Raw genomic sequence first — 57,671 nt, 5'->3', positions numbered from 1 at the left:
GACGGCGGACTGGCTTCTTCATTGATCCGGTCGACAGACCTTACACAGGATGATTATTCTACTGTTTTCTATTTTAACCTGCTGGGAAGTATCCTGATTTATGGTTTGGTATACCTGATTGCCCCCCTGGTTGCTGCTTTTTACCACCAGGATGTGCTGACCTTAATCTTAAGGATATACGCACTGGATTTTATTCTGAATGCTTTTTTCAGTGTACAAAATGCAAGGTTAATCAAGGAAATGAAATTCAGGATTCAGATGCTGATTCAAATTCCTTCTGTATTGGCAGGCGGAATGTTAGGTGTCTTCCTCGCTTTAAATGGTTATGGGGTCTGGAGCCTGGTGTGGATGGGTTTGTTCCAGTCTTTTTTATCAACGGTGATGCATTGGCTCTATTCCGGATGGACACCGGATTTCACCTTTAGCCTGGCCTGCTTTAAAAAGCATTTTCATTTTGGATATAAAATGACCCTCACGGGATTACTCGATATTCTGTACAAGAACGTATATGTGTTGATTATTGGTAAATACTATGCGGCGGCACAATTAGGTTATTATTCAAGGGCAGAATCGGTAAGCCAGCTGCCGGTAACGAATATTTCGGCAGTGATCAATAAGGTGACTTATCCCATGTTCTCTAAAATTGTGGACGACGATGAAAAATTGAAATGGGTGTACAAAAAGCTGATGCAACAATTACTTTTCTGGAATACCCCGGTATTGATCCTGCTCGCCGTCATCGCTGAACCCTTGTTTAACTTCCTGCTCAGCAGCAAATGGCTGCCGGCAGTACCTTACTTTCAAATCCTTTGTTTCGCGGGCATCATGTATCCGTTACATTCCTATAATTTAAATATTCTGAAAGTAAAAGGGCGCAGCGACCTGATCCTTAAACTGGAATCTGTCAAAAAAGGAATTTGTGTGGTTGGGATTTTATGTGCCGTCCCTTTCGGGATCTATGGACTGCTTTATTTTCAATTGATTTTCAACTTCATCGGATATTATATCAACTCTTTTTACAGTGGTAAAATGATCAATTATTCTGTCCCTGAGCAATTGATGGATGCAGCTCCGATCATCGGCAACTCCTTTCTGGCAGGGCTGCTGTGTTATCTCGGCGATTTATACTGCCTGAAACCGCTTTTCTTATTTGACCTCAGCAGAATCCTGATCGATGGTGCTTTCTTTTTGATCATTTATCTCGCTGGAAGCAGCCTCTTCAGGCTTGCCGCAATTCATGATTTTAAACAATTAATCCTAAAAAGATGATACCTGTAACCAAACCATTTCTCCCTGGAATTCAAGAATTTGAATCGTATATGAGCAGTATTTGGGAGCGACAATGGCTCACTAATAACGGGCCATTGGTCAACGAATTGGAGCTGAAACTGAAAAATTACCTGAATATCAAGCATTTGCTCTACGTTTCTAACGGAACCATGGCCTTGCAGATCGCGATTAAAGCGCTGGACCTGAAGGGGGAAATTATTACCACTCCATTTTCCTTTGTGGCCACCACAAATAGTATCGTATGGGAAGGTTGTACGCCTGTATTCGTAGACATTGACGGAGAAACGTTTAACATTGATCCCGCTAAAATTGAAGCAGCCATTACCCCGAAAACTTCTGCAATTCTGGCTACCCATGTCTACGGCAATCCATGCGATATCGATGCGATTCAGAAAATTGCAGACCAGCATTCCCTGAAAGTAATTTTTGATGCCGCACATTGCTTCGGAACGAAATATAAAAACAAATCGGTCTTCGAGTACGGAGACATCAGTACCACAAGCTTTCATGCAACCAAGCTCTTTCATACGATTGAAGGGGGCGCAGTATTTACCAAATGTCCGGATTTACTGAAAAAAATGGCCTTAATGAGGAACTTTGGCCATAACGGCCCGGACGAATTTGCAGAACTGGGGATCAATGGTAAGAACTGTGAGTTCCATGCAGCAATGGGCTTATGTAACCTTAAACAGGTAGACGATATTCTGGATAAAAGAAGGTTGCTTTCCTTTTATTACTGGAAAGCCCTGGCTCCGCTGAAAGCAAAGTATCCTAAACTCAACGAAAACCTGGACTATAACTATGCTTATTTTCCGGTGCTGTTTGAGAACGAGGAATTCATGTTGAACTGCCTGAAAGCATTGGAGAATGAAAAGATCTATTGCAGAAGGTATTTCTATCCGCCACTTTCCAGTCTGCCTTTTCTTGCCCCGTCCTATATGCCTGTTTGTGAATCTGTGTCTTCCAGAATTATGTGCCTGCCACTCTACCATACCTTAACTTCCAGTGACCTGGACCTGATCACCCGGATCATCCTCCGGGTTCAGAATTATGGGCAGCCGGAATCTTCGGAAAAAGTCAATGTTCCGATCGAAGCCTTACACCCTGCATTAACCATCGCCCAAAATGGGGCGGCTCATTAGTTTTCGCACTAAATGTAACCCTCTTATGATGAGTACCAGACCTGAAATTATGGTGAGCGTATGCTGCATCACCTATAACCATGAACAATATATTGCCGGAGCGCTGGACAGTTTTCTGATGCAGCAAACGAATTTTGAATTTGAAATCCTGGTTGGAGAAGATTGCTCTAAAGATGAGACGAAGTCAGTGATTCAGGGATATATGGATAGATATCCCGGGCGGATCAGGTTGATTCATCATGAACCCAACATTGGTGCGATCCGGAATCAGGTGGATGTGATCACCAAATCCAAAGGGAAATATATCGCCCTTTGCGATGGGGACGACTTCTGGACGGACCAAAGGAAACTGCAAAAACAGGTTGATTTTTTAGAGGCCAATCCGGAGTACGTGATCTGTTGCCACCACACCAAAGTCATCAATGAACATGACGAAACCGTTTACCTCAAAGAAAACCCGGTCAGTATGGAGTTTGACTACCAGGATGTCTTGCTGGGGAAAAGAGAAGAAACCAGGATTTGCTCGCTCATGATCAGAAACATCGATGCGGTAAGGTCGGTCGGGCAACAGCCCTGGTATTTCGATACGTATGGGACGGATACGCTTTTTAAGCTTTATGCGCTTGCCAGTACGGGCAAGAAAATATTTGTATTGCCGGATGTGATGGCTTGTTACCGCCTGCATACCGGAGGGATCTGGAGCATGATCGACTCCCGGATCAGGAAGCGGAGAATGGTCAGTGATTTCAACCTGACGATTAAAAATTTTAAATATTCCGGACTGATGAAAAAGGAACTGCTCAAAATTTATATCCGGCAGTATTTTCTGTTTGACCTCAGAAACCGGGAGATCAACAATGCAATGAATACGATTATGAACTTATTATAATACCTGCGCCATGTCTGGATTAAAATTGGTTTTTGTGATTTATACCCTGCAAAAAGGAGGGGCCGAACGCGTGCTGTCTACCTTAGGGAATAGTTTTAGTGAAAGGGCCTATGAGGTGGTTATTGTTTGCATGAACGATGCAGAACAAGGCTATCCGCTGGCAGAAGGAATCCGGGTCATCCCGCTCCTCAAAAGAAAATATAAACAGAATGTTTTTAGAAGACTGATCTATGGAATGCTGACCTATTTTCGGCTGCTCGGGGTTTTGCTCAGAGAAAAGCCTTATTGTGTCATCTCCTTTATGACGAGCGCAAACCTATGGACAGGATTGAGTTGTGGTTTGCTGAAAATACCTTATATCGTATCGGAAAGGACCACTCCCGATCATACAATCAACCGCTTTAATTTTTTCTTCAAATGGATGTCTTACTTTGTTTACAGTGGATCTAAAGCGGTAGTTGTACCAGCCAAAGGCATAGAGGCCTGTCTGAAAAACAACGGTATTTTTAACCGGCTAACCAATTACAGCATCATCAGAAATCCGGTATATGTGTTCAAATCGAAGGAACATCTGATTGTGCACCACCGGAAATTTATTCTTGGCGTTGGCCGCCTTTCCTATGAAAAGGGTTTTGACCAGCTGATTGATGCCTTCAGTAAACTGAGGATCAAAAACATCGACCTGATCATCGTTGGTCAGGGATTGGAAAAACCAAATTTAACAGCGCAGATCAACAGGTTGAATTTGCAGGACAGGGTGATTCTTGCCGGAGCTAAGGACGACCTTCAGGATTATTACAACCAGGCAGAACTGTTTGTCCTGCCTTCCAGAAATGAAGGATATCCCAATGCCCTGATTGAGGCGATGAGTAGTGGATGTCCTTGTGTTGCCGTGGATTGTGAATTTGGCCCTTCGGAGATCATCGAAGATGGACAGAATGGGATACTTGTTCCTCAGGGCAATATTCCTGCAATGACCAAAGCAATGTTTAACGTTCTTTTTGATTTAAGCCTTAAAAAGAAACTGGGAAATGAGGCCAGACTGATCGGTCAGACCAATTCCCTGGAAGTCATCTCCGACAAATGGGAAGCGCTTATTCTCAGCCCTGCTTAAAGCCCCTTCATCATCTCTAACATATCCATCTGTAGAACCAACAAAAATTTAAAGATTATGAATATTCCATTTTCTCCGCCATTCATCGATCAGGCAGTGATTGATGAAGTATTGGAAACCCTCCAGACCAACTGGATTACATCGGGTCCAAAAGTTAAAGCCCTGGAATCTGAATTGATCACGCTGACGGGCACTCCCGCTGCGGTTTGCGTCAATTCATGGACTTCAGGTGCCATCATGATGCTCAATTGGTTTGGTGTTGGGGCAGGGGATGAGGTGATTGTGCCTGCATATACCTATTGCGCCACCGCCTTATCGGTATTGCATTGTGGCGCAACACCGGTTATGGTTGATATTCTGGACGATTTTACCATAGATCCTGAGATGATTAGAAAAAAGATCAACATCAGGACCAAGGCCATCATTGCCGTGGATATTGCGGGTTTACCATGCCATTACGAGGAGTTGAAAGCCCTGATAAGAGAGCCGGAAATCAAGGTGCAGTTTGTGTCCAAAACGGCCAGACAGGCAGGGCTGGGAAGAATCCTCCTGATCGCTGATGCGGCGCATTCGATTGGCGCAATGTACAATGAAAAACCTGCTGCCCAGCAATGTGATGTGACCATATTCTCTTTCCATGCAGTGAAAAATATTACGACGGCAGAAGGGGGCTGTATTTGCCTCAATCTGCCGGAACCATTTGATAATCAGGAAGAATATGCCTTTTTGAAACTGTTCTCGATGAATGGGCAGAACAGGGATGCTTTTGCAAAATCTAAGGGCGCAAACTGGCGTTACGATATTCTTTTTAAAGGTTTTAAAATGAACATGCCGGATATCTGTGCTGCAATCGGCCTTGCACAGATCAGGCAATATGTAAAAACTTTATTGCCGCTTCGAAAAATCATTTCCCTGAAATATGGAGATGCCTTCAGGGGCTACGACTGGTTTATTGAACCAGTGATGAAATCGGAGAACAGGGAAGCTTCTTACCACCTTTTCCCATTGCGCATCAAGGGAATCACCGAGGCCCAGCGGGACCGGGTGATCGATGAGCTCGTGCTCCGGGGAATCAATGTGAACGTGCATTTTATCCCCATGCCGATGTTAACGTATTTTAAAAGTCTGGGTTATGCCATTGCAGATTTTCCGAATAGTTATAAGCAGTATTCAACTGAAATTTCATTGCCGATCTATCCTCAGCTTACTGACGGGGAAATCGTCTACATCACCAATGCGGTGATCGAATGTGTTCGTCTGGTAACAGGAGTGAAGAAATTGGTAAAAGTTTTATCTTAATAATTGGGGGCCATGGATGCGAAAAGATTGTTCGATATATTTTTTTCCCTGATGGGGATATTTTTCCTGCTGCCGGTATTCTTACTGGTCTCTGTCTTATTGAAAAGAGAGCATAAAGGGCCTGTATTTTACAGGCAGACCAGAGTCGGACTAAACCAGAAATGTTTTCAACTGATCAAGTTCAGGACGATGTGTCCTGATGCAGATAAGATGGGCTTACTGACAATAGGGGATCATGATGCCAGGATTACCAAAGTAGGTTGCTGGTTAAGAAAACATAAAGTGGATGAACTTCCGCAGTTGCTGAATATTTTGAAAGGGGAAATGAGCTTTGTAGGGCCAAGACCGGAAGTGCCTAAATACGTAGAAATGTACGACAGCAGTCAGCAGCGGGTGCTGAGCGTAAAACCCGGAATTACAGACTGGGCTTCCATCAGGTATATCGACGAAAGCAGCTTGCTGGCTACCGCAGAAGATCCGGAAAGCTTTTATATCCACAATGTGATCCCTTCTAAAATTAGTCAGAATCTGGAATATATCGATCATCATAACCTGTGGATTGATTTTAAGATCATTTCTTATACGCTGAAGAGCATCCTGCTGAAATGAAACTTTTAAAGATTCTGGATTGGCCTTCAAAACAATATTATGGAGAGACCCATCACTTTCACCGGTGGAAAAAGCAATTGCTGAACCATGGACTGAAAGTGGAGTTTTATGTAGATCATCGTGATCCGCGTTTAGCTGATGCCGATTATGTATTGATCCATTCCCGTTATTTTGCCACGGGCTGGCAAAACATCAATATCCGGAATGCCAGGAATGAGGAAAATCTCTTTCGTTTTCTCCAGGAGCTGAGGGGATCTGCAGATCGGCTCATTTGGTTTGACGCTGCAGACTCTACGGGTTCATACGATTTTCCTGTGCTGCCTTATGTGGATGTTTTTCTTAAAAAACAGCTGCTGCTGAACAGAGATTATTATGTAAATCCGGAGGGGGGGAAAGACATCCGGGTATGGCTAAATTGTTTTTCACCGGAGGAAAGAAAACGGTTTGATCCCTGTCCGCAGAAGGAACTTCACAAGCTAAGGCTGGGATGGAATATCGGCTTTAATGATTACCGGTATTTTGGATACAAGATGAGCCGGCTGAGCAATTACCTGAGTTATAATTTGTATCCTGTTCGTTTTGCCGATGTGAACCAGCAAAGGCCTTATGACCTGGCTTACCGGGGAAGGATCCATGGGGATCATGAGGGGCAGAAGGGCGTTTTTTACCAAAGAAACCATTTGCTTTCTCTTTTTAAAGAGATGAACCTACAGCTGGCAACGGGTTCCAATGTGAGTAAGACAAGGTACTGGAAAGAGCTGAAATCGTCGAAACTGAGTGTCAGTCCCTTTGGATGGGGAGAAATCTGCTACCGTGATTTTGAAACTTTTATCTCCGGAGCAGTATTGGTAAAGCCGGTTATGAGTCATATAGAAACCTTTCCGGATCTTTTTATACCAGATGAAACCTATGTTCCGGTACATTGGAACTTATCCGGACTGGAAGGCCAGTTAACAGAGATCATCAACAATTATTCCTATTACCGGCATATCGCGAGGAATGGCCAGGAGAAATACCATGAAGCCATCAATGACGCGGAGAAATTCATCAGTTTTTTTAAACAAAGCATCAATAACACCTGATTGCTATGAAACTAATTGTCACACTGCTCATGATGGGCTATCTTGGAACGTTGGCATTCGGGATTTTCCTGACCGATCTTTTCCGGATTCCTGCCCCCTTTCTGTTCTGCTTTCCGCTGGTATTTTTATTCCGGGAAAAAGGGGCGGTTAAGTTCCTGTATGCAAGAGAGCTGATTCTACTTTGTCTGGCCTTATTTTTCTATTATGTGATTGGCCTTTCTGAAATCAACAGTTTTGCTGCTAATATTCTGTGCATCATGATCTGTGCTTTCTATTTCAACTATTTTGTGGGAAATAACGAGCGGAGGTTCAACGCTTCGGTTTGGATATTTTATGGCCTGTTGCTCCTCTCTTCTATGGTGATGGTCCTGAATCATTATTATGGAGAGATGGATACCTTGAGGGAGATGATTATGGGCGATAAAATTTTGCAAAGCCCGGCAGGAATTTCACTCAGTCAGTTTGCTTATGGTTATCAGCTGGCAGCTTTGATTCCTTTCGCTTTCATTTGTACCTGTGCTTTTAAGACACCTTTAGTGCTCAAAGGACTTGCGTTAGGGACTTGTCTGCTGTTTGTTTTTCTGGGAATGCAGCGTTCTGTATTTGTTGGATTTGTGGGCGCAACATTCTTGTTTCTCGTGTTATACTATCGTTTCAAAGCCGTTCTGGTCATTGTGCTGATGGTGGTGGTTTGCGGACTGCTGTACAATTATGTGCTCAAAGATAACCTGGATTCTTCCAATAATATTTTAACAAAGAATAACCACAATGATGCCGCATACAACCGGTCCGGTCTGGCCGAAGAAAATCTGCGGATTTATACGGATTACCCTTTTGGGCTGATTTTTTACGGCAAAAACTGGAGTGATGTGATTTACCGGGATTATGTGTTTTCTTCGGGGATTACTTCTCATAATGCCTACCTGATCTTTTTCACTTATCTGGGCCCTTTTCTGGGATTGGGCTTACTGGCCGCCATTTATTATCGGGTTGGAAGCGCCTGTATTCATGTCTTTCATCACCTTAGAAAACCGGAAAATGCCATGCTGGCCTGCCTGTGCTTCTCCTTTATAGGGGTTTCAGTGAATGCCTTATCGCACAATCCATGGCTCATCAGTGCAGACGGGCCCACGGTTTTTCTCTATTTCAGTATTCTGCACCTGTACCAACGACAAAAACAAGATCATGTCTAAGATCATACATATTATAGGCAGCCTTGCAAGGGGCGGTGCGGAGCGGTTCGTGATCGACCTTTGTAACGAAATGGCCCGTAAACCGGAACATGAGATCATCCTTGTTTCGCTATGCGGAAACGTTAGAGCGGACAGTTTTCTCGACGAGATAGACGATCGGGTAACCTATGTTTCTTTTGAAAAGAAAAGCGGGTTCAGCTGGTCCGTACTGATGAAACTTACGGCCTGGCTGAGGGTTCAGGCACCTGATATTGTTCACAGTCACCAAAATAGCAGCGAGTACCTGCTGTTGTACCGCCTGGATAGAAATGAAACTATTTTTTTTCATACCATACATAACCTTGCGGAAGCGGAATGCCAGGGACGAATGCTGAAAATGTTCAGAAAGCTGTTTTATAAAAGGAATAAGGTGATCCCTGTGACCATCTCCGTCAATTGCAGCAAGTCTTACCGGGAGTATTACGGACTGAGGAATGATGTGGTGATTGAAAATGCACGGCCTCCGGTGCAGGTTACCGCAGAACGGGAGGAACTGCTAAAAAAATACAAAGGAACAGGGGCTGGCTTTCTGCTCGTTCATATTGGCCGGATCTCTCCGGAAAAGAACCAGAAGCTCTTAATCGAGGTGGTTCAGAAATGGAATGAAAGGGAACACAGGCCTTGCCGTTTACTGATCATTGGAGAGGTGAAAGAAGAGAAATTATACCAGCGCCTGAAAAAACAGGTTGGGGCTGACGACCATATTGAGTTCCTGGGTGGAAAGAAAAATGTGGGAGATTACCTGAGTATCGCAGATGCCTTCTGCCTGTCGAGCACCTGGGAAGGCATGCCGATCTCTCTGATCGAGGCGATGTCTGTAGGTTGTATTCCCGTATGTACGCCGATCGGGGGGATGAAAGAAATGATCAATACCGGTGTGACCGGTTTTTTAAGTGAGGAGGTCAGCACAGCGGCCTATTATGAAGCCTTGGAACAGGCCCTGCACAGTCCGGATAAGGCCCTTATAAAAGAGAATTTAAAGAAAGATTACGAAGAGAAATATACCATAGGCATCTCTGCCTGTAAGCATTTGAAAGTGTATGCGATTGCCATGAACTTAATGGAACATAAAGTTCGGGAACTCTATTGTTGAACCATTCAATACAGAAACAAGATGATGAAATTTACTGATGAAGAACTGATAGTTGTCAAAAAACTGGAAATCTTAAAAAATGAAGCGGGATCACACTCACCTGGCATTTTTACCTTCAGGCAAAAGCTTCCCGAGGTGGAGATTAAGATCGACGCCTGCTTTCTGTCCAACCCTTATGCAACGGAGCTGTTTATTGAATATTTCAATAAAGAAATCCTGGAAACCGGAAAGATCAGGGACCTGCTTGAATGTTACCCCTCACAGAACAGCGTGATCGCTGAAATTCTGGCTGAGTTCCTGGCGATAAATCCTAAGCAGATTTTTATAGGAAATGGTGCTATTGAGATCATACAGGCCGTGATCCACAATTTTACGGAGAAAAAGATCATGATCAATATTCCTACCTTTTCTTCCTATTACGAATATGTAAAAGAAGGGGTAGAGGTGGTGTATAATGAGCTCTCCAAAGCGGAAGATTACAGCCTGGATGTGGAGCATTACATTGCTAAAGTCAAGTTTCACCGCCCTGATACTATTGTGCTCATCAATCCCAATAATCCCAATGGTGCTTACATCAGGCTGGTCGATGTGCAGCGCATATTGGATGAATTGTGGTTTGTAAAGAACATCATCGTAGATGAAAGCTTTATTCATTTTGCTTATGAAAACAAAAGCTATCAGCTCGTTTCTCTTGCCAACCTGGTAGAGGAACACCCGAATTTGATTGTCATCAAAAGCATGTCCAAAGATTTTGGGGTGGCTGGAATCCGGGCAGGTTATGGCATTATGAAACAGGAATATGTTCAGCAGCTGCTGAACAATGGTTACCTCTGGAATTCCAACGGACTTGCAGAATACTTTTTCAGGTTATATGCGAGGAGTGATTTTGCCATGAGGTATGATATCCTCCGCGTAAAATACATTGTAGAAACGCTGGAATTTATCAAAGAACTCCGGCAGCTCCCTTATATTAAGGTCTATCCAAGCATGGCGAATTTTGTGCTCATTGAATTGACCAACGGCATTATGGCTTCGGAATTTGTAGCCAAACTATTGATCACTTATGGCATTTACATCAGGACTTGTGATGATAAAATCGGGCTCCAGGGGCAGTTTATCAGATTGGCCTCGCGCTCGAGAAAAGAAAATAACTACATCATCGAAAGTTTAAAATCCTGTCTGGAAATGAACTTTGTCTTAGATCTGATCGATGAAAGGGCTGTTTAAACCGATCTATTACGGGTTTTTCCGTCGTTTATTTAAATTGAAATTTCGGAGGATCCAGGCCGGCCTGAATCCATCGGTTCCTGTTTATATCGTAGACATAGACAATACGCTTGCGGATACCTGGCCATCTCTTCAAGAGCTGGTGCACCCTAATGAGCAAGACAGGTACCGTTCCTTATCGGTATTTCTGGGGATGCGTAAGTTTATTCTCTGCAAGCGGAAATCTGCAAAAGTGATCTTTATCTCCGCAAGAAGCTTTTTGAGCTACCAGAGCACGCAGGAATGGCTGCGGTCCTGCGGTCTAGATGGTTGCGACCTGATCCTGGTTGCCCGGGCAGCAGATAAAATGTATTTTATCAAAACGCTGATTTCAAGCGGTTTAAAGGTGGTCTGTGTGGACGACCTGAGTTATAACCATGAGCATGGTGAGATGAAGTTATACCATGAGCTGATTCAGGAGCTGAATGAACTCCCGCTAATCTATCTGGGCATTAAAGAAATAGAATTAATCAATTCATATTATGGAACCAATCACCCGAATACTCAAACGACTTGCGAGAATCTTTCAGATTATTGTCAGCATTAAATGGATCAGGTTCTGGAAGCTTTACCATTCCAAAAGCGAGATCCTCATCTGGATTCCCAATCTTTCGCTCTTCTATTTCGGGTCGGATGCTTTTATCTGGGACATGGCAACGATTGCCGGGCTGGTTGCAGAAAATAAAGAATTCAGGATCGTAACAGGGAAAAAAATCGGGAAGTATCATGATCAAAAGATTTTCTTTTCCATCAATAACAGGTACAATATCTATGGTTTTGACGATTATACCAATATTTTACTACACATCACCCGGCAGCTGGAAATTCAGGGAAATGAAGTTTTTCCAAAGCAGTGTGAGACCATTTTTTGGGAAAATAAAACCTATATGCACCAGCGGTTTTACATGGCCAGGGTGCATGAACCGAGAACAAGGATTTTTGATTCCATGAAACACCTGCTGAATGCAAAAATGCAATTCCCCTATCTGATTAAGGCAGAGCATTCCTGTTCTTCTGAAGGGGTATTCAAGATTTCCGGTTATGCAGATCTCGCCAGACTGGTTGCGGATTCCGGGTTTATCAGAAAGAACAGGCACATCATTGCCCAGGAACTGATCAATATGAGGAAAGACCTGCGGGTGATCCTGGTAGATGGAGAAATTGTACTTCATTACTGGCGGATCAATAAAGACAAAGACTGGAAGCCAACCTCAACAAGCTATGGCAGTGAGGTTGATTTTGATTCTTTTCCGGAACACTGGAGACAGCACATTATCGATACCTTCCGTTCGCTGGAACTGACCACCGGAGCTTTCGACATTACCTGGCAGGATGATGACCTGAGTACAGAGCCTATTTATCTGGAAGTGAGCCCCTTTTATCAGCCGAATCCGAAGATGGAAGCCCGGAAAAAGGCCTATGCTTTTTATAAACAACACTTTAGCCTTTTCAATTCCTGGGATGCAAAATATGTGGATGTGGTGTTCAGGATTAAACAGAAACAGGTGAAAGCTTACCTATCGGCATCAGCTTTATGAAAGCTCCGAAACGCGTGATTTTACTGACTCCTTCTATGAGTAAGGGCGGGGCAGAAACGCAATTGTTAAAATTGGGGCTTTTTCTGAAATCGGAAGGGGAGCAGGTGCTGATCATTTCGCTGAAACCTATAGATGAATTTAAGGAGGTGCTTAAAAAATCCGGACTGGAGGTGCTCTTTTTGAAAAGCTGGTCTGCGCATTTTATTTCCAACTTCCGGACACTTTATGGAAGTGTGAAAAAATTTAATCCTGATGTGGTAGTTGCCTTTATGTTTATCGCCATCATTTTTGCGCGCCTGCTGAAAACGAGGTTAAAATTTAAGCTCATCTCCAGCATCAGGATTTCTGTCCTGCCTGCAAAATGGCTGCTGCCATTTAAAATGACTACCGGATTAGACGATGCGGTCGTCTATAATTCGGCAGCCTCTAAAAGTAATTTTGAAAGCAGGAACCGGGGGTTAAAACAGGGAATTGTGATTCATAACGGCATTTTCATTCCGGATGAGGTTTTGCCGGTGGCTGAAAAAGGGGATGTTTTTAAATGGATTTGCGTAGGACATTTCAGGTGGAACAAAGATTATCCAACCTTGTTTAAAGCGATTGCGCTGATCAAAGACCAGAACTTTAGTGTAGACATTATCGGGGAAATGGGCGATGCCACCTGGCCCTATCAGATGGTTGAGGAATTAAACATTAAGGAGCGGGTAAATCTGCTTGGTTTTCAGCCCGATACTTCGGTTTACCTGAAACAGGCTGACGCTTTTGTACTCTCTTCCTTTTCGGAGGGGATGCCCAATGCGGTGCTCGAGGCGATGGCACATGCTTTACCGGTATTGGTTACAGATATTGACGGAAACAGGGAGCTGCTGAATGCGGTGAAATGTGGTTTTTTATTTGAAAAACAGGATGAATACGATTTGGCAGGCAAGCTGTTAAATATCATGAATATGACTGTGGCAGCACGGAAAACGCTTGGCGAAAGCGGAAGACAATACCTCAGAACTGAATTTTCTGAAGCCGCCGTGATGCAGCAATGGAAAACACTGATTGAAAAAACTGAATAGTTATGTGTGGAATCTTTGGGACGTTAAATTATGAACATGCAATCGCAAAGGAACAGATCTTTGAAGGACTGTTGCACCGGGGACCCGATGAGCAGGGCTGTTTTAACAGTCACCCGGTAAACCTTTACCATACAAGATTGGCGATTCAGGATTTAACAGCATCCGGGCAGCAGCCGATGAAGCACAATGGTCTGGTCCTGGTTTTTAACGGAGAGATCTACAACCATATGGAGCTGAGGCGGAAATACGACCTTATGGCAACTTCAAATTCCGATACACTGACCATCCTGATGTTATTCGAGCGGATAGGAATGAAGATGCTGGAGGAATTTGACGGCATGTTTGCCTTCGCTTTGTACGATACGCTGAACCTAAAATTGTACCTCGCCAGGGACAGGGCAGGAAAAAAGCCTTTATATATTTATAATAAAGGAATGGCTTATGTTTTTTCCTCGGAGCTAAATGTGCTTTACCGCCTTTGCAGGCCTGAAGTAAACTATGCCGCACTTGCCGATTACCTGTACCTCGGACATTATTACCGGAAGGCAACCCCTTACCATCTGGTGAATGAGTTGGAAAACGGAAACTATATGGTGATCGATACCCTGTCCGGACAGGCGGAACAATTTTGCTGGTTTAAGATTGAAGATGCCTATCGCAATGGCCATCAGCTGGATTATGAAGAATCACTCCTCCAGTTGGATCAGCATTTGAATACCGCAGTGAAGCGCAGAATAGAAAGTGCGGATCTGGACGTGGGTTCATTTTTAAGTGGCGGGATAGATAGTGGACTCGTTACTGCGATGGCTGCGCAGCAGCAATCCCGGCTAAAGACTTTTACCGTGAAAGTAGCGGGTTCATTTGACGAATCACTGCTTGCAGAAAAGGTGGCCAAAAAATACGATACGGACCATACGGTGGTAGAAATTGATTTTGCTGATCTGGCAAATGACATCGAAAAGATCATTTCAAATCATGGTGAACCGAATTCAGACAATTCCGCAATTCCCAGCTATTATGTAGCCAGGGAGGCTAAGAAATACATTACCGTAGTTTTAAACGGGGACGGGGCGGATGAACTGTTTGGAGGTTACAGGAGGTATGTTCCTTTTAAGCACATGGATTTTTTCAACCCCGGCGCACTTACAAAAATCAGTTCCGGTTTTCTGGCGAAAATCCTGCCTATCGCCAATCAAAAACAGAGCTTTTATACCTATGGTTACCGTTTATTGAAATTTGCCAGTTACGGGGATCTGGTCAAAATGTATTGTTCGGCTTCTTCAGATTTATTTGTGGGCTTTGAAGATGTCTTTATTGAAAAACCGCAGATGCTGGCGATTTCTGCAGACCTGGAAAGGTATAACGGTTATTCCATATCGCCCTTAAAGAAGATTTTGCTGATGGATTTTGAGTCGATGCTGTTCAGCCGCTTATTGCCAAAAATGGACATTGCAACAATGGCACATTCCATCGAAGGAAGAAGCCCTTTTCTGGCAAAGGAAATCCTTGACTTTGCGCCCGGCCTGCCGGATCATTATAAGATCAGAAACATTCAAACCAAACATATCCTGAGAGATCTCGGACGGAAATACCTTCCGGCAGCATTGATTGACCAGCCGAAAAGAGGTTTTGAAATACCCCTGCAAAAATGGGTAGACCACGAGCTCCGGCAAGTGATGGAGCAATACCTGCTGGCAGGGGATGCTTTGTATCCTAAAATTATCAAAAAAAGTTTCATTGAGCAGCTGATGGCCAGACAGATTAGCATTTCCGATGAGAGAAGGGCTAAAATTCTCTTTTGCGTGTTCAGCATGGAAGTATGGCATAAAAGCTTGTAATCCTGAATTTCTTAATCTAAAATTTAAAGCGATCGTTATGAAAGTATTGGTTACCGGCACAGCCGGTTTTATTGGATTCCACCTCGCGAAATTCCTGTTGGAAAGAGGTGATGAGGTGGTCGGAATAGACAGTATCAATGATTACTATGATGTGAACCTGAAGTACAGGCGATTGGAAGAAACGGGGATCATGAGGGCCGACCTGGTATATGGTAAGGAACTGAGGAGTACCAAATATCCGAATTATCAGTTTGTTAAGCTGGACATTACAGACCATGGTAAGTTAAAGAAAGTATTTAAAAACTGCCATTTTGATGCGGTATGTAACCTCGCTGCGCAGGCAGGGGTACGGTATAGCCTGAGCAATCCGAGGGCTTACCTGGAATCCAACATCACCGGCTTCCTGAATATTCTGGAATGCTGCAGAACGCACCATACCAAACACCTCGTATATGCCAGCTCCTCCAGTGTTTACGGACTGAATAAAGAAATGCCTTTTTCACCGGCCCAACATGCCGATCATCCGGTATCGCTGTATGCCGCTTCCAAAAAAAGCAATGAGCTGATGGCTCATGCCTACAGTCATCTGTTCCAGATTCCAACTACGGGACTGCGGTTTTTTACCGTCTACGGCCCCTGGGGAAGACCAGATATGGCGTTATTCCTGTTTACGAAAGCAATTCTTGAAAATAACAACATCGAAGTGTTTAACAATGGGATGATGAAACGCGATTTCACCTATATTGATGATATTGTAGATGGCATTGTCCGTGTGATTGACCATCCCGCAGAAAGCAATCCGGAATGGAATGAGTTTAAACCAAACCCTGCCAGTTCAAATGTACCTTACCGCGTCTTTAATATCGGTAGGGGGCAGTCGGTAGACCTGATGGAATTTATTGCAGAGATTGAGAAAAATCTGGGAATGGTGGCAAAGAAACATTACCTGCCTATGCAGAAAGGAGATGTGGTTAAAACCTGGGCAGATATCTCAGCGATGAAAAAAATGATGGGCTATCAGCCCCGGGTTTCTGTCGCAGAAGGCGTACAGAATTTCGTTAATTGGTATAAAGATTTTTACCTGGTCACAGAAAACTTACCACAACAGCTGGAACCTGCCGGATATCATTGAAAATTGCTTATAAAAGTATACAAATAAATATTGATATTTTCAAATTTTTGAGCATATAAATTGGCGCTTAGGAATTCCGGGTTCTATTTGTGACAAAAAAATTACAATAAATCACCGATTCGCCCTGTTTATTCCTGCTGATTTATCAGGTAAAATAAATTAATCTGATTTTTTTACAATAAATGTTAAATTTTTTTGCAGAAAGTATATTAATCTTTTTTTACTTCTGCTAACCTTCATTTTCATTTGATTAACTTGTGGAATATTCTACTTTTTAATTGAATAATAAACTGATTTTAGAAATTAAATCGACCAGATCCGCTTTTTTAGGAAGTTTGCGTTTTTGGCTTTTCTTACTGAAAATCAGTGCGTTTCCATAATTGTTTAAACGTATAAGGTGGTGCTTTTCCGCGTTACCATTGTGTACTTTTAACAACAAGAAATGGAAAGAAAAAACAAATTAACAAATCGACTGCCCATGAGCCTTCTGCTACTGTTGGTTTTATTAACTTTTAGTAAATGTAAAAAAGGTTCGGATGTGGCAAACCCTGAAAACCCAACTGATCTCACTGAAGCCGCCCGTTATCGGGAAAGCAGTAGTACTACTGGAATAAAAACAATTGACGCCACAAAAGCGAGCAGTGACGGCGGGTTTTCCTACAAAGTGATTAACATTCCCGGAACAAGCGACTCGGAGAGCAGTCCTTCAGTCTCTACACTGAAGGTGTTTGAAAATGGTAAAGAGCTCGGTCCGGGACATGCGATGCATGCCGATATCAGAAGCACAGGAAAAGGTCTTTTTAGCCATTGGGCAGGCGGCCTGTATTTTTCAGCCTCTGATAACAGCGATCCAAGGACCAATGGAAGAACGTATACCTATAGTCTGGATGGCAGTAACACCGGATCGATTATCCCTCCGGTAACGCCGCCAGTAACGGTACAACCGGTTCAGACCTCATCCGCTATTGGCTTCGCCTCAATGGATGGTAAAACTACCGGTGGTATCGGTGGACAAACAGTGACGGTAACGAGCCTGTCTGCATTGAAAAATGCGGTAGAATCGAGCGCAGCCATGATCATCATGGTGTCCGGAAAAATTACCGGAACCGGATACCTGAATGTAAAATCCAATAAGAGCATCATCGGAGTGACTGGATCAAGTCTGGAAGGTGTTGGTCTGATGATGTATGGCAGCAGCAATGTGATTGTTCAGAACATGACCATCAGAAATGTGGTGACTTATTCTAACATCATTATTAAAGAAGGCGCACATCACATCTGGATTGACCATTGCGACTTGTCGTCGGACAGGAACCATGGATGGGATTATTACGACGGACTATTGGATGTCGGGAAAAGAGCAGACTATGTGACCCTTTCCTGGAACAGGCTGCACGACAGTCACATTCCAATGCTGATTGGCTTTGGTGATGAGAATACGGACGATATCGGCCGCCTTCGTGTAACGGTAAACAGCAACTATTTTTATAACGTTTCTGAACGTCAGCCAAGCACAAGATTTGGTTACATGCACGTTTTCAATAACTACCTGCAAAATGGGAGTGGTTACGGAATCGGGGTAACTATGGGTGCTACCGTAAGAACTGACAATAACTATTTTGAAAACCAGGCGATTCCAATCTTCACGGAATACAATGCCAAGCCAGGTTATGTGAGTGGTGCAGAAACCAATATTTACGCCAACAGTAAGGCAAACAGAATCTCTACAGCTGCATCAACATGGGTGCCGGCTTATGAGTATAAATCTCAACTGATTGCTGCGGCAAATGTTCCTGCAGTCGTATCTGCCGGAGCAGGTGCAACATTAACACGCTAAAACTTCTTTGATCACAGCCTGACGGGAATCCGGAGGCTCTGATTTTAAAATATTGAGGGGGCAGGTCTGACAAGTTATTTGTCGGGCCGCCCCCTTAAATATATCCCCCTTGTTTCCTGCTGATTCGGTAAAAATTTTATCCCCTAAAATTATATAAAGATGGTAACGGAAAGGAAGAAAATACTCATCTCCTGCGACTCCCCGAGGTCACTGCTGGATTTCAGAGGGAAATTGATGGAAGCATTGGTAGAAAAACATGAAGTGATGGTGTTCAGTCCGCCGATAGAACAGCAAAGCATCAGTCGCAGGCTACAGGAAATGGGGGTGAAAGTATATGAGAATGAACTCAATCCCAGTAACGTTTCTATAGGCTCAGACCTGAAATATCTTTTTGCATTGCGCAAAGTGATCCGGATGGTGAAGCCGGATGTCTTCTTTCCTTATACCTTTAAGCCCGTGATCTATGGTTGCTTTGTCGCCAGGTATTGCCGCGTGAAGCTGATTACCCCAATGCTGACTGGCCTTGGCTATAATTTTATGCACATCGGCCCCAAAACATGGGTACAGAAAATAACCAGAATACTCCTTAAGTTAAGTCTGATGGCGACCAAAAGGCTGCACATCATCTTCCAGAATCAGGACGATTACGCCCTCCTGATCCGTGAGCATATCCTGAGCAATAAGAATAAAATTACGGTGGTCAATGGTTCAGGAGTGGACTTATCCAGCTATGAATATTCCTTGCCAGATGTACAGCACCTCAGTTTTTTAATGATTTCCCGTCTCATTAATGCGAAGGGAATCAATGAGTTTTATGAGGCTGCAAAAATAATCAAAGCTAAATTTCCGGAGGTTGATTTTAAGCTGATCGGGGCTTACGATGATAATATTGATGCCATTAGTGATGATTTATATGCAAAAATAAAGTCTGGTGGTACGGTTCAATATTTGGGCCTGCTGGAAGATGTACGTCCTTATATCCGGGAGTCCTCCGTTGTGGTCCTGCCTTCCTATTATGGGGAAGGGGTCCCAAGATGTCTTTTGGAGGGGATGGCAATGGGCCGGGCATTGATTACCTGCAACTCTGTAGGATGCAGGGAAACGATTAACCCCTTGCTCAGGAAAGCAAACGGGTTCCTGGTTCCGGTGAAAGATGCGCCGCAACTGGCCTCAAAAATGGAGTATTACATCCGGCATACCGATGATGTTACCCGGTTTGGAATCAATGGAAGGAAATATGCCGTCGAGAAGTTCGACGTCAATAAGGTGAATGAAATGATGATCCGTGTGCTTGAGGGCCAATACTAACTGCTAAAAATCCATGCAATACCAAAGTTTTATTATCCGGGAAAAGCCGGAATGGGATGGCTATGTAAAACGTTCCTGCAATTATGAAGTTTACCATACCTGGTATTATCATTCGCTGAACAGTGAAGGAGAACCCCTTCTTTTTGTGTATCAGGAAGCAGACTTTTTTATTGCCTTTCCAATGATTAAAAGGAGGATAGCCAATTCGTCTTTTTATGACCTGACCTCGGTGTATGGTTACGCCGGCCCGGTGTCGGATGCTGATTTCAGCGCGATTACGGAGGGTTCATTACATTCTTTTAAAGATGAATTCTGCCGGTTCCTGAAAGCCGAATGTTGTGTCTCTGTATTTACCCGGTTGTATCCTTTTTTGCCACAGCAGTATCTGCTCGAAAATATTGGCGGACTTTCCTCCAACGGCAGTACGATTTATATGGACCTGTCCTTAACTGTTGAAGAACAGCACGCAAGGTATGACAAGCGTTTAAAGCGTCAGGTAAAGAAACTTCGGGAGCAGAATTACACGATCAAAGATGCCCGGAGCCCGGAGGAGATCCGTTTGTTTACAGCAATATACCATAAAAATATGGACCGGTTAAATGCCGGTAAGAGTTATTATTTTGACGAGGCCTATTTTACAGGCCTGCTGAACCCCGAGGAATTCAATAACCGGTTGATCCTGATTTACGATGGACCAGAGCTGATTTGTGGCGCATTATTACTGATCTCTGAACATGTAGTCCGAAACCACCTTTCTGCAACGGCTGAAAAGTACCTTAATGTATCTCCAAGCAAATTACTCACCGATGAAATCAGTATGATTGGCCGGAGGTTAGGAAAGAAAATTTTTCACCTTGGCGGAGGTGTAGGGGGAAAAGAAGATTCCTTATTTCAGTTCAAACGCCATTTTTCCGATTTACAGATCGCAGACCGGATCTGGTGCTATATCAATGACGAGGAGGTTTATCAGGAACTCGTACGTCAACGGGGAGAAGAGATCAATCCGGAATCTACTTTTTTCCCCGCCTACAGACAATAACCTGAACTTTAAAACAAACTAATCATGCAAAATACATTGGATTATTCCACTACTGATCTTGTCTTATTTGATGAGGTCATCGGAAAGTATGGCTGGATTATTTATGAAAATGCTTTAGATCCTCAGTTTGTAGAGGACATTAAGCAATCACTTCAGCCTGCCTACGAATTCAGAAGAAAAATACAGGTAAATAACGGGATTGGGGAAAGTACCGATGGAACGCTCCATCATCTGGTAGAAAAAGACCTGTTTTCTCTGAAATTTCTGGAACAGAAGTTTGGGGACAAACAAATCCGGCACTTCCTTGGCGGACAGTACATTCTCAATTCCCTGGGAGCGGTCATCAATTTGAGAAACAGTCAGACTTATGTTCAGAATATCCACAGGGACATCCGGACATTTACAGGTACTTATAGACTGATGTTTCAAATGATGGTGCTGCTGGACGATTTTACCCTTGAAAACGGGGCAACCTATTTCCTTTCCGGCTCGCATCTGTCTGACAAAAAACCGGAAGCTTCCTCGTTTTATGAACATGCAGACCGGGCACTGGGGAAAAAAGGCAGCATCGTTTTATTCGATTCCAATTTATGGCATGCTGCCGGTAAAAACAATACAGATGAGCCGAGGAGGGCGCTGACCATGGCTTTTACCAAACCTTTTATGAAGCAGCAAATGGATTACCCCAGGTTTTTAGGTTATGATTTCGGGGCAGGGCTGAGTGAGGACCTGCGACAGGTGATCGGTTATAATTCAAGGGTTCCTGCCGACTTCGAGGAGTATTATCAACCCGTTGAGAAAAGAATGTACCAAAGAGGCCAGGAGTAATTCACAAATCAAATCGCATAAAATGAGATCACTTGGAGGATATCTGGAGCTACAACTGTCCAAAGGAGAAGAATTTTATCCTTCCCTGTTAAAATTAAATACCGGCAGAAATGCCTTTGAATATATCTTAAAGGTAAGGCGGTACCGATTGGTACATGTCCCTTATTATACCTGTGAGGTGATCCTGGAGCCGCTGAAAAGGCTGGGGATTCCCTTTCAGTATTATACCATTGATGAACACATGGACCCGGTACTGGATTTTGAGGTTGGCCCTGAGGAATGTTTACTGTATACGAACTATTTCGGTTTGAAACAGGAAACGGTAACCAGGCTGACTGCACAGTTTCAGAACCTGATCATTGACAATTCTCAGGCCTTTTTCTCTCCGCCACTGGAAGGCCCGGATACTTTTTATTCCTGCAGAAAGTTTTTCGGCGTTCCCGATGGGGCCTACCTTCAAACCAATAGCCCGCTGCGGTTGAAGATGGAAAAGGATGTTTCTTTTGAAAGGTTTTCTCACCTGATCAGGAGCATAGACCTGGGAATAGAAATGGGATATGAAGATTTTATCAATAACAATGTCGTGTTGTCGAACAACCCGATAAAAAGGATGTCCTCATTGTCGCAGAAAATTTTGTCCGGCATAGATTACAAGGTTTGCAGATACCGGCGGAATTCCAATTTTATGTACCTCCATGATTTTCTGGAGGCCCACAATGATTATACTTTTGATGCCTCCCTGATTAACGGACCAATGGTGTATCCACTGCTGACTTCCTCCCTGAGCCTCAAAAAAAAATTACTGGATAAACACATCTATGTCGCTACTTATTGGCCAAACGTCCTGGAATGGACTACAAAAATGATGTATGAGCACTACCTGACAAGCCATCTGATTGCTTTGCCCATAGACCATCGTTATACTCACGCAGATATGAAGCGGATACTAAACGTATTAAAAACTGTATTATGAAAGCATCTATCTTTTTAAGGCCTCTGGTTATAGCTGATGCTATGACATCGTTCCAATGGCGGAACAATCCGGAAGTATGGAAATTTACGCCCTTTAGGCCAGCTGCTCCGATTACTGCGGAGATAGAGACGAAATGGTTAAGGGATGTCCTGCTAAGGGAAGACCAGAAAAGGTTTGCGATTTGTCTGAGCACAACGAAAAGGTATATTGGAAATGTTCAGCTGATCAATATCGCAGATGGTGCGGCCGAATTTCATCTTTTTATTGCGGAAAGAGAATGTTGGGGCATGGGCATCGGAAGTCAGGCCACAGCAATGATCCTTGACTATGGCTTTAATACCCTTCATCTGGACAAGATCCTGCTGGATGTAAACCCGGAAAACTCGGGTGCAATTGCGATTTACAAGAAAATGGGTTTTAGAGAAACCAGCGGTGAAGATTCGTTTATCAGGATGGAATTGTACCGGAATGAAGATAAAACCCTGGGGGAAGCGATTTCCTACACCATTAACCTGAAGGAGGAAGCGAAGTGGAGGAATCTGATTAAGCGGGCTTTGAAGTATGATTTCTACCATTCCTGGACTTATCATTCATTGGACAACAGTGCAGGGAAGGCAGTCATGTTTGTCTATGAAAATGGACCTGATTTTATCGCCATCCCATTGATAAAAAGAAATATACCGGATTCATCATACCATGATATGAGTTCTGTTTATGGGTATAGTGGTCCGGTTTCAAACCGGGATTTTAAGACTTTAACAGCTGAATTTATCGAAGGATTTAAACGTTCTTTTTTGGATTTTCTAAAAGCAGAACAGGTGGTGACCGTCTTTTCCAGGTTAAATCCTTTTTTTGACCAGTCGGGACTAGTCGGGTCTTTTGGGGGGCTGGTCGACAATGGAAAAGTGGTGGTGTTTGACCTCGGCCTTTCTCTGGAAACGCAGCAGTTGAACTATCATGGAGGGGTACTTAGGAAGATCAGGAAACTCAGGGAGAAAGGCTATTATGTAAAGGAAGCCAATACCGATGAGGATATCCGGAATTTCGTCTCGATCTATACCTTAAACATGCTTCGGGTGGATGCTTCAGAAACCTATTATTTTGATGAGGCCTATTTTAAGGCATTGCTCCATACCGATGAATTTGATGCCCGGCTGATGTTTGTCTACGATAAAGACGATTATCCCGTATGCGGTGCCGTTATTGTCCTTACCAATGGAATCATGCAGGCCCATTTATTAGGCACCAGAGCTGCCTGGCTTGCCGATTCTCCGGCAAAACTGTTGACAGAGGAGATTACGGTTCTTGGGCGGAAGCTGGGTGCGAAATATTATAATTTAGGCGGCGGACTGGGCTTCAAAGAAGATTCCTTGTTTTTGTGGAAGGCTAATTTTTCCAGTCTGACCTTTAACTACCAGACCTGGCGTTTTGTAGCCGATCAGGAGGCCTATAATGCGTTGATACTTCGGCAGGAAATTGAGCCTCAAACCGAAGTTGATTTTTTTCCGCTATACCGTTTGCAGGCAAATAAGGTATAGGCCTGTTCAACACTAAATCTATTCCCATGAAAAAGATTCTATTTTGCGAAAAAGTATACTCCAGGTGGATTATTTTATTAATTGACCAGGTGATCGTAAGTGTTTCCTTTGTGCTGTCCCTGATTATTTTGGAAAAGGGAAATTATAGGGATTTATTTGATCATTATGAACTGCGCTATCTGTGCTTATATCACCTCATTTCTGTGCTGGTATTTGTCATGATGAGAATCCATACCGGGATCATCAGGTATTCCAGTGTGGAAGATATTTTCCGTGTATTTAAGGCAGTGCTGTTAACCAGTGGTTTATTTATACTGGCCAGTTATGTGCTTTTGAAGCCATATTTTGATTTCGACAGTCAGCGGTTCCTTTCGACGCTGATCATTAACTTCTTCATTTCTGCATCGGTCCTGATTGCGCTTAGAATCAGTGTGAAGCAGCTTTTTCATTACCTCAAAGACCTCCAGATTGCCGATAAAGAAGTTTTGTTGATTTATGGGGTAGACCGTTCTTCTCTGCTCATTAAACAGGGGCTTGACGCTGCTTCAGAAAAGAATTTTAAAGTGCTGGGCTTTGTGGATGACCATGCAGACCGGATCCACAAACATCTGGAACAAAAACAGGTTTATGGCTCCTGGAGAATTCCTGAACTGAAGAAAAAGTACGGGGTAGAGAAAATGATTGTGATGGAGGATTGCAGTGATATAGAGGGGCGGAAAGTGGCGATAGAAAAATGTATGGAATGCGGCATCAGGGTGATTTCTGTTCCCGCCTCCAACCATTGGTTAAAAGGGAAATTAAAGCTCAGTCAGCTTCCTGATTTGAAGATTGAGGATTTGCTGCAACGCGAGCCCATTCATATGGACGGGGCAAATGTGTTGACGGGGCTTTGTGGTAAAAGAGTGCTCGTTACCGGGGCTGCCGGTTCCATCGGATCGGAAATTATCAGGCAGATCCTGAAATGTCATCCCGAACAGCTGATCTTATGCGATCAGGCGGAGAGCCCGCTTCACGAAATGCAGCTGGAAATTGAAGATCATTTTCCGGGCAACTCCTGTAAATTTATGATCATCAATATTCAGAATTATGGCCGGCTGAAAAATATGTTTGAGACCTGCCGGCCGGAAATCATTTTTCATGCTGCGGCACTCAAGCATGTGCCTATGATGGAACACAATCCTTCGGAGGCGATTTTGACCAATGTTTTGGGAACAAAAAACCTTGCGGATCTTGCAGTTGAGTATCATGCTGAAAAGTTCATTATGATTTCTACCGATAAAGCGGTGAAGCCAACAAATGTGATGGGGGCTTCGAAAAGAATTGCAGAGATGTATATCCAGTCGCTCCAAAACCACCAGGTAGAGCCCTTGCCAAAAACGAAGTTTATCACGACCCGGTTTGGGAATGTGTTGGGGTCAAATGGGTCAGTTGTTCCCCGATTTAGGGCTCAAATTGAAATGGGCGGACCGGTAACGGTCACAGATCCGGAGGTAACCCGGTACTTTATGACTATTCCCGAAGCAGTGCAATTGGTTTTGGAAGCTTCCGTTATGGGCAATGGTGGGGAGATCTATATTTTTGACATGGGTGAACCAGTTAAAATTTTGAATCTTGCGATAAATATGATAAAGTTAGCTGGATTTTTGCCGTATACCGATATAAAAATTTGTTTTGTGGGGCTGAGGCCAGGAGAGAAGTTGTATGAGGAGCTGTTGAATAAAACAGAGAAGGTGATCCCCACTTATCATGAGAAAATAAAGATATCTGCGGTGATCGATTATCCTTATGAATATATAACGAGAAAAATCAACGAGTTGCTGGCGCTAAGCCAGCTAAATGATAACCAGCAGACGGTTTGGAAGATGCAGGAAATTATTCCTGAGTATGTGAGCAGTAATACGGATTATAAGCCTGCAGATGTGTTAAAAGCTAGTACAGAAAATACATTGCTAAATGTTCGGGTGGAACCAGAAATTTGATGGGTTTGTAATTTTTTTGTTATCTTAAGATTCGATTATTTCTGGATGTTTTGGGGAAAACATCTTTAATTTGAAATAGAGTAAGAAAATAATATAAATAAAGATAAAAAATGGGGGCGTTTTTTAATCAGTATTCTGAAGGTCTGGGGGCTTTTGGAATCAGGCTGCGGCTATCTGTGGGGGAAATCTCAGGTCGCAGCCTTAGCGGTAAATATTCTTGTATTCAGGATAAATACCTGTTTTCAGTAATTGCATTTTATGATTTTGATGTTGGATTCTAAGCGATGCGTTTTTTATTCATGAGCAGTAGCTGATCAACAGCCGTTCCTGTCAAACCGTGTGCTGACCAAAATAACATCTGAACAAAATGGGGAGTAATAATAAAAGTATTCAAATCGCTGAATATCTTGGTACGGTGATCCTTTTAGGATTTCCTGCTGTAGAAAATCTGGCGGCATTGCATCATATTTCTATCTCTAAACTGATGCGTGATTTTAAAAGTATGTTTCAGACGAGTCCATACCTTTATTTCAGAAGGTTACAAATGGAATTTGCCGAAGAACATATTCGCAAGACAGGTTGCAGTAAGAAAGAAATGGCATTTATGCTCGGCTTCTCGAACCCCGCAAACTATACCTTGTGTTACAACCGGTATTTGCGAAATAAACAGGAAGAAAGCAGCAATGAAAGAGGGGATGATGATCTGACCGAAAGGAACCATATCCTGATTTCTCAATTTCCTTTGCCGGTGGCGATGTTAGACAAGAATATGAATTATTTATTGGTCTCAAAACAATTGTTGAGTGTCTGTAGCTTATCTGATGTGGATTTGATTGGTAAAAATTTCTTTGACCTTTTTCCAGGAAAAGGGACAGATCTTGACCTTTTGAAACGAAGGGTCTTAAAAGGAGAAATAGATACACTGGCTGGAGATTACGATTTTTATATTGACGGGACTTTATTAAAAAGCACAGTGAATCCCTGGTACGATGATGTGGGGGAAGTAGGGGGGATGATCCTTTTTGTAACTACTTATTGAGGATTTGAACATGAATAATAGCTTTTTGAGCATCAGTAGGTTCATACAATACTTTTTTTTAAAATATATTTGATTGTAAGATTCGACAAATTTATACGTAAAGATCCAATATTTTGATACGATTGATGTTGAACTGTTATTGCCGCTCCAACTAGAACTATATCTGCGCTCGAACCCTCCGGAAATGCTTCAGCCCTTTTTTCGTTTAAACACATCCCAATTGTTTAACCAAAAAGTTTGTTTTATGATGTAATAATTACAAGACTATGGAACTCAATGCTGGTGAAATCGTTGAACTCGCTGTTCGGCGGAAGAATGTGAACATTAGTGAATTATCGAGGCGTTTACATATAAACAGGAGGACCCTGTACAATTGGTTCAGGCAAAAAAAACTGCATACTGACGTAATTTGTGAGATAGGGAAAGTAATAGATTACGATTTTTCGAATGATTTTGAAGATGAATTCAAGCAGTTTATGCCTAAAGATGATTTGATGATTTTAGGTGCTGACCATCGGTTCAGTCCGCCTGATTCCGTTTATTACTGGATGGAAAAATATATTGCTTTACTTGAGGATTATAAAAAATTAGTGCGTAAAGGCCCTTTGTGAAAACTAGGGCCTTTTTTTTTCTGCAATCCACAATGACATGTATTTGGTGCTGTTTGCAGTATGGTACTGCAAGATCTGTCCAAAGAAATTCCTTCTGCGATGTCCGGTTAAATCCGCGGACAATGTTTTTATAACCTTGATAAATGAATCGATAAGAACTGACTTTCCATAACGTTTATTAATGATTAAGGCCCCATTTTGCTGTGCCAGCAGCCATCGGTTTTTGTCTTGATATAAAGCGGCGGCCTGATCCGCAAATGCTGTTAAATCATCTGCTATTTCTCCATTCCAATCCATGCCCCCGGTCATGGCTTCGGCCCCAATAGTCGTAGTTACTGCAGGTGTTCCTACCTGCATGGCATCGATGAACTTCCCTTTCAGACCCGCACCAAACTGGATAGGTGCCAGTAATATCCTATGATTCGAAATGCATTCCCTTGCATGCTTTGCCCGTCCATGAATGTGAAACCGCTCTTTCTCATTGTGCAGTTGCATCACCTTCTGTGTGGCATAAGCACCATAGATGTGAAGGCTCGCTGCAGGTATTTTCTTTCTGAGCAGCGGCCATATTTTTGTCTTTAAAGTCTGCACGGTATGCCAGTTGGGTTCGTGTAAAAAATTCCCGATAAAGACAAACCCTTCCCGTTCTTCAAAGGTATTCCAGTTCCGGATGTCTTCCTCACTGAGTTCTTCTTCTAAAAAAGGTAAATAGTAAATTAATGCAGGATCGACCTGAAATTGTTCCTGTAGAATTTTCATTTCTACTTCAGAGATGATCAATGATAAATCACACCTCAATATGGCTGCAATTTCCCGTTTGGCCATATCGCTAAACAGATCTGTTTCATCCAACTGCCGGTTGTTTTTTAAGGCTTGCTGCCGGGCATTCCGCAGGCAGTGAAGGTCTTCCGTGTCCAGTATGCGCATGGCATCCGGGCATTCTTCCTGCACTCTCCATCCATATTGCTCTTCCATAACGAAGCGGTCGAAGAGTACCATCCCCGGCTTGATTTCCTGCAGAAACAGGTTGAAACTGGTATCATTCAGGGTAATCCCACGTTCCGATACCCCGATTTCCTGTAAATTAAAGCTGAATTCAGATTTGGAAGCCGCAGAAGCAAAAACAACTTCATATCCCCTGGAAAGAAACAAATGAACCAGCTGAATCATTCTTGTGCCGGCAGCCGATGAGCCTGGCTCCGGCCAGACCAGCCCAATGATCAATATGCGGTTTTCATTCATTTCTCTAAAATTGATGCAAAATAGATGTTTTTAATGCAAAGACTACGATTATTCCTAATTTTGGAAAGAAGAATTTATTTATACCAGGATGTTAGGACTAAAATTATTGACAGACCCCCGTTGGGCGAATATTGCGGAATCGAATTTGGAAGAAATCTTAACGGACCATGCCTGGTGCGAACAAAAGGCGGCCACCAATGCCATTACGCTGATTACCAATAATTCTGAGCATATGGACCTGGTGGAAGAATTGACTGCCATTGCCATTGAAGAGATGCAGCATTTCCAAATGGTAATTGAAATCATCAATAAAAGAGGGTACACCCTGGGCAGGGAACGAAAAGACGATTATGTAGGCCGCCTGGTAAAGTTTAGCCGTAAGGATGGAAGCAGGAACAATTCTTTTATCGACCGTCTTTTATTTGCCGCCATGATTGAAGCCAGGAGCTGTGAACGTTTCAGGGTATTGTCGCAAAACATCAAAGATCCTGAACTGGCTAAATTCTACCATGACCTGATGGTTTCAGAAGCAGGACATTATACCACTTTCTTAAATTTTGCGCGTAAATACACGATTGATGTTGATGTAGATAAAAGATGGAAAGAGTGGCTGGAATTTGAAGGAGAGCTGATTCAGAGTTTTGGAAATAAGGAAGCCATTCATGGCTAGGAGCAGGTAGCGGAAAAATAATCTTCGGATTCAGGTGATATTTGGTTAAAAAGAGGCACATACTATAAAAAGCTTCATCGCTATGACGACAACACCTATTATAGAAAAACAAAATGCAGCTCGGGAGCAGCGCCTGATATCGCTGTATCAGGATGCTTTTCCTCTGGTGGCGAGGTACATCAGCAGGATGGGCGGCTCTTTTGAGGAGGCTAAAGACTTGTTCCAGGATGCGCTCGTGATCTATTATGAAAAAATACAGCATGGGAATGTCGTCCTGAAGTACAGTGAAAAATCATACCTTTTTGGTATCGCCAGATACCTTTGGAATAAGCGCTATCAGGAAAGCAGCAATCAGGTTCCTCTGGACCAGTTTGGGGCTGCCTTTGATGAAACGCTGAACCTGAGCGATTCCGGATATGAAGAAATCTCTTCATCCAGGTTGCTGAGGCTGTTGCATACCGCCGGACAAAAATGTATGGAGCTGCTCAGCGCATTTTATTATGAGCGGATGGACATGAAAGAGATGGCAGAGCGCTTTGGCTTTTCCAGCCCACGGTCGGCCACCGTTCAGAAGTTTAAATGCCTGGAAAAAGTTAAAGAAACGGTAAAAGAAAAATCCCTGAAGTATGAAGACATCCTGGAATGAGCTGCGTTTAATTGAGGATTACCTGAGTGCTGCTGCTGAGCCTGCAGATCAGGTCTTATTTGAAGCCAGGCTGATTTTACAACCTGATCTGAAAAATAGCGTTTACTGGCAGAAACGTACTTATAGTCTGATTCAGCAATACGGGCGGCAGCAGCTGAGATCGGAAATCGTAAAGGTCCATGAAACCTTGTTTACTGCTCCGGAACATCAGTTGTTCCGGCATAAGATCCTGCGATTCTTCCGTAAATAACCCCAAATTTTTATTGGCCTGATATCAAATCTCTGAATGGGGATAGGGCATCGCCATGTCCAAAATTTAACCCTTTAAATAATGAATATGAACAAGAATGAATTTCTGCGCTATGCAGTGAAACACCACCGGATCAGCAGTAACTATGTGGAAAGTTATGTTTCCAGGACATCGGCTGTTGCCCAACCCATGGCAATGACTCCCTACATTGTAGAAGAACGGCAATTGAATGTGGCACAGATGGATGTATTCTCCAGGCTGATGATGGACCGGATTATTTTTTTAGGTGAAGCCGTTGATGACCGGAATGCGAATGTGATCCAGGCGCAGTTACTTTTCCTGCAATCTTTAGATGCGGAGAAAGACATTCAGCTGTATGTAAATTCTCCTGGTGGTGCAGTGTATGCCGGACTGGGGATTTACGATACGATGCAGTTGATTTCGCCTGATGTAGCGACGATCTGTACCGGGGTGGCCCTTTCTATGGCTTCGGTATTGTTATGCGCTGGTGCGGCAGGAAAACGTTCTGCTTTGAAACATTCGAGGGTGATGATCCATCAGGCCTCCGGTGGTACACAGGGAACGGCAGCAGATATGGACATCAGCATCAGGGAGGTGCTTAAAATTCAAAAAGAGCTATATATGGTGATTGCCAACCACAGCGGACAGGATTATGAGCACATCTATGAGGCAGCCAGCCGGGATTACTGGATGACCGCCTCAGAGGCTAAAGCGTTTGGAATGATCGATGAAGTATTATAAAAAACAGCAATTATTCTACGGGATTCATGAGGGTTAACGCTTCTTCTCTTGATTTTAGGGACAGGTCATAGACGTGTTTGGTATTGCCTACATGAATCTCGTATTTGTCGTTTTGAAGCGCATCTATCAGGTCTGCCGCCACTTCAGCAGCAGGAATTCCGTTATGGCCGTTGATGATGGCGCTAAAGCTGGTGTTTACTAATGGTGGCATCAGCTCAAAAACTTTAACCTGACCGCTGCTTCTTTCCAGGGCAATTCTTAAGCTCTCGCTATAGGAATGTAAGGCTGCTTTTGAGGCGGAATAAGTGGTCAGCTGACCAGGAACAAGGGCCACAATCGAGGTCACGTTTACAATGGCCGCAGTGGCTTGTGATTTCAGTAATGGCAATAGTTTTTCGTTCAGGCGAACCACGGCGAGGTAATTGGTCAGCATCTCATCCTGGGCTTTATCAAAAGCATTTTCACTATTTGCGATGTCATATTTGTAGGCCTGTCCCGCATTGTTGACTACCAGGTTTAGTGTTGGGTAATCTTTGATTAATGAAGCGACCAAAGCTGCAGTATCCTGCTCATTGCTGATGTCTCCTTTAAATCCGATGGCTCCCGGAAGCTGAACTAAAGCGTCGTCCAGTCTTTGCTGATCTCTGCCTGTGATGATCACCTGATTGCCAGCTGCGGTAAATGCTTTGGCGATTTCAAATCCGATGCCTGCGCTTCCGCCAGTGATCAGGATGGTGTTGTTTGTAATGTCCATTTTATTTAGATTTTAATGTTGTTGTTAAGGTTGTTTTTTTGATCCTCAAGGGGAGTGTTTTATTTGTAATAGACCAATTGGTCTTTTTTTAAGTAAAAAAACAGCAACGTTTATATTCATTGCTTTTGTAATTACTTAACAAAGATAAGACCGATCGGTTTATTCTGCAACAGGTAAATGTCAGTGGATTGAAATAATAATATTTTTACACTGCCATCTGTTATTTAAAATAAGCAGGCGTAAATTTCTGGGGGTAATAATCCATCTGCACTGATCCGATAGGAATTCAGTATCTGTTTATTCAATTAGAAATAGGTGTTGACAGCAAATTTGAACTGCTCTATAAATATTTTCTTAAAAACGCTGATATTATTCTGTTCATAAAAGATCAACATTGCTTTTTTGTATTCGACTGAGTCAATAGTCCTGAAGGAAATAGGGCAATGTTGATTAGCAATAAGTATTGCATTACTGACTATGCGTGCGGTTCTCTTGTTACCATCATTGAATGCCTGGATATAGGATAGCAATACCAGAGCAAGCAATGATTTTTCAAATACATTGTTTTTTCGATTGATCAACAGGCACATGTCTTCCAAGGCTTCTCTGATCTGGTGCTCATTGTCAAGCGGTTTGTAGTTCGTTCCTGAAATACCCATACGTCGCTGTCTAATGTTACGCTCAACCTCAAGATCCTTGATTAAGATGCTATGTATATCTTCTACTCGTGCAATAGTCAATGGAACTACATAATCGGGATTTTCAATTATAAAATTGAGCGCTTCCTTGTGATTTAACAGCATAGTCGCATCATCTTTTGGTTTACCGGCAGCAGTTTCTTTGTCTTTTAACAGACGTTCAGTTTCTAGCAGTGAATAGGTGTTACCTTCGATCTGAGATGATTTCCAACTCAAATCGATAGCTAGTCTTTCCATCTCCTTATTATAGGCTGCAGAGGTCATATGACTCACATTATCTAGAAACTCTTCTTGTAATTGCTGCAATTGAGCCGTTTCGTCAACTGTAAATAGGTTGACATCGCGTAATACTTCAGTGATTAACTGGAAATTGAAACCGTCTTTGATTTCACGTTCATCAATTTCCTTCTCAAAATATATAACCATATCAATAGGGCTAAACAACTGGCTAACCGGACTGAGTACATATCGTGTGGCTCGGGTCTGGCCTTGTGCTAGTAACTGGCCACCTTCAACCAGGGCTGCTATTGCCCTTTTTATTGTCGCAAAAGAACCTTTACCAATAGCTTCATGGATCTCTCCAGATGAGCTAGATGGATGGTTTTTTATAAAATTAAGAATTTCAGTATCTATTCGTCCCATAATTACAGCTCATAAAAAAATTAGTTACAGCTCAAATATAAGTGTAAATGAGCTGTAATTTTAATTTATATGAGCTATATATTGCTTATAGCTCATTTTTTAATGCATTGTGGGTCATTAACTGTGGTTTTTGAGCTGTATCTCATCTTATAATGATCCATAATTAAATTCGAACCCAATATGTGTTCTCAAATAATGGGGGCTTATTTGTACCAATCAGAACTGATGTCCCCGAAAAACTCAGGACGGCCTCAAATCGGTTTACTTATTTTGTTTCAAGTTTTTTAGCCAAATCGTCTATTAATCGCAAATCAGACAGGAAATGGTTCGATGAACGCCCGTTGGGGCCATAAAAAAAGAGGGGCTATCATTGATGAGTCCCTCTTTTCCTATTCATTTGAGCATCTTATTTAACCGTCAGCAAGAATCCAATGGTAAAGTTAGCATCCCAGTCGAATACGAAAGTATCACATTTGGTAGCGTCTTTAATGGCTTTATAGATGTTTATGCCACTTTTGATTTTGATCTTATCAACGGCATATTTTTCAGGGTCGTTTAATACAGTAAATCTTTCTTCACCGTTACGGGTTTGTTTGGCCAGTTCATAAGGAACGCCGCCAATGATAAAGCAAACGTCACGTCTTTTTGCAGGAATCTTTTCCGACAGGCTTTTAACCTCTGCATATACCGCGTCGTCTTTCAATTCTTTTTCATAATATTTAGCTCCCGGTGCTTCAGCAGATTTAACGTCTCCGTCCATCCAGGAAATTTTGGTGTTTCCGGAGCCGATATCTACCACAAAAGAGTTGTCGTAATAAGAAGCAGGCAATACGCATTTTAACGCAAGTTTACCTTCCTGTTCTGCGGTAACCAGGTTCACTACATAACCCATTTTCTTTAATTCCGTAGAAATCGTTGCGGTTTTAGGTTCTTTCTGCGCGCCTGAGCTGATCACAAAGTGGATGTTTTTAGACTTCACTCCTTTATCAAACATGGCACCGATATAGTTTTTTAATCCGGTACGGATATCAGCAGTATTGGCCATGCCTTCATAGACGAAAGACTTGCCGAAATCTTTAGATACGATCTCCCAGCGTTTCTCTTTGTCGATATTAACTACGAAGGAGTTAAAGCCTGAAGCACCTACTTCAACCACACCTTTGTATTCTCCGTTAACGGGTTTTTCCGGCGTATAATTGAATGTTCTTTTTTCGTCAGCAGCCTTTGAACCAGCCATTGTCGGGGCAACACTCGTGGTGTCAGCGGTTGCTGATTTAGCGCCTGTTCCATCAAATTTACCGCTTTCAAATGCCCAGTAACCTATTCCAACGATTGGGATAGCCAGGATGATTGCTTTTATCGGCCAACGTAATCTGGCCCAGGTTGATTTTTCTTCCATGTTCTTGTTTGTATTTTGGTTTTATTGATTAATCTAATAAGGAGAAGCCTTTGTCTACTTTCTCTTCCGGTTTCAGTTCATAATATGAATCGGCCATTTTGCTGACGTTCAGCATTTTCAGGTTGCGTTCGTCTACCTTCTTGATGAACTCTTCGAGCTCACCTTGTGAAGGGGCACCACCAACGGTAATATTGTTGTTCTGATCAAGGAAGTCCAGATTGGAACGGATTGAAGCAATGTTCTGGCTGATTGCACCTGTTGCAGCATCCATTGCTTCCTGGAATACCCAACCGTCTTTAATGTTAAATACTTCGGCAAGGCCTTCAGTCGCATTCTTCATTTTTTGAGTCGCTTCCAGTTTTTTAGAGATGATAGAAATGCTGCTGTCCAGGGTGCTCACATAAATTCTCGCTGCACTTTCATTGTCTTTCAGGACTTCTAAAACTTTCGCAAACTGGTTGGCATATTGCACATAACTTCTGGCATTTTGCTCTTCAGCTTCGCCTTCTTTACCTAATAAAAATGCTTTGGTGCGGGTTTCTTTAGCATCCCTCGCATATTCATTTGCTTTCTCCGTATTGCTGTTTGTGCTTTCCTGTTTTCCTTTTTCGTCAAGATTGGCTGCTTCTACGGTAAAGCGTTTTGCATAGGTATATTTTTCTTCGGCTGTTTTTTGTGCCATTTCACCACTTTGGATCATGTCAATGCGAACGCCGTCTACGTTTGCTATTTTATCTTTTACGCGCTTCAGGGTATCCTTCGCATCTTTAGATAACAATTGTAAAGTTTCGATAGGGTTGTTACGGATGATTGCTTTCTCTCCTTTAAAAATGAGGATTGTTCCAAGGCGATGTAAGAGCGCAATGATTTTTGGTGCGAGTAACAATAAAACAATTAAAACGATACTGAAAATGACCAGCAGAATGCTTTTTGCCGCATATTCCAGCATGACCGGCAGGTATCTGAAGAAGGCAAAGGCACCACCTAAAATAAGGGCCCAGAAGAAAATGCTGGAAATGGTTTTCTTTGCTTCCGGCGTTTGAAGCTGAGCGGGTAAATGATCCCCGAGTACCTGAAATATAGGAAGCTGACTCTTCAGTTCTGCCGGTATATTTACGAATTGACTTTTGTTTTCCATAGGAGAGTTTTTAGTTTATATTGGTTTCTATTATGTTAAGGGCGTTTTGAATATCGGCTACGACTTCGGTGACGGCGGTATTGCCAATCGCAATTTTGCTATCGATATCCAGGAGTTGGGGTTCATATTTGCTGTTGATCTCATTCAGGTCTTTTTGTTTTGTGCTGAGCTTTTCACGAAGTTCAAGTATGCTTTGTTCGATCTGCTGAACTTCTGCGGTAAGGTTTGCTTTTTCTTTTACCTGACTTTGCTCAATACTTTGTTTTTCTGCCTGTTTCGCGGCGGTCTCTTTGTCGATTACTTTCTTTAGTTCAGTGGCATAGTTTTGTCCGGTTCTGCTGAGTTTTTCTTTGTCCAGGGTTTTATCCACGTATTTTAAAGAGGTAAATGCGGCTTTTAAGGTTCCTGCATTTACGCTGCCCATTTCTGCTGCGGCATTCCATACTTCAAAAAAGTCAATTCCCGGCTGGTTAATTTTTTCCAGAATTTCCAATACTTTCAGTTTCATCTGTTTTACATCCGTTGCCGGTAAATCAGACGTGTTTTGTGTTAGATTTGTTTGCGGGTTCTTCGTTACAGTTTCAGCTGTTTTATTTGGCGTAACCGGAGGTGTTGGGGCCTCAGTTGAACCGGAAGCCTCCGGTTCCGGGCTGTCTTCAAAGATTAGTTTCTTTAAACTTCTTAAAATTCCAAAAGAATTGCTTTCTGGTTCTTCGCTCATAGCTGGTTGTTATCTGTCGTTAAAAATAACAAAAAACGAATATAATGTACCGATTTATTTAAGCAGCTCTATTTTCGGAAAATTAATTGAAACCATTAGGATCTTACAGATCACCTAACGAAATGAGGCAGAACCTTTGGGCTCATGAATACCATCGGTAACAGTAGATAGAAATGAATAAGACTAGAGTTTTAAATTTCTCTTAAAATCTGAAGGACTGATCTTGATGAAACGTTTGAAGTTCCGGTTGAAATTGGTCAGGTTATTGAAACCACTTTGAAAGCAGATTTGCGAAATCGTCAGGTGATCGTTGTACAACAGCTTACAGGCATACCCAATCCTGACTTCATTTACGAAATGGGTAAAGGTCTTTTGCGTTCTCCCTTTAAAGTATTTACAAAATGAAGCCGTGGTCATATTGGCCATTGCAGCGGTTTGTTCCAGACTGATGTTCTGCGTGAAATTGTTCATCACATAATTATAAATCTTATCAATGCGCTGAACATCTTTCTGGTTATGAGGATTGGTATAACCAGTACTAGAAAGGCATTTATATTCTTTTGTGCCAGATAATAAATCCAGAATGCTCAGCAAATGGATAATTCTTTTCAATCCTGTGCTGATGAGCAATTGATTTAAAATCGTGACTACCTGGGTTTTTGATTTTCCATAAATATGAATCCCTCTTTGGATGTCTTTTAAGAGGTCATTGAATTTGCCAACTTCATTTGCGCCCAGGAAATTATCATTCAGCCAATCCAGACGGAAGTAAGTCACGATTGCTTTCACCTCCCGGTCGCTATCTGACTCGTAATATTCTTTGTCGTTGTACATGACATGAGGCAGGTTCGGTCCCATAATGATCAGGTCCCCCTCGGAAAAGTTCGCGATACTATCGCCCACAATTCTTCGCCCATTACTTTTAGTCATCCATACCATTTCATATTCGTTGTGAAAATGTAAGGGATTGGTCAGACATTTTACGTTCACCTCCTTTACAAAGATGCTTTCCTGTAAGACGGTTTTAGTTTCGAATAGAAGTGGTTGCATAAGGTTAATTTGCTTTTTTATTCTGATAAATCAAAATAATTGACAATATAGTGTCAATCTTGGGCAATTGATGGTGAGTTAACCGGGAAAAGAGCAGTTAACTTGCTTAAAAAACATAGCCGATGATCTCATTGCACAATCCCACCAGCGAAGACGAGCTGATTGCCTCAATAAAAGCAGAACTTTTTACTGCAGTAATCGGTGACATTATGGACAAATTAGGCTTTCTGAACCAGTTTTTGCCACCTCAGGTTCAGCCATTGCGAAATGACATGGTCATTGTAGGCAAGGCGATGCCGGTACTGGAGGCTGATGTTACGGAGTCCGCAGATCGGGGGAACAATCCCATTTTGCAAAAGCCATTTGGTTTGATGCTCGAGGCTTTGGATGACCTGAAGAAAAATGAAGTATACATCTGTACCGGATCGGCTCCTTCCTATGCGCTATGGGGAGAGTTGATGAGCATGAGGGCGATTAAACTGGGTGCGTCGGGTGCGGTTGTGAATGGTTATTCCCGCGATACAAACGGGATTCTGGCACTGAATTTCCCCGTTTTTTCTTATGGCAGTTATGCGAAAGATCAGGCACCAAGAGGGAAAGTGATCGACTTCAGAACATCGATAGAAATGAATGGGGTGTTGATCCGGAATGGCGATTATGTGATTGGCGACCGGGATGGGGTATGTATTGTTCCGAAAGATGCTTCAGCAGAGATTTTCAGGCTTGCTTTTGAAAAAGCAAGGGGAGAGAAAGTTGTCTTTCAAAAAATCAAAGAAGGGATGTCGGCGAAAACGGCATTTGAGACTTATGGGATTATGTAATTCGCCTGTGCGAATAACGGAAAAAGAGGAAAAAAATCTAACTTTAAAATATAATGTTAAAACAATTACGCTGCCTTCCAGTTGTGCTGCTGTTCATGATGGGAGCCGCTTATGGTCAGGAATATAAAACAGTTCAAAATTATAGCGCTGCAGATTGCGGGGACTGCCTGTTGAGCAAGATAGGCCAGGCTTACACCTATACTCCGCAGGAAATTCCTGCGGATGTTTTACCCATCAGGGGAAAAGAAAGAGCCATATTTTTTGCAGGAAGGATCTCCATGCCATTTACGGTTTCTGACCTGAAAAGTAAGTATCAGCTAAGGGTTACTTACCTCTCCGATTCTAAAGACCGGAAAGTCAAAGTTCTGGCAGACAATGAGGTCCTGAACGGTTCACTGGCATTGCCTTATGGGAAAGCAATCACGGCAACCTATACTATTCCGGCTGCTGCTTATCAGGATGGAACGTTTACGTTCGATTTAATTGCGCTTTCCGGTGCAAATGTTCCTGTTAGCCGCTTGGAGATCTTATCTACCGGGTCAAAGCCATTGGTGTATAAGGATGTATTGGCAGAAAAGATCAAGGCGATATCTTTTAAGCCAGAACGGTTGTCGCCGGTCCCTGCACGCGTAGAAAAAGTTAAATCTCCTGTTTTGTCTTTAAACGGAACCTGGGATTTTAAATATAAAACACAGCAAGGAAAAATTCAGGTTCCCGGAGAGTGGGAGATGCAGGGCTATCAGGTAGATTCTGCAGCACAGGCGGCTTATACCACGTCTTTTGAGCTTCCGGACGACTGGAAAGGTAAAAAGATAAAATTACGTTTTGACGGGGTAAGTTCACATTGTGAAGTCTTGTTGAATGGAAAGCTGATTGGCAAACATGAAGGGGGCTTTGTGATTTTTGAAATGGATGCCAGTACTGCGGTAAAAGCGGGAAAGAATAGAATAGAAGTAAAGGTGGCGAGCTTAACCATTTCCGATAAGTTGGGTTGTGTATCTCAGTATGCTGCGCATACGGTAGGAGGAATTCTGAGAAAGGTGACTTTAACCGCATTGCCGGAACTGAATATCGGCGAGATCTATCCTCAGGTTACGTTTGATAAAAACTATCAGAACGCCAATCTCCATATCGACTATCAGGTTTTTAATGAATCGAAGCTGGCAGGAGATGTCGCGCTGAAATTTACATTACTGGATAGGGAAGGAAAGGAGCTCAGCATCAGCGGAAACTCCATCGAAAAGAAGGGGCTTCGTGCAAATACGGACCTGAAGGGAATGCTCAGTATTCCCGTTAACCGCCCTGAAAAATGGGATACAGAACACCCTTATCTCTATACTTTAGTAACTCAGTTGCTCAGCAAAGGAAAAGTTTTGCAGGAGAACAGACAGCAGCTGGGTTTCAGGCAGATTGACATTCGGGGGAACCAGTTCTTCGTCAATAATCATCCTATAAAACTTCATGGTGCAAACAGGCATGATGTAAGCACACTTAGTGGCAGAAGTATCAGTGCTGCCTTAAACAGAAAAGATGCGGAGTTGTTCAGAAATGCCAATTGTAATTATATCCGCACTTCTCATTATCCACCTTCAGAAGAATTTCTGGCAGCCTGTGATTCTTTAGGCATGTTTGTGGAAGCCGAAGCCGCGATTACCTGGGTAGAACACCATGCCAGTCCGATCTGGAAAGAATGGAATTACCTGAACCCTGAATTCCTGCCTCATTTTCTAAGGGCTAATTTTGAAAATATTCGAGGAAACAGAAACCATCCTTCGATCATCATCTGGTCTATTGCCAATGAATCCAGGTGGAGCCCTTTGTGGGATAAAGTAAATACAGAGGTTAAAAAATACGACCCATTGCGTCCAACCGCTTTCCACGATCAGACGTATGGAGGCTTTAACAATGCAGGCAGTAAGGCCGATATCAGGAACATTCATTATCCTGGTTTGGGTGGGCCTGAGCAAACGGATAAATTTACAGACCGGCCGGTGTTGTTTGGAGAGTATTGCCATGTGCAAACCTATAACAGACTGGAAGAGGTCACTGACCCTTATGTCCGTGCGGATTGGGGCAGAATGCTGCACCAGATGTATGATAAAATGTATACCCATCAGGCTTGCCTGGGCGGTGCCATCTGGGCCGGGATTGATGATGTCTTTCATAAACCAGACAGTACTATTGTAGGTTATGGACCATGGGGTTCTGTTCTTGATGGATGGAGAAGAGAGAAGCCCGAGTTTATTTCCGTAAGGAAATCGTACGCGCCGTTTGTGATCCGTAATTTAAAAGAAGCAAGACCAAAGAATGGCATCCTGTTGCTGAAAATAGAGAACAGGTATAATTTTGCGAACCTTAAAGAAGGGCAACTCAAATATATCGTTGATGGCGTTTCTAAGTCTGCTGCTCTGGATATTCCGGCAAGGTCGTTGGGGGATTTGGAACTGCAGGTATCCGACAGTGCGAAAGTTGTTCGCATTACTTTTACCGATCCAAGGGGATTCATTACACAGGAAGAAGAGATGATTTTGTCGGCTGCAGGAAGGGTGATTCCGGTGGAATCGAATGTTGCTGTTAAATTTAAGAAATCCGGTGATCAGATCGTATTGAGCCGCGGCGCACAAAAATATACCTTCGACAAAAATACAGGTGTAGTGACTGACCATAAAATTCTTGGGGGGATTGCCATAATGGTGGTTCCGATGAACGGTGATGATGGTGGGGCGCCTCATATTGCAGGAAACAATTACCAGCGAAACATTAAACCGATTTTGTATCAACCTGAAGGCCATTGGAAAACGAGTATGCTGACTGCTGTACAGGATAAGGCCTCTGTTAATGTAAAGGTAGAAGGCAGTTATAATTATCTGAAAGGTGCTTTTAACTATAAATTTCTGGCAGATGGAACGATTGAGATCGAATACGATTTTAAGGTGACCGATACGGTGAAAATCGATCCGAGACAATGGGGACTGGCTTTTGAACTGCCATCAGATTTCCAACATTTGAACTATTCCAGTAAAGGATACTGGAGCGTTTATCCTGAACATGATATTGCCAGAACGAGTGGTGATATCCAGGCTTTGCCAGTACATCAGAAATATGTAGAAGCGCCATTACAAGTACCTGCAGGCCCTTGGTCTGCAGATGCAAATGACCTTGGAAGCCGGGATTTCAGAAGTACCAAAGCGAATATTTACCATGCAAAATTGAGTAATGGTCAGGGAGCAGGTCTGACCGTTTATTCTGATGGAACGCAGAGTGCGAGAAGCTGGATTGACGGAAATAAAACAAGGTTCCTCCTTGCTGAATTAAATGGAGGTGGTTCTGATCCCTTCTTTGCTGGCTATTATAGTAAGGAACGCAGGCCATTAAAATTGGGTTCTGAGTTAAAAGGAAAAATTAAGCTTAAATTAGAGGGGTCTAAATAAAATAGAAGGATCTAAAACAATTATATACCAAATGAAAATCACTGAGGTAAAAGTCTGGCTGGTAGAAGGCGTTAAATACAACTGGACCTTATTAAAGATCTATACTGATACCGGGCATACCGGGGTTGGGGAGGCGACAAACTGGCCGGGGAGTCCGATTGTTTACCATGCCGCCAAACATGTTGGAGAAAGAATTATTGGTCTGGATCCTATGAAAACAGATTTCATCTGGACCAAACTCTATCGTGATTTAAACTGGATGGGCCCTTATGGCGCAAGTCTATGTGCGATTAGCGGGATAGATATGGCCCTGCTGGACCTGAAAGGAAAAGTATTGGGAACACCATGTTATGAACTGCTGGGCGGTGCTTTTCGGAAAGATATTTTATTATATGCCAATTACTGGTTTACCGGCGGCGGGCATAATGAAGCAGATTATGCAGCGCAGGCTTTAAAGGTTAAAGAAGCAGGATTTACGGGGCTGAAATTTGATCCTTTTGCCCATACGAACTACTTATATGGGGAAGACCTGTCTTCAAACCTTACCCTTACTGCAGAACAGCAGGATTTGGCTTTCAATGTCAGCAAGGCGGTACGTGATGCCGTAGGGCCTGAGTTTGACATTATGATTGAAACCCATGCGATGTTAAACTATCGCGTTGCGGTAAAAATGGCACAGCGTTTATCTGCACTGGACATCACCTGGTATGAAGAACCTGCCGGACCAGAAAGTGCCGACAATCTGCGGGCGATGAGAGAAAGAATTCCGTCTAACGTTTCTATCTGTGTAGGAGAAAGACACTATACCCGGCATGGCATCCGGCCTGTTTTGGAAAAGAACATTTGTGACATCATGATGCCTGACATCACCCGTTGTGGTGGCCCTTCAGAAATGAAGCGCATGGCGACCATGATGGAAACTTATAATGTTTTGCTGGCGCCGCACAATCCAAACGGACCTTTATCTACCCTGGCCAGCGCGCATGTTTGTGCTTCCGTTCCTAATTTTTTCAGACAGGAGTTTATGTTTAATGATGTGCCCTGGAGGGATGAGGTGATCACACATCCGATTGGAGATATGGTTAATAATGGACATTTGCACTTGTCTGACAGGCCAGGACTTGGGGTAGATCTTGTAGAAGAAGAAATGGAAAAACATCCTGGAATTCTGGCTCCAAGGCCAGGTTTTTACGTTTAAATAACATCATCATAAGGGCTTTATAAAATCATCATGGCTTTGCAAATTGATTTAAAGGGAAAGGTTGCAGTCGTTACCGGAGTGAGTTCGGGAATCGGTTTGGGCGTGGCAAAAATGCTGGCCAGAGCCGGCTGTACCGTTATTGGATGTGCATTAGATGCTGCGGATAGCGCAGGAGCGAACTTATTCCTCGATGCAGTTAAAGCGGAACGTGCTGCTGGTCAGTATCTACAGACGGATATCACTAAACCCGAAGCGCTTGAAGCTCTTGTAGCGGTTGCGGTAAAAAACGGGGGAATAGACATCCTGGTTTCTAATGCCGGGAGGAACTTTTTTCAGGGTGCGGCCGAGTGTGATGAACAGGAATGGCAGGAGAATATGAACCTGAACCTGACTTCCCACTGGCGACTTGCGAAATTGTGCCGTCCTCACCTCGAACAGCGTTCTGGCGTCATCCTGATGATGACCTCTAATCATGCGGAACATACCATCCCCGGATGTTTTCCTTATAACCTTGCCAAGACTGCATTAACCGGATTGGTGAGAAGTCTTGCCATTGAATGGGGACCAGCAATTCGTTGTGTGGGAATTGCACCCGGATTTATAGATACACCAGGCAATCAGCACTGGTTCAATTCCTTTGCCGAGCCTGAGCAGGAGCGACAAAGAACGATTGACCTTCATCCGGTAAAAAAACTGGGAACAGCAGAAGAAATAGGTGGATGGTGTGCTTTTCTGGCAAGCGATTACGCGGCATTTGCTTCCGGAACAACCTACCTCATTGATGGGGGAAGAAGCGCGCTGATGCAGGACAACTAGTCCTGATGGCAATATGGTGTCAGCATTGGATACTCCATGTAAAGTGATCATTATCAAGGAGGTTTATATTCGTTTGTTCTTATTAACCAGAAGAACATAACCTAATCATCAACCTAAACAAACCTTACATGAAAAAAAATGCCTGTCTCCTGCTGTTCGCAGTTGCCTTTCTGTTCGCCTGTAAAAAAAGCGATGTTCCCGGAGTACCTGTTGACGAAGTTCCAATAGATACGGGATACCATTACAAATCTGACTATGCTTACAACCTGAACGTGGTTTATTTCGTTGCGTCTGATAAAACGCCCAATGCTGATTACCACCGCAGAATTAGTGAAATGATGCTTCAGGGGCAGGATTTCTATGGGAAATGGATGAAACACTGGGGATTTGGAGATAAAAGCTTTGGATTGCTGAAAGATGTAGCCAAAAAGAGAATCAAGATCGTAGAGATCAAAGGAAAGCTGGATCAATCGAATTATCCTTACGATGGTGGGGCAGGAGCAGTACTGAAAGAAGTAGATGAATATTTTGCTGCGCATCCGACAGAAAAAACAAGCGACCATACCTTGATTATTATGTGTGTTAAAGACATTGAGGCAGATAAGGCTCCTTTTTATGGATTGGGCCGCAATTGTTTTGCTTTGGATTATCCGGGGATGGACATTAAAGATCTGGGCGCAGCGACTCCGGCGGGGACTAAGGCTACAGGCTGGATCGGCGGGCTCATGCATGAGCTCGGTCATGGCATCAATTTACCTCATAATGGAGGTCAGAAATCAGAAAATACACAATTTGGAACTTCATTAATGGGCGCGGGGAATTCGAGTTACGGGAAAACGCCAACTTACCTGACAAAAGCAGATTGTGCGATTTTAAACAATACCCAGGTCTTCAGTAAAGTGACAAGAACGGATTGGTATGCGCCTTTTAATGCAACAATCAACCATCTGAATGCGAAATTTGAAGGTGGGAATATTATTGTTTCCGGACGCCTGTCAAATGCCGGATCTGTTAATTACATCAATTTTTATAATGATGGGGCTAAAAATGGAATCGGTGGAAATAAAGACTATGATGCAGTGCCCTGGTCTACTCAGAAAATTGGTGTAGACAGCTTCTATGTCAGCATGCCTTTGAGCGAGTTTAGCAATACCGAAAGTTACCCCTATGAGCTAAGGATCATGCTCTGCAACCAAAACGGAAGTATGATCAATGTGCCATATCCTTACGAAATAAAGAATGGAAGTCCGGTCATTGATTTCGGGGATAAGAACGAATACGCCAAAACAAACTGGCAGGTGATTGATTTCAGCTCAGAGGAAACGGTAGAGGAAGATGGGAAAGTGGCTAACCTTCTGGATCGGAACAATACAACTGCCTGGGTAACGCGCTGGAATACCAATGCGCCGACCTTTCCGCATCACTTTGTGGTCAATATGGGCCAGGCATTAGCCGCTGATGGATTTACATTTACCCAGCGTGCCGGAAGCAGCAAAATAAAAGACATGCAGATTTTGACAAGTAACGACAACATCAGCTGGGTTGTACTTGGAAATTACGTGTTAAAAGATATTGGAGGACCGCAGTTTATTTATTTACCCGCTCCAAAGACATTCAAATATTTTAAAGTAATCGTTACCTCCGCTACTGATGGTCGTCAGTATGCTTCGCTCGCGGAAGTTGGCGTGTTTAAAAATTAATCTGGATTAGATTAATGCCCTGGTCGGGGTCAGCAGGTACGTTTGGTCGCGTACCTGTTTTTTTATGAAATGATTTTTGAGCAATATCAGGGAACGCCTACGCAGTTTCGAAATTCTTTGGGAAGTTGTGGGCCTCATGTCTCTGACAGCGAAATAATTATAAAAGTTATCCTTTCTTTTTATATTTTCGTTCTCAGGGAATAAATGTAATGTTTGAATATAAGGCACTCAGTGATCAGGAATTGATCAGTCTACTTAGGACAGGTGATAAATACGCCTTCACTGAGATCTATAACCGTCACAAAAATTTACTTCAAAACCATCTTTATAAAAAGTTAGGCGACCAGGAATTGGTCAAAGACGTATTACAGGATCTTTTTGTGAAATTGTGGGCCAATAAATCGCAGATGCCCCTGACCGATAATCTGCCTGGTTATTTGTTTTCTGCTGCCCGAAATCGTGTTTTTAATCATTTGTCACATAAACAGGTGGAGTCTAAATTTATTAGTTCCATCCAGGTTTTTTTTAGCGAGGACAATTATATCACTGATCTGAAAATTAGGGAAAGAGAATTCGCCCAGATTATCCGTCAGGAAATTGAGGCATTACCACCCAAGATGAGAGCGGTGTTTGTATTAAGCCGTGAAGAGCAGCTTTCTCATGAGGAAATCGCCAAACAACTCAATATATCTTCTCAAACGGTCTCTAAACAAATCAGCAATGCACTCAAAATTTTAAGGGTGAAATTGGGGTTGCTTTTCTACTTCCTGTAACCGGTAAAAAAATATTTTTTTTCTTCTACCTGTTGGGCTACCTCTTAGCTGTCTTAGTGTTAAATGGGAAAAAATCCTAAATACTTATGCAAAAACAAGAGGTATCTGATTTATTAAAGAGATATCTGGCAGGAAACTGTTCAGAACGGGAACGTGGGCTATTGGAAACCTGGTACCTTAAATATGAGGAAAAGGCTTTGCCGGAGTTTCCTCAGCAACAGAAAGACGAACAGCTTGAAGAAATATGGACTTACCTTTCCAGAGAACTTGACATTTCATCCATAGCTATTGAAGAAGTCCCTAAAAAAACACCTTCTTCTTTATGGCAAAAAATTGCAGTGGCAGCAACGGTACTCATTGCCCTGAGCATAGGCTTACATTTCTATCATTCCCCTGTTAAAACTACTTCAGTACACCCTGAGCATGTTAGCCGTACTGTAAAAAACTCAGGTACCAGAACCATGCTCACACTTGCCAATGGCAAAACAATTGAACTCGACCAGGCTCACAATGGCAAAATTGCCGTACAGGAAGGAGTAACCATTACTAAAACCAAAGATGGACAGCTGGTCTATGAAGGAGCGGCAAAGGTGAGCGCTTTTAACCAGATTACGACTGCTAAAGGCGGGCAATATCAGATCAGCCTGCCTGATGGGACAAAAGTATGGCTAAATGCTGCTTCTTCTTTGAGTTATCCGGCTGCTTTTACAGGAAATAACCGGGAGGTAAGACTTGTTGGTGAGGCTTATTTCGAGGTGAAGGGAAATAAGAAAATGCCTTTCGTAGTGTATACCAAAGGACAGGAGGTCATGGTTTTAGGAACACATTTCAATGTGAATGCCTATCCGGATGAAGACCAGACAAAAACCACCCTGCTGGAAGGCAGTGTAAAACTGAAGCTGGAAAATTCATCTGTAACTGCAGTACTTAAACCCGGTCAGCAAGCCGTATTTGAGTCCAATCAACTGGACCTGGCCGATATTGATGTAGCGGAAGCCACCGCCTGGAAAGACGGTTATTTTCTTTTTCAAGATGAAGAAATCCGATCAATTATGAGGAAAATTGCCCGATGGTATGATGTGGATGTTGTTTATCTGCCTAAGGTAAGTGACAAAAAGATAGGTGGTCATATTTCCAGGAATAAATCCCTGCAGGAAGTACTGAAAATGCTCTCCAATACAGATAAATTTAATTTTAAAGTTGAAGGAAGGAGGATTACAGTTATGCCTTAAATGATACATCCAAAGGCCTGTAATTAAAAAACCAGAAGCGTTGAAGCCGCTCCTGGCTCATTTAAGTTTTTACAGGTATCCATTTTATAAAACACGAAAGTATTACAAATGACCAGGAACGAAAGTCATAGCGTTGCTATGCTTTGTTCATTAAAAACCAACTAACCAAATGTATGAATTTATAACCTTTAATTCATATGGCTATGGCCGTATGAAACGCAAATTAATATTGACAATGAAACTGACGGTACTGTTGTTGATGACTTGTTTAATGCAAGTGAGTGCCACTGGGTTTTCTCAGAACAAAATCACTCTTTCCGAGAAGAAAGCCTCCTTGAAAAAAGTTCTTAAAGAGATTTCAAGGCAAAGTGGTTTTGATCTGATTTTTGTTTCTGATGCCGTTAAGCTGGCCAGGCCCGTAGATATCAATGTGAAGAAGGTAAGCCTGGAAGAAGCTTTGAAACAGACCTTTAACAATCAGCCCCTGGTGGTATATGCCATTGAAGGGCAGAGTGTGATTGTAAAGGACAAAAAAATCAGCCCTGTGCTGCTCAATCAATTGCCTGAAACTTCGGTGATAGAGGTAAAAGGAAAAGTACTGGATGAAACGGGACGGGGCGTTCCGGGAGCAACGGTAAAGGTAAAGGGCTCCAGACAAGGGGTAGTAACGGATAACAATGGGCAGTTTATTTTGAAAGGACTGGATGAAAATGCAATCTTACAGGTTTCTTACCTGGGATACATTACACAGGAAGTACAACTAAATGGACAAAACCAGGTTACTGTGAAATTACAGGCTGATTTAGGTCAGTTGAGCGAAGTAGTCGTAGTGGGGTATGGTACACAGAAGAAAGTTAACCTGACTGGCGCCGTATCTGTGGTGAAAGGAGAGGATCTGGAAAATAGGCCCGTAGTGAACGCCACGCAAAGTTTACAGGGAATTGCGCCTGGATTGAATGTTTCTGTAGCCGGGAACACCAAGCCCGGACAGAGTTTCAACCTGAATATCAGAGGCGCCGGAAATCTAAGTGGTGGCGATGGTCCTTTTGTATTGGTGGATGGAATGGCCATGTCCTTGTCGGATGTAAATCCTAATGACATCGAATCGGTTTCCATATTAAAAGATGCGGCTGCCTCTGCAATTTATGGGGCAAGGGCACCTTACGGCGTGATTTTGGTGACCACAAAAAAAGGCAAGGCCGAGCGTACCACGATCTCTTATTCGAGCAACGCAGGTTTAACTTCTCCGCTGTTACTGCCAAAAATGGCCAATTCTTATGATTTTGCCACTTATTTTAATGCGGCAACTTTTAATGCCACAGGAAGTAAACAATATTCAGAAGATAAGCTGGCTTTGTTACAGCAGTATATTAAAGACCCCAGGGGAATGAACATCTTTCCTGAGGCCAATGATAATTTTTATTCCAACTGGGAGAATACCGCAAATGGGGTCGCCAATACCGATTGGTTTGCCTTTCATTATAAGCCTTATGCCCTACGTCAGTCGCACAATATCAGTGCCAGCGGAGGGAGTAAAAATACGCAGTTTTTTGTCTCCGGAGCTTATTACAATGAAGGAGGTACCATGCGTTATGCGGATATTAATTACGACCGGTATAACCTGAATGCCAGCATCAGTTCTCAGTTAACGAGCTGGGTAAAGCTGAAACTGAATACCAAATTCACACAGTCTGCCTATAAATCTCCATTCACCGCATTTGAAAATTTATTTTTTCATAACCTGGCCAGGATGAGACCCAATGTTTCTCCCTATGACCTGAACGGAAATTTCTCTGAGATGTCTAACGTCCCTTATCTGCAATCCGGTTCCAGTGATGTGACTAAAGAAACTACCCTTGCCATTTTACCCGGTCTGGAATTAGAACCGGTTAAAAACTGGAAGATTATGGCGGATTTTAATCTCCTGAAAAAGGACCTTAATCAGGATGTTTTAAAATTACCAGGTCTGATTTACGGGATTGACGGCACTCCAAAATTTGTGAACAGATCAGAATACAATATTCCATTGCTGGGCGGCTATGCACGTAATATGGCAGCTACAAATTACTTTTCGCCAAATGTGTATACTTCTTACAACTTTACACTGAATGAAGACCATAATTTCAGTGCGATGATTGGCTTTCAACAGGAATTGAATGAGTTTAAAGCGCTTTCTTCTTCCGTTCAGGATTTGATCAGCCCAACCAGACCCGGCCTTTCTCTGGCTACCAGAAATCAAACAACTACTGAAGAACGTACGCATTGGGGAACACAGGGCTTTTTTGGCAGGTTCAACTATAACTATAAAAGTAAATATCTGGTAGAGATCAATGGCAGATACGACGGTTCTTCCCGCTTTGCATCAGGCAGCAGATGGGGCTTTTTTCCTTCTTTCTCTTTGGGGTATAACATTGCTCAGGAGAAATTTATGGAGTCGTTAAAAGAACACATTAGCCTGCTTAAACTTCGTGGATCTTATGGTTTCTTAGGGAATCAATCTGGTGCCGGACTTTACTCTTATGCACAAAGCATGAGAATTACCGTTCCGGGGCCTTCGGGCGCAGGCGGTCCCTGGTATTTTCAGAATGGCAGAGAAGGATATATAAAGGCCCCGGATCCTTTTAATCCCCTGATTACCTGGGAAAAGGTACAGAATGGAAATATAGGGTTGGACTTTGAAGCGCTGAAAGGCAGGCTTTCTGGTAGTATCGACGTCTACCAAAGAAGTACTAAGGATATGTTGGGCCCTTCATTGGATATTGCCGATATGTTTGGGGGGATCCCTCCAAAAAGCAACAATGCTAACCTGAGAACCAGGGGATGGGAATTGTCACTGAACTGGCGCGATAAGCTGGACAATGGCATTCAATATTCCATTGGTGTCATGTTATCTGACAATAAATCGGTGGTCACCAAATACCAGAATCCGACCTATAGTGACCCTGCCGGTAATGGCTGGTATGAAGGGAAACAAGTGGGCGAAATCTGGGGATACCGTGCTTCGGGGCTGATTCAGACGGCAGAAGAAGCTGCCGCTTTTAATAAGTTAAACCACTCCTTCCTTTCTCCCGTAAATTGGGTGCCCGGAGATGTGAAATACCTGGACCTGAATGGGGATGGGAAAATTAACAACGGGTCTAATGTACTTGGCGATATGGGTGATAAAACGATTATAGGTAGTACCAATCCGAGATATGCCTACTCCTTTAATGGTGCCATCCAATGGAAAGGGATTTCTGTTTCGGCCTTATTCCAGGGCATCGGAAAAAGAGATTATGCCCCGGGATCTGGTGAAGTTTATTTCTGGGGCGCGGGGGCTTTAGCTCAGGTGACCGTATTTAAGCAACACCTGGACTATTGGACACCACAAAATACGGACGCTTATTATCCAAATCCTTATGCTGCCCCGGCCGGTTCTATCGGAACTTTTACTAATAAAACGCAACAGGTTTCCGACAGGTACATGCAAAACGCGGCTTATTTAAGACTGAAGAATGCAACCATCAGTTATTCGCTACCGGAACAATGGATTAAAAAGGTGAAACTCAGTAAAGTGAATGTATTTGTAACGGGGGAAAATCTGTTTACGATCACTAAACTGGCTAAAATGCTGGATCCGGAAACTATTCTTGGAAGCGTGGAGTCCGGGAAAATATATCCTTTATCCAGGGTATATGCATTGGGGATTAATATTGGTCTATAAAAGATAAGAAAATGAAAAAGAATTTAAATATATGCGTTGTACTAGGCCTGCTGTTTGTTTTTTCTGCTTGTAAGAAAAGCTTTCTTGATCTTGAACCGCTGGATACCTTAAGTACCACCAACAGTCTCGCCTCTACCAACGAGTTGAGAATGTATATGAACCAGTTTTATCAGGGAAGCCAGCTGAATCAGGGAACTTCGATTTATCCGGAAACTTTCCCGCTGCAGCCAACCGGCGTTGGTGGTACAGGAATTGCTTTTAATGATGCCGGAACTGATAATATGATTTTCTCTGCCGTAAACACCCGGACAAGCGGACTGTTCTCGCTGAGTGCAGCACCAGAGATTAAGGAATATGTAGCGGTACGGAACCTGAATTATTTCTTTGAGCACTTTAAAAATGCAAAAGGAAATGCTGCAGAGAACAATAAGTTTTTAGGAGAAGCCAGGTTTTTCAGAGCCTACTATTATTTTGCGATGTTGAAAAAAATCGGAGCGGTGACCTGGGTGAACCAGGTATTACCCGGAGAGAAGGAGGTGATGGAAGTACCAAGGGCATCCAGAACTTTAATCGTAGATTCTGTTTTGGCCGATCTGGATCAGGCTGTAACTTTATTGCCTTCGGTTGCCAATAGCGCAAGTATGCGCGTTCATAAAGATGTGGCATTGGCTTTTAAGTCGAGAGTAGCCCTGTATGAAGCAACCTGGGAGAAATATCACAAGGCTAAAAATGATCCGTTTTTTACCAAAGATATCAGCGCGGAAAAGATTCAGAACTATTTTGAACAGGCACGTGACGCCGCGTCGGCAGTAATGACTGGTAACAAATGGTCGGTTTACACGACCGGTAAGCCATTGGAAGATTATGGGAACCTGTTTATGACTACAGACCTTTCTGCGAATCCGGAAATCCTGTTTTGGAAGAAATATAATGCCAACGAAAATATTGCCCATAGTGTTAGTAAATATACCTCTACAGGAGGGGCAGACTTGGGCTTAACTTTATCCCTGGTAGATGATTATCTGACCAGAGACGGAAGGCCTTTTCTTGGTACTGAGCGTGCAGATGCACAAAAAATTTATGCGAAGGAACTGAGCCCGTTACTGAGGGACCCGCGTTTGGGACAAACGATAGCCGTACCAGGCAAGCCGTTAAAACCAGGTGTAGTGGTACCAGGTTATCCGCCAATTAACCAGACCGGCTTTAACAAAAGCACGACTGGTTATCCTTTGTATAAGTTTTTGGAATACAACAATGCAGCCGCTGTATCCGACGATTTTAAAAGTGTGGCTCCTGCTATTGTGTTTCGCTATGCCGAGGTATTGCTGAACTATGCAGAGGCCGTTGCAGAATTGGGTGGAGATCCTGGTTCCATCGCAAATGCGTTAAACCCACTTAGAACGCGTGCCGGAATGCCAGCTGTTGATTTCAATAGAGAATACAATACGGATGCAAGTTATCCTTTCAGGAACCTTGGCAGTGTCATCCAGGCCGTAAGAAGAGAGCGGAGAGTGGAGCTGGCCGCCGAAGGTATGCGCCTGGATGACATCATGCGTTGGGCTGCTGCGGATGAGTTGTTGATTGGGAAACGCCAGTTAGGGACACTTTTTGTAGGCAGCGATATGACAAGTCAGAATGTTACCGGAGGATTCTACGGCGCTTCGTTGTTGTATTACGATACTGCCCCGGCCGGTAAATCTGTCAATCTTTATCTGAACGGCAATGCCGGCGATGGGCTTAGGTATATAGATCCTTTCAAAAGTATCCTTCCAAATGGTTCCGGTTTTAATCCGCAAAGGGATTATTTGCTACCCATTCAACAGCGAATGGTGCAATTAACGGGGGGCAAATGGATCCAGAACCCAGGATGGTAATCACAATTTAACTCTAGAAGAATGAAGACAATAAATCATAAACTAAAACTACTGCTGTTTGTCATGGTCATTGGCCTGACGCTCTCTTGTAAAAAGGAAAATATTGCTCCAAAACCTGAACTTAGTTCTTTTTCTGCCACGCTGGAAGGCGGAGTAGCTACAGTTCCTGCTATCGGTGGAAAACTGAATATTCTGATCAGCGCCGGTACCGATGGCTGGTGGATCAGCACCGCCCAGGCGGATTTGCTAACGATTACGAGAATGTACGGTTCCGGTGATTTTAAGCTTCCGGTTACCATAAAGGCCAATACAAGTGGCGCAGCGAGGCTGGTTTCTTTGAAGGTAAACCCTACTTTTAATCTTCCGGCAGTTACCTTTAACATCAATCAGGATAAATAAACCTTTCAGGCGGTGGGTTAGACCGCCTGAAATTAAACTTTAACATTTAACACCACGAAATGAAAAAACTTTCTGTATTCTTCTTATTGCTTTGTGCTCAGTTGGGCTATGCACAGCAGAAGCCCAACATCATCATTATTGTTTCAGACGACCATGCTTTTCAAGCCATAGGCGCTTATGGTAGTCAGTTTATGAAGACTCCGGCAATAGACAGGATTGCGCGGGAAGGGGTCCGTTTTGATAAGGGATACGTAACAAACTCCATTTGCGGGCCTAGCAGGGCCGTAATTTTAACCGGTAAATACAGCCATAAAAATGGTTTTAAAGACAATGAACACTCCAAATTTGATGGTAGTCAGGATTCATTTGTAAAGCAATTGAGAAATGGCGGTTATCAAACGGCCTGGATTGGTAAATGGCATTTGGAAACCACTCCACAGGGATTTGACCATTGGCAGGTTCTTCCGGATCAGGGCCAATATTATAACCCGGATTTTCTGATGCAGGATGGCAGTAAAAAAAGATACGAGGGTTATGTAACTAATGTGGTGGAAGATGTAGCGGAAGAATGGTTGAACAAACGCGATCAGTCGAAACCTTTTTGTCTGGTGATTGGTCATAAGGCCACCCACCGCGTTTGGTTGCCTGATACTGCCGATATGGGCATGTTTGATAAGGTTACTTTTCCTTTGCCTCCTAATTTCTATGACAACTATAAAACCCGTGAGGCCGCGAAGGTTCAGGATATGAGTATCGCCAAAACCATGTTGATGGGCTATGATTTAAAGATGTTCAGATTTGAAGAAGAGGCTGACAGAGAAGGTTCGGTGAAACGTATGAATCCTGCTCAAAGAGCGAAATTTGATGCTTATTATCAGCCTATAGCAGCTGATTTAAGGGCCAGGAACCTGACAGGTAATGCATTGACTGAATGGAAATATCAGCATTATATGCGTGATTATCTATCTACCGCAGCTTCTTTGGACCGGAATGTTGGCAGAACCCTGGATTATCTGGATCAACATGGACTGACTAAAAATACCATCGTAATTTATATGTCTGATCAGGGCTTTTACCTGGGAGAACATGGCTGGTTTGATAAAAGATTTATGTATGAAGAATCTTTCCGTACACCGATGGTAATGCGATATCCCGGAGTGATTAAGCCCGGCACTGTCTCAAAAGATTTCGTGATGAATCTCGATATTGCCCCAACGATGTTGGACGCTGCCGGGATTTCCATTCCCAAAGATGTACAAGGAAAATCAATGCTTCCTCAATTAAAGGATAAAAACAAAAACGGAAGAAAAGTGATGTTTTATCATTATTACGAAAATGGGGAACATGCTGTATCGCCACACTTTGGTATCAGGACCAGCAGATATAAATTGATCCGCTTCTATAAACGCGTGAATAGCTGGGAGCTTTTTGATTTGCAGAAAGATCCTGGCGAATTGAATAACCTATATGGAGTGCCTGGTTATGAAAAGATTACAGCTCAAATGAAAAAGCAATTGAATGAGCAGATTGCAAATTATGAAGATCAGGATGCTAAGGATATTTTAGCTTCTACTGACTAGCATTTCTTAATTTGTTTATGATCAGGTGATGGTGCTTCCTTGTGCGCGAATTTGTAAAAAGCCGTACGTCTTTGTATTAAAATCGAACCGGTTTCTTTATTGTAAAGAAATCAACTTTGGAAACCATCACCTGAATGTAAAGGACCGTAATTTCGGAAATGATGAAGAACGGAAAAGAACAAGCTAATGTTCTCGGGTGTGCTGGTAGGTACTTTCGGTATGGTCATGGAGTTTAATGGCGATGTTTTTGATGGAATTGTCCAGGTTCTCCGCAGAATCAAAAAGTGCCTCTTCCAGTTCTGTATAAGTTTTCTTTTTATTTTTGCTCATTCGAATTACCATGATGATGCCCTTGATATTACTCAGATATCTTCTGACTTCATGAGAGTTTATAAATGAGATTTCTCTATTTAATTCACTATACATGAGTTCGTTGTATTTCTTTTTCATTCTGACTGACCGATAGAGGAGGACGAGTGTAATGATAATCATCGCCGCAATGATCCCCGATAAAATGAACTGATTTTTTCTGGCTTTCAGATTCTCCTCGGCGATCACATACTTGTTTTTAATCTCATCATATTTTAAAAAAGTGAGGATGCTACCTGTTTTCATGATGTTTTTAGAATTTAGGAAGGACTGACGCAGTCCTTTCTCGTAATAACTGGAGGACAACTTGAAATTCTTTTCTTGCTGATAGGCATCGCCTAATAACTCGTAGAGTATGCTTCTGGTATATCCGGGATCTTTCAGGTTCGGAGAAGCAAGAAGTTTGAAGGTTAGTTCTTTAGCCTCTGAGGTTTTGTCGAACAATAAGTAGGCACGGGCAAGGTAGATGATGGTTAAATAGTGGTCTTCGTTCCCGAAGTTTTTCAGGACCAGTTTTATCGAATCTATGGCTGTGGGGTCTTTTTTAAGCAGGAGTTCCATACACCTGAACCGTTGTTTCATAATCGCGTACTGCGGAGATCCCTTTTCTCCTTTGAGTACTTTTTGGGTATAAAATTGCAGGGAATCCAGGTTTTGCAGATAGAAATAAGTGATGGCTTTATTCTGATAAATGGTTTTGGGAATAAAGGTTTTGGTCTGTTTAAGGGAAAGTGCTGTTGCCTCATTCAGGGCGTTTATGGCCTCATCGTAGAGATTGTTTTTGATGTACAGGTCTGCAATATTGTTGTAATTGAAGACCAGAAGGGTAGTATCGTGATTTTTTCTAAAGATCTTTCCAACCATGAGGTAAGTTTCCATTGCTCCCATGTAATTTTCGAGGTCGGTCTCAATGAAAGCAAGCATTCTCAATAGCCTCGGCAACTGTGGCTTTCCTTCACTTGTTTTTTTCAATGCAAGAAGAATAAAATGCTTTGCTAAATCCAAATTTCCTAGTTTTTTTGCAGCTACACCTTCTATTTCATAAGCAAATGCTTTTTTATCGGAGATATTACTTGCTGCCAGGGCAGTCAGGAGTGTTTTTTTATCTGATGAAATATGGGTTGTATCGGTTGCTTTGAGGATATAGGATTGGGTGAGCTGATATAACAATTCCTGTGCTGCTGCTTCAGGGAGATGTGGCAGCTTTTTTACTTTCTCTGATAAGCCTTCGTCAGCAAATAGGTTTAAGGAAAAGAACAAGGAGAATAACAATGAAATGAGTGTCTTTAGTGTACGTGTTGTCATTTCGATTTATTTAAGAGTAGCGTAATTTAAAACCATATTCAAAATATCAAATAAAATTTGCAATCAGGTATAATAAATCATCAGTTGCAAATAATAGAGGCAAAATGTCTTGTGTGGAAATAGTTTCAATGTTTTGATTATCTTCAACAGGTTTTGACGGAAGGAATTATGAATTTTAATATGGATGTTCAATCCTACAGGGACTTGAATATATTTACCAGTTCTTCGGATTCAGATCCTGTCGTTCAGTTGTTCAGGTGGACAAAGACGATTGGGGGGAAAGAAATGATCCGGGATATGATGGGGAAACCCTCTTCCGATATTGATTTTTTGAATCGCCGGAAGGAGGCAATACAGTATTTCTATGATAAAAAGATTGTTTTGGAAGTTAAAGCCGAGCAACTGGACCTGATCGAACATTACCTGAAGTTTAATAAGGCCCGTTCCAGAAACAATCTCCTGGATGCCCTGGTGTATTTTATTCAAAAGCGGTCGGGCAGTGATTATTATACCATCAGCAGCGGACTGCTGCATTTGATCCGCTTATTAAAATATCTTTCCGGTTTTGTAGAAACCCTGGTAGCTGAGGATGCTCCGGAACACCTGAAAGCAATAGGACAAAGGATCGGACAGCTTCTTGAGGTCGACAAGCTAAAGGTGGCCAGGGGATGGAATAGAAAGAAGTTGCGGTTTTATCAGCTCAACAGACTGGATTATGCTTGTCGTGGGAAACTGAAACCGGAAATTAAGGAACT

48 protein-coding genes (2 of these 48 running past the window's edge) are annotated in these 57,671 nt (G+C 42.8%); 40 read left to right on the top strand and 8 right to left on the bottom strand.

The features are described from left to right. From BLQ87_RS09250 to BLQ87_RS09130, 24 genes are all read left to right on the top strand, one after another. Positions 1-1,269, top strand: the 3' portion of a protein-coding gene (locus tag BLQ87_RS09250; protein ID WP_074605876.1) for a lipopolysaccharide biosynthesis protein. The gene continues 174 nt to the left of window position 1, outside the view; 1,269 of the gene's 1,443 nt are visible here — the last part of the coding sequence; the start codon falls outside the window, past its left edge; the stop codon is at positions 1,267-1,269. Beyond that, positions 1,266-2,432 carry a DegT/DnrJ/EryC1/StrS family aminotransferase gene (locus BLQ87_RS09245; RefSeq protein ID WP_074605875.1) on the top strand — a complete coding sequence of 389 codons (1,167 nt, stop codon included), beginning with the start codon at positions 1,266-1,268 and terminating at the stop codon, positions 2,430-2,432. The genes BLQ87_RS09250 and BLQ87_RS09245 overlap by 4 nt, the downstream gene beginning before the upstream one ends. Positions 2,433-2,457: 25 nt before the next feature. Next, the gene (locus BLQ87_RS09240; protein WP_083361774.1) at positions 2,458-3,321 is read left to right on the top strand and encodes a glycosyltransferase family 2 protein; all 864 of its coding nucleotides are present in this window, start codon (positions 2,458-2,460) and stop codon (positions 3,319-3,321) included. Positions 3,322-3,331: 10 nt separating this feature from the next. Then, positions 3,332-4,435 carry a glycosyltransferase gene (locus BLQ87_RS09235; RefSeq protein WP_074605874.1) on the top strand — a complete coding sequence of 368 codons (1,104 nt, stop codon included), beginning with the start codon at positions 3,332-3,334 and terminating at the stop codon, positions 4,433-4,435. Positions 4,436-4,492: 57 nt separating this feature from the next. Further along, positions 4,493-5,734 carry a DegT/DnrJ/EryC1/StrS family aminotransferase gene (locus tag BLQ87_RS09230; RefSeq protein ID WP_074605873.1) on the top strand — a complete coding sequence of 414 codons (1,242 nt, stop codon included), beginning with the start codon at positions 4,493-4,495 and terminating at the stop codon, positions 5,732-5,734. A gap of 12 nt (positions 5,735-5,746) precedes the next feature. Beyond that, positions 5,747-6,343 carry a sugar transferase gene (locus BLQ87_RS09225; RefSeq protein WP_074605872.1) on the top strand — a complete coding sequence of 199 codons (597 nt, stop codon included), beginning with the start codon at positions 5,747-5,749 and terminating at the stop codon, positions 6,341-6,343. After that, positions 6,340-7,425 (top strand): hypothetical protein, encoded by a 1,086-nt coding sequence (locus BLQ87_RS09220; protein WP_074605871.1) that lies wholly within the window; start codon positions 6,340-6,342, stop codon positions 7,423-7,425. The genes BLQ87_RS09225 and BLQ87_RS09220 overlap by 4 nt, the downstream gene beginning before the upstream one ends. 5 nt (positions 7,426-7,430) lie before the next feature. After that, positions 7,431-8,618 carry an O-antigen ligase family protein gene (locus tag BLQ87_RS09215; RefSeq protein WP_074605870.1) on the top strand — a complete coding sequence of 396 codons (1,188 nt, stop codon included), beginning with the start codon at positions 7,431-7,433 and terminating at the stop codon, positions 8,616-8,618. Beyond that, a complete protein-coding gene (locus tag BLQ87_RS09210; RefSeq protein ID WP_074605869.1) occupies positions 8,611-9,750 on the top strand; it encodes a glycosyltransferase in 1,140 nt (379 codons plus the stop codon). The genes BLQ87_RS09215 and BLQ87_RS09210 overlap by 8 nt, the downstream gene beginning before the upstream one ends. Before the next feature lie 21 nt (positions 9,751-9,771). Next, positions 9,772-10,977 (top strand): pyridoxal phosphate-dependent aminotransferase, encoded by a 1,206-nt coding sequence (locus BLQ87_RS09205; RefSeq protein WP_074605868.1) that lies wholly within the window; start codon positions 9,772-9,774, stop codon positions 10,975-10,977. Further along, entirely contained in the window at positions 10,961-11,563 is a 603-nt protein-coding gene (locus BLQ87_RS09200; RefSeq protein WP_074605867.1) for an HAD family hydrolase, read from the top strand. Before BLQ87_RS09205 ends, BLQ87_RS09200 begins: the two co-directional genes overlap by 17 nt. After that, a complete protein-coding gene (locus BLQ87_RS09195) occupies positions 11,499-12,554 on the top strand; it encodes an ATP-grasp domain-containing protein (protein WP_074605866.1) in 1,056 nt (351 codons plus the stop codon). The genes BLQ87_RS09200 and BLQ87_RS09195 overlap by 65 nt, the downstream gene beginning before the upstream one ends. Further along, on the top strand, positions 12,551-13,618 hold the full coding sequence (locus BLQ87_RS09190; protein ID WP_074605865.1) for a glycosyltransferase: 1,068 nt from the start codon (positions 12,551-12,553) through the stop codon (positions 13,616-13,618). The genes BLQ87_RS09195 and BLQ87_RS09190 overlap by 4 nt, the downstream gene beginning before the upstream one ends. Positions 13,619-13,620: 2 nt before the next feature. After that, positions 13,621-15,456: an asparagine synthase (glutamine-hydrolyzing) gene (gene asnB / locus BLQ87_RS09185; RefSeq protein WP_074605864.1), complete on the top strand. Its 1,836-nt coding sequence runs from the start codon at positions 13,621-13,623 to the stop codon at positions 15,454-15,456. 37 nt (positions 15,457-15,493) lie between these two features. Continuing rightward, entirely contained in the window at positions 15,494-16,588 is a 1,095-nt protein-coding gene (locus BLQ87_RS09180) for an NAD-dependent epimerase (RefSeq protein ID WP_074605863.1), read from the top strand. Between the two features lie 478 nt (positions 16,589-17,066). Further along, positions 17,067-18,425 carry a pectate lyase family protein gene (locus tag BLQ87_RS09175; RefSeq protein ID WP_074606897.1) on the top strand — a complete coding sequence of 453 codons (1,359 nt, stop codon included), beginning with the start codon at positions 17,067-17,069 and terminating at the stop codon, positions 18,423-18,425. Between the two features lie 159 nt (positions 18,426-18,584). Further along, positions 18,585-19,733 (top strand): glycosyltransferase family 4 protein, encoded by a 1,149-nt coding sequence (locus BLQ87_RS09170; protein WP_074605862.1) that lies wholly within the window; start codon positions 18,585-18,587, stop codon positions 19,731-19,733. Between the two features lie 13 nt (positions 19,734-19,746). Further along, entirely contained in the window at positions 19,747-20,772 is a 1,026-nt protein-coding gene (locus BLQ87_RS09165) for a GNAT family N-acetyltransferase (protein ID WP_074605861.1), read from the top strand. Between the two features lie 24 nt (positions 20,773-20,796). Further along, on the top strand, positions 20,797-21,600 hold the full coding sequence (locus BLQ87_RS09160; RefSeq protein WP_074605860.1) for a phytanoyl-CoA dioxygenase family protein: 804 nt from the start codon (positions 20,797-20,799) through the stop codon (positions 21,598-21,600). 22 nt (positions 21,601-21,622) lie between these two features. Further along, positions 21,623-22,573, top strand: coding sequence for a hypothetical protein (locus BLQ87_RS09155; RefSeq protein WP_074606895.1), 951 nt, complete (start codon positions 21,623-21,625; stop codon positions 22,571-22,573). Then, the gene (locus BLQ87_RS09145; RefSeq protein ID WP_083361772.1) at positions 22,570-24,111 is read left to right on the top strand and encodes a GNAT family N-acetyltransferase; all 1,542 of its coding nucleotides are present in this window, start codon (positions 22,570-22,572) and stop codon (positions 24,109-24,111) included. The genes BLQ87_RS09155 and BLQ87_RS09145 overlap by 4 nt, the downstream gene beginning before the upstream one ends. A 26-nt stretch (positions 24,112-24,137) precedes the next feature. Then, positions 24,138-26,090 carry a polysaccharide biosynthesis protein gene (locus BLQ87_RS09140; protein WP_074605859.1) on the top strand — a complete coding sequence of 651 codons (1,953 nt, stop codon included), beginning with the start codon at positions 24,138-24,140 and terminating at the stop codon, positions 26,088-26,090. 367 nt (positions 26,091-26,457) lie between these two features. Further along, positions 26,458-27,129: a helix-turn-helix domain-containing protein gene (locus BLQ87_RS09135; protein WP_074605858.1), complete on the top strand. Its 672-nt coding sequence runs from the start codon at positions 26,458-26,460 to the stop codon at positions 27,127-27,129. A 266-nt stretch (positions 27,130-27,395) separates the two neighbouring features. Beyond that, positions 27,396-27,740 (top strand): helix-turn-helix domain-containing protein, encoded by a 345-nt coding sequence (locus tag BLQ87_RS09130; protein WP_074605857.1) that lies wholly within the window; start codon positions 27,396-27,398, stop codon positions 27,738-27,740. A 3-nt stretch (positions 27,741-27,743) separates the two neighbouring features. On the opposite strand, the gene BLQ87_RS09125 is transcribed toward BLQ87_RS09130, so the two are convergent. Further along, entirely contained in the window at positions 27,744-28,982 is a 1,239-nt protein-coding gene (locus tag BLQ87_RS09125) for a glycosyltransferase family 4 protein (protein WP_074605856.1), read from the bottom strand. An 88-nt stretch (positions 28,983-29,070) separates the two neighbouring features. Between BLQ87_RS09125 and miaE the strand changes: the two genes are divergently transcribed. The 4 genes from miaE to BLQ87_RS09105 all read left to right on the top strand — a co-directional run bounded on the left by miaE (position 29,071) and on the right by BLQ87_RS09105 (position 31,310). Next, positions 29,071-29,652: a MiaE family protein gene (gene miaE, locus BLQ87_RS09120; protein WP_074605855.1), complete on the top strand. Its 582-nt coding sequence runs from the start codon at positions 29,071-29,073 to the stop codon at positions 29,650-29,652. 82 nt (positions 29,653-29,734) lie between these two features. Beyond that, positions 29,735-30,298, top strand: coding sequence for an RNA polymerase sigma factor (locus BLQ87_RS09115; RefSeq protein WP_074605854.1), 564 nt, complete (start codon positions 29,735-29,737; stop codon positions 30,296-30,298). Next, on the top strand, positions 30,279-30,548 hold the full coding sequence (locus BLQ87_RS09110; protein ID WP_074605853.1) for a hypothetical protein: 270 nt from the start codon (positions 30,279-30,281) through the stop codon (positions 30,546-30,548). The genes BLQ87_RS09115 and BLQ87_RS09110 overlap by 20 nt, the downstream gene beginning before the upstream one ends. 81 nt (positions 30,549-30,629) lie before the next feature. Further along, positions 30,630-31,310, top strand: a complete 681-nt coding sequence (locus BLQ87_RS09105; protein WP_074605852.1) for an ATP-dependent Clp protease proteolytic subunit — start codon at positions 30,630-30,632, stop codon at positions 31,308-31,310. A 10-nt stretch (positions 31,311-31,320) separates the two neighbouring features. On the opposite strand, the gene BLQ87_RS09100 is transcribed toward BLQ87_RS09105, so the two are convergent. From BLQ87_RS09100 to BLQ87_RS09075, 6 genes are all read right to left on the bottom strand, one after another. Then, entirely contained in the window at positions 31,321-32,064 is a 744-nt protein-coding gene (locus BLQ87_RS09100) for an SDR family oxidoreductase (protein ID WP_074605851.1), read from the bottom strand. Positions 32,065-32,369: 305 nt separating this feature from the next. Next, the gene (locus BLQ87_RS09095) at positions 32,370-33,404 is read right to left on the bottom strand and encodes a Fic family protein (RefSeq protein WP_074605850.1); all 1,035 of its coding nucleotides are present in this window, start codon (positions 33,402-33,404) and stop codon (positions 32,370-32,372) included. Between the two features lie 406 nt (positions 33,405-33,810). After that, complete coding sequence (locus BLQ87_RS09090) at positions 33,811-34,803, bottom strand: hypothetical protein (RefSeq protein ID WP_074605849.1); 993 nt, start codon at positions 34,801-34,803, stop codon at positions 33,811-33,813. A 28-nt stretch (positions 34,804-34,831) separates the two neighbouring features. Continuing rightward, positions 34,832-35,941 carry a hypothetical protein gene (locus BLQ87_RS09085; RefSeq protein ID WP_074605848.1) on the bottom strand — a complete coding sequence of 370 codons (1,110 nt, stop codon included), beginning with the start codon at positions 35,939-35,941 and terminating at the stop codon, positions 34,832-34,834. 10 nt (positions 35,942-35,951) lie between these two features. Continuing rightward, entirely contained in the window at positions 35,952-36,662 is a 711-nt protein-coding gene (locus BLQ87_RS09080; protein ID WP_074605847.1) for a hypothetical protein, read from the bottom strand. Between the two features lie 183 nt (positions 36,663-36,845). Beyond that, a complete protein-coding gene (locus BLQ87_RS09075; RefSeq protein WP_074605846.1) occupies positions 36,846-37,712 on the bottom strand; it encodes an AraC family transcriptional regulator in 867 nt (288 codons plus the stop codon). A 122-nt stretch (positions 37,713-37,834) separates the two neighbouring features. Here BLQ87_RS09075 and BLQ87_RS09070 point away from each other — a divergent pair, with 122 nt between their 5' ends. The 11 genes from BLQ87_RS09070 (at position 37,835) to BLQ87_RS09020 (ending at position 55,242) form a co-directional block, all read left to right on the top strand. Beyond that, a complete protein-coding gene (locus BLQ87_RS09070; RefSeq protein ID WP_074605845.1) occupies positions 37,835-38,533 on the top strand; it encodes an RraA family protein in 699 nt (232 codons plus the stop codon). A 53-nt stretch (positions 38,534-38,586) separates the two neighbouring features. Beyond that, a complete protein-coding gene (locus BLQ87_RS09065; protein ID WP_074605844.1) occupies positions 38,587-41,964 on the top strand; it encodes a glycoside hydrolase family 2 in 3,378 nt (1,125 codons plus the stop codon). A gap of 31 nt (positions 41,965-41,995) precedes the next feature. Beyond that, on the top strand, positions 41,996-43,162 hold the full coding sequence (locus BLQ87_RS09060) for a mandelate racemase/muconate lactonizing enzyme family protein (RefSeq protein ID WP_074605843.1): 1,167 nt from the start codon (positions 41,996-41,998) through the stop codon (positions 43,160-43,162). Positions 43,163-43,195: 33 nt separating this feature from the next. After that, on the top strand, positions 43,196-43,981 hold the full coding sequence (locus BLQ87_RS09055; RefSeq protein ID WP_074605842.1) for an SDR family NAD(P)-dependent oxidoreductase: 786 nt from the start codon (positions 43,196-43,198) through the stop codon (positions 43,979-43,981). A 128-nt stretch (positions 43,982-44,109) separates the two neighbouring features. Beyond that, positions 44,110-45,681 carry a discoidin domain-containing protein gene (locus BLQ87_RS09050; RefSeq protein ID WP_074605841.1) on the top strand — a complete coding sequence of 524 codons (1,572 nt, stop codon included), beginning with the start codon at positions 44,110-44,112 and terminating at the stop codon, positions 45,679-45,681. A 209-nt stretch (positions 45,682-45,890) separates the two neighbouring features. Continuing rightward, positions 45,891-46,454, top strand: coding sequence for an RNA polymerase sigma factor (locus BLQ87_RS09045; RefSeq protein WP_074605840.1), 564 nt, complete (start codon positions 45,891-45,893; stop codon positions 46,452-46,454). An 86-nt stretch (positions 46,455-46,540) separates the two neighbouring features. After that, on the top strand, positions 46,541-47,686 hold the full coding sequence (locus tag BLQ87_RS09040) for a FecR family protein (RefSeq protein ID WP_074605839.1): 1,146 nt from the start codon (positions 46,541-46,543) through the stop codon (positions 47,684-47,686). Positions 47,687-47,921: 235 nt separating this feature from the next. Continuing rightward, positions 47,922-51,389 carry a SusC/RagA family TonB-linked outer membrane protein gene (locus tag BLQ87_RS09035; RefSeq protein WP_216857753.1) on the top strand — a complete coding sequence of 1,156 codons (3,468 nt, stop codon included), beginning with the start codon at positions 47,922-47,924 and terminating at the stop codon, positions 51,387-51,389. Positions 51,390-51,400: 11 nt separating this feature from the next. Continuing rightward, the gene (locus tag BLQ87_RS09030) at positions 51,401-53,263 is read left to right on the top strand and encodes a RagB/SusD family nutrient uptake outer membrane protein (protein ID WP_074605838.1); all 1,863 of its coding nucleotides are present in this window, start codon (positions 51,401-51,403) and stop codon (positions 53,261-53,263) included. A gap of 21 nt (positions 53,264-53,284) precedes the next feature. Further along, positions 53,285-53,662: a BACON domain-containing protein gene (locus tag BLQ87_RS09025; protein ID WP_074605837.1), complete on the top strand. Its 378-nt coding sequence runs from the start codon at positions 53,285-53,287 to the stop codon at positions 53,660-53,662. Between the two features lie 59 nt (positions 53,663-53,721). Beyond that, positions 53,722-55,242, top strand: a complete 1,521-nt coding sequence (locus BLQ87_RS09020; protein ID WP_074605836.1) for a sulfatase family protein — start codon at positions 53,722-53,724, stop codon at positions 55,240-55,242. A 183-nt stretch (positions 55,243-55,425) separates the two neighbouring features. Here BLQ87_RS09020 and BLQ87_RS09015 read toward each other — a convergent pair whose 3' ends face one another. Beyond that, positions 55,426-56,916: a tetratricopeptide repeat protein gene (locus BLQ87_RS09015; RefSeq protein ID WP_074605835.1), complete on the bottom strand. Its 1,491-nt coding sequence runs from the start codon at positions 56,914-56,916 to the stop codon at positions 55,426-55,428. 168 nt (positions 56,917-57,084) lie between these two features. Here BLQ87_RS09015 and BLQ87_RS09010 point away from each other — a divergent pair, with 168 nt between their 5' ends. Then, positions 57,085-57,671, top strand: partial view of a MutS-related protein gene (locus BLQ87_RS09010; RefSeq protein ID WP_074605834.1) — the beginning only. Its footprint extends 760 nt past the window's final position; the window shows 587 of its 1,347 coding nt (coding positions 1-587); it begins with the start codon at positions 57,085-57,087; its stop codon lies off the right edge, out of view.

This window comes from Pedobacter steynii, assembly GCF_900103665.1.
Classification (GTDB): domain Bacteria; phylum Bacteroidota; class Bacteroidia; order Sphingobacteriales; family Sphingobacteriaceae; genus Pedobacter; species Pedobacter steynii.
This window is presented reverse-complemented; position numbering and strand designations above follow the sequence as displayed.

Bases quoted from the DNA above. Each gene is read 5' to 3' on its own strand.
- BLQ87_RS09155 (WP_074606895.1), top strand. From the start codon at position 21,623: ATGAGATCACTTGGAGGATATCTGGAGCTACAACTGTCCAAAGGAGAA.
- BLQ87_RS09170 (WP_074605862.1), top strand. From the start codon at position 18,585: ATGGTAACGGAAAGGAAGAAAATACTCATCTCCTGCGACTCCCCGAGG.
- BLQ87_RS09045 (WP_074605840.1), top strand. From the start codon at position 45,891: ATGTTTGAATATAAGGCACTCAGTGATCAGGAATTGATCAGTCTACTT.
- asnB (WP_074605864.1), top strand. From the start codon at position 13,621: ATGTGTGGAATCTTTGGGACGTTAAATTATGAACATGCAATCGCAAAG.
- BLQ87_RS09040 (WP_074605839.1), top strand. From the start codon at position 46,541: ATGCAAAAACAAGAGGTATCTGATTTATTAAAGAGATATCTGGCAGGA.
- BLQ87_RS09110 (WP_074605853.1), top strand. From the start codon at position 30,279: ATGAAGACATCCTGGAATGAGCTGCGTTTAATTGAGGATTACCTGAGT.
- BLQ87_RS09180 (WP_074605863.1), top strand. From the start codon at position 15,494: ATGAAAGTATTGGTTACCGGCACAGCCGGTTTTATTGGATTCCACCTC.
- BLQ87_RS09235 (WP_074605874.1), top strand. From the start codon at position 3,332: ATGTCTGGATTAAAATTGGTTTTTGTGATTTATACCCTGCAAAAAGGA.
- BLQ87_RS09195 (WP_074605866.1), top strand. From the start codon at position 11,499: ATGGAACCAATCACCCGAATACTCAAACGACTTGCGAGAATCTTTCAG.
- BLQ87_RS09245 (WP_074605875.1), top strand. From the start codon at position 1,266: ATGATACCTGTAACCAAACCATTTCTCCCTGGAATTCAAGAATTTGAA.
- BLQ87_RS09020 (WP_074605836.1), top strand. From the start codon at position 53,722: ATGAAAAAACTTTCTGTATTCTTCTTATTGCTTTGTGCTCAGTTGGGC.
- BLQ87_RS09145 (WP_083361772.1), top strand. From the start codon at position 22,570: ATGAAAGCATCTATCTTTTTAAGGCCTCTGGTTATAGCTGATGCTATG.
- BLQ87_RS09100 (WP_074605851.1), bottom strand. From the start codon at position 32,064: ATGGACATTACAAACAACACCATCCTGATCACTGGCGGAAGCGCAGGC.
- BLQ87_RS09125 (WP_074605856.1), bottom strand. From the start codon at position 28,982: ATGAATGAAAACCGCATATTGATCATTGGGCTGGTCTGGCCGGAGCCA.
- BLQ87_RS09165 (WP_074605861.1), top strand. From the start codon at position 19,747: ATGCAATACCAAAGTTTTATTATCCGGGAAAAGCCGGAATGGGATGGC.
- BLQ87_RS09080 (WP_074605847.1), bottom strand. From the start codon at position 36,662: ATGAGCGAAGAACCAGAAAGCAATTCTTTTGGAATTTTAAGAAGTTTA.
- miaE (WP_074605855.1), top strand. From the start codon at position 29,071: ATGTTAGGACTAAAATTATTGACAGACCCCCGTTGGGCGAATATTGCG.
- BLQ87_RS09050 (WP_074605841.1), top strand. From the start codon at position 44,110: ATGAAAAAAAATGCCTGTCTCCTGCTGTTCGCAGTTGCCTTTCTGTTC.
- BLQ87_RS09220 (WP_074605871.1), top strand. From the start codon at position 6,340: ATGAAACTTTTAAAGATTCTGGATTGGCCTTCAAAACAATATTATGGA.
- BLQ87_RS09225 (WP_074605872.1), top strand. From the start codon at position 5,747: ATGGATGCGAAAAGATTGTTCGATATATTTTTTTCCCTGATGGGGATA.
- BLQ87_RS09200 (WP_074605867.1), top strand. From the start codon at position 10,961: ATGAAAGGGCTGTTTAAACCGATCTATTACGGGTTTTTCCGTCGTTTA.
- BLQ87_RS09160 (WP_074605860.1), top strand. From the start codon at position 20,797: ATGCAAAATACATTGGATTATTCCACTACTGATCTTGTCTTATTTGAT.
- BLQ87_RS09025 (WP_074605837.1), top strand. From the start codon at position 53,285: ATGAAGACAATAAATCATAAACTAAAACTACTGCTGTTTGTCATGGTC.
- BLQ87_RS09085 (WP_074605848.1), bottom strand. From the start codon at position 35,941: ATGGAAAACAAAAGTCAATTCGTAAATATACCGGCAGAACTGAAGAGT.
- BLQ87_RS09015 (WP_074605835.1), bottom strand. From the start codon at position 56,916: ATGACAACACGTACACTAAAGACACTCATTTCATTGTTATTCTCCTTG.
- BLQ87_RS09215 (WP_074605870.1), top strand. From the start codon at position 7,431: ATGAAACTAATTGTCACACTGCTCATGATGGGCTATCTTGGAACGTTG.
- BLQ87_RS09035 (WP_216857753.1), top strand. From the start codon at position 47,922: ATGAAACTGACGGTACTGTTGTTGATGACTTGTTTAATGCAAGTGAGT.
- BLQ87_RS09090 (WP_074605849.1), bottom strand. From the start codon at position 34,803: ATGGAAGAAAAATCAACCTGGGCCAGATTACGTTGGCCGATAAAAGCA.
- BLQ87_RS09240 (WP_083361774.1), top strand. From the start codon at position 2,458: ATGATGAGTACCAGACCTGAAATTATGGTGAGCGTATGCTGCATCACC.
- BLQ87_RS09135 (WP_074605858.1), top strand. From the start codon at position 26,458: ATGGGGAGTAATAATAAAAGTATTCAAATCGCTGAATATCTTGGTACG.
- BLQ87_RS09175 (WP_074606897.1), top strand. From the start codon at position 17,067: ATGAGCCTTCTGCTACTGTTGGTTTTATTAACTTTTAGTAAATGTAAA.
- BLQ87_RS09070 (WP_074605845.1), top strand. From the start codon at position 37,835: ATGATCTCATTGCACAATCCCACCAGCGAAGACGAGCTGATTGCCTCA.
- BLQ87_RS09210 (WP_074605869.1), top strand. From the start codon at position 8,611: ATGTCTAAGATCATACATATTATAGGCAGCCTTGCAAGGGGCGGTGCG.
- BLQ87_RS09030 (WP_074605838.1), top strand. From the start codon at position 51,401: ATGAAAAAGAATTTAAATATATGCGTTGTACTAGGCCTGCTGTTTGTT.
- BLQ87_RS09060 (WP_074605843.1), top strand. From the start codon at position 41,996: ATGAAAATCACTGAGGTAAAAGTCTGGCTGGTAGAAGGCGTTAAATAC.
- BLQ87_RS09095 (WP_074605850.1), bottom strand. From the start codon at position 33,404: ATGGGACGAATAGATACTGAAATTCTTAATTTTATAAAAAACCATCCA.
- BLQ87_RS09105 (WP_074605852.1), top strand. From the start codon at position 30,630: ATGAATATGAACAAGAATGAATTTCTGCGCTATGCAGTGAAACACCAC.
- BLQ87_RS09205 (WP_074605868.1), top strand. From the start codon at position 9,772: ATGATGAAATTTACTGATGAAGAACTGATAGTTGTCAAAAAACTGGAA.
- BLQ87_RS09140 (WP_074605859.1), top strand. From the start codon at position 24,138: ATGAAAAAGATTCTATTTTGCGAAAAAGTATACTCCAGGTGGATTATT.
- BLQ87_RS09065 (WP_074605844.1), top strand. From the start codon at position 38,587: ATGTTAAAACAATTACGCTGCCTTCCAGTTGTGCTGCTGTTCATGATG.
- BLQ87_RS09130 (WP_074605857.1), top strand. From the start codon at position 27,396: ATGGAACTCAATGCTGGTGAAATCGTTGAACTCGCTGTTCGGCGGAAG.
- BLQ87_RS09115 (WP_074605854.1), top strand. From the start codon at position 29,735: ATGACGACAACACCTATTATAGAAAAACAAAATGCAGCTCGGGAGCAG.
- BLQ87_RS09190 (WP_074605865.1), top strand. From the start codon at position 12,551: ATGAAAGCTCCGAAACGCGTGATTTTACTGACTCCTTCTATGAGTAAG.
- BLQ87_RS09055 (WP_074605842.1), top strand. From the start codon at position 43,196: ATGGCTTTGCAAATTGATTTAAAGGGAAAGGTTGCAGTCGTTACCGGA.
- BLQ87_RS09075 (WP_074605846.1), bottom strand. From the start codon at position 37,712: ATGCAACCACTTCTATTCGAAACTAAAACCGTCTTACAGGAAAGCATC.
- BLQ87_RS09230 (WP_074605873.1), top strand. From the start codon at position 4,493: ATGAATATTCCATTTTCTCCGCCATTCATCGATCAGGCAGTGATTGAT.